Annotated in this window: 51 protein-coding genes and 1 pseudogene (2 of these 52 only partly in view); 27 read left to right on the forward strand and 25 right to left on the reverse strand. The window is 65.2% G+C overall.

Translation table 11 applies throughout. The features are described 5' to 3' along the window. The 3 genes in view from AC1RVY_RS11210 to AC1RVY_RS11220 are tightly spaced (at most 31 nt apart) and all read left to right on the forward strand, a layout consistent with a single transcriptional unit that may run on beyond the window. A protein-coding gene (locus AC1RVY_RS11210) for a LysR substrate-binding domain-containing protein (RefSeq protein ID WP_492806631.1) crosses the window boundary here: on the forward strand, positions 1-91 show its 3' end. Its footprint begins 881 nt before the window's first position; the window shows 91 of its 972 coding nt (coding positions 882-972); the start codon falls outside the window, past its left edge; the stop codon is at positions 89-91. A gap of 31 nt (positions 92-122) precedes the next feature. Then, positions 123-353 (forward strand): helix-turn-helix domain-containing protein, encoded by a 231-nt coding sequence (locus AC1RVY_RS11215; protein WP_492806632.1) that lies wholly within the window; start codon positions 123-125, stop codon positions 351-353. A 17-nt stretch (positions 354-370) separates the two neighbouring features. Continuing rightward, positions 371-871, forward strand: coding sequence for a Clp protease N-terminal domain-containing protein (locus AC1RVY_RS11220; protein WP_492806633.1), 501 nt, complete (start codon positions 371-373; stop codon positions 869-871). Between the two features lie 37 nt (positions 872-908). Here AC1RVY_RS11220 and AC1RVY_RS11225 read toward each other — a convergent pair whose 3' ends face one another. Next, on the reverse strand, positions 909-1,388 hold the full coding sequence (locus AC1RVY_RS11225; RefSeq protein ID WP_492806634.1) for a MarR family winged helix-turn-helix transcriptional regulator: 480 nt from the start codon (positions 1,386-1,388) through the stop codon (positions 909-911). Between the two features lie 151 nt (positions 1,389-1,539). On the opposite strand from AC1RVY_RS11225, the gene recA reads away from it, so the two are divergent. Next, positions 1,540-2,613, forward strand: a complete 1,074-nt coding sequence (gene recA, locus AC1RVY_RS11230; protein WP_218297173.1) for a recombinase RecA — start codon at positions 1,540-1,542, stop codon at positions 2,611-2,613. Between the two features lie 83 nt (positions 2,614-2,696). After that, the gene (gene recX, locus AC1RVY_RS11235) at positions 2,697-3,161 is read left to right on the forward strand and encodes a recombination regulator RecX (protein ID WP_492806635.1); all 465 of its coding nucleotides are present in this window, start codon (positions 2,697-2,699) and stop codon (positions 3,159-3,161) included. A 105-nt stretch (positions 3,162-3,266) separates the two neighbouring features. Here the strand turns inward: recX and argC are convergent, their stop codons facing one another. Continuing rightward, on the reverse strand, positions 3,267-4,199 hold the full coding sequence (argC, locus tag AC1RVY_RS11240) for an N-acetyl-gamma-glutamyl-phosphate reductase (RefSeq protein WP_218297171.1): 933 nt from the start codon (positions 4,197-4,199) through the stop codon (positions 3,267-3,269). Between the two features lie 221 nt (positions 4,200-4,420). On the opposite strand from argC, the gene sucC reads away from it, so the two are divergent. The 11 genes from sucC to tfpZ all read left to right on the forward strand — a co-directional run bounded on the left by sucC (position 4,421) and on the right by tfpZ (position 18,007). Beyond that, entirely contained in the window at positions 4,421-5,581 is a 1,161-nt protein-coding gene (gene sucC / locus AC1RVY_RS11245; protein ID WP_218297170.1) for an ADP-forming succinate--CoA ligase subunit beta, read from the forward strand. Between the two features lie 15 nt (positions 5,582-5,596). Further along, complete coding sequence (sucD, locus tag AC1RVY_RS11250; protein WP_218297169.1) at positions 5,597-6,493, forward strand: succinate--CoA ligase subunit alpha; 897 nt, start codon at positions 5,597-5,599, stop codon at positions 6,491-6,493. Between the two features lie 152 nt (positions 6,494-6,645). Further along, on the forward strand, positions 6,646-7,332 hold the full coding sequence (locus AC1RVY_RS11255) for a TerC family protein (protein WP_218339452.1): 687 nt from the start codon (positions 6,646-6,648) through the stop codon (positions 7,330-7,332). 244 nt (positions 7,333-7,576) lie between these two features. Next, a complete protein-coding gene (locus AC1RVY_RS11260) occupies positions 7,577-10,210 on the forward strand; it encodes a CHASE2 domain-containing serine/threonine-protein kinase (protein ID WP_369643711.1) in 2,634 nt (877 codons plus the stop codon). Positions 10,211-10,227: 17 nt separating this feature from the next. Continuing rightward, positions 10,228-11,016 (forward strand): Stp1/IreP family PP2C-type Ser/Thr phosphatase, encoded by a 789-nt coding sequence (locus AC1RVY_RS11265; protein ID WP_218297166.1) that lies wholly within the window; start codon positions 10,228-10,230, stop codon positions 11,014-11,016. Positions 11,017-11,060: 44 nt separating this feature from the next. Continuing rightward, complete coding sequence (locus AC1RVY_RS11270; protein ID WP_218297165.1) at positions 11,061-11,711, forward strand: FHA domain-containing protein; 651 nt, start codon at positions 11,061-11,063, stop codon at positions 11,709-11,711. A 79-nt stretch (positions 11,712-11,790) separates the two neighbouring features. After that, positions 11,791-14,037 carry a CHASE2 domain-containing protein gene (locus AC1RVY_RS11275; RefSeq protein ID WP_492806636.1) on the forward strand — a complete coding sequence of 749 codons (2,247 nt, stop codon included), beginning with the start codon at positions 11,791-11,793 and terminating at the stop codon, positions 14,035-14,037. A 12-nt stretch (positions 14,038-14,049) separates the two neighbouring features. Continuing rightward, positions 14,050-14,841: a 3',5'-cyclic-nucleotide phosphodiesterase gene (locus AC1RVY_RS11280; RefSeq protein WP_369643712.1), complete on the forward strand. Its 792-nt coding sequence runs from the start codon at positions 14,050-14,052 to the stop codon at positions 14,839-14,841. Positions 14,842-15,048: 207 nt separating this feature from the next. Then, positions 15,049-15,534 (forward strand): pilin, encoded by a 486-nt coding sequence (locus AC1RVY_RS11285; protein ID WP_492806637.1) that lies wholly within the window; start codon positions 15,049-15,051, stop codon positions 15,532-15,534. Between the two features lie 60 nt (positions 15,535-15,594). Further along, entirely contained in the window at positions 15,595-17,238 is a 1,644-nt protein-coding gene (locus tag AC1RVY_RS11290; protein WP_492806638.1) for an O-antigen ligase family protein, read from the forward strand. Positions 17,239-17,272: 34 nt separating this feature from the next. Next, a complete protein-coding gene (gene tfpZ, locus AC1RVY_RS11295) occupies positions 17,273-18,007 on the forward strand; it encodes a TfpX/TfpZ family type IV pilin accessory protein (protein ID WP_492806639.1) in 735 nt (244 codons plus the stop codon). 23 nt (positions 18,008-18,030) lie between these two features. On the opposite strand, the gene AC1RVY_RS11300 is transcribed toward tfpZ, so the two are convergent. The 3 genes and pseudogenes from AC1RVY_RS11300 to moaC all read right to left on the reverse strand — a co-directional run bounded on the left by AC1RVY_RS11300 (position 18,031) and on the right by moaC (position 23,760). Further along, positions 18,031-21,048, reverse strand: a complete 3,018-nt coding sequence (locus tag AC1RVY_RS11300) for a spermine/spermidine synthase domain-containing protein (RefSeq protein WP_492806640.1) — start codon at positions 21,046-21,048, stop codon at positions 18,031-18,033. Between the two features lie 884 nt (positions 21,049-21,932). After that, positions 21,933-23,073: pseudogene (locus AC1RVY_RS11305) on the reverse strand (IS3 family transposase). A gap of 177 nt (positions 23,074-23,250) precedes the next feature. Beyond that, entirely contained in the window at positions 23,251-23,760 is a 510-nt protein-coding gene (moaC, locus tag AC1RVY_RS11310; protein ID WP_492806641.1) for a cyclic pyranopterin monophosphate synthase MoaC, read from the reverse strand. A 145-nt stretch (positions 23,761-23,905) separates the two neighbouring features. Between moaC and AC1RVY_RS11315 the strand changes: the two genes are divergently transcribed. Then, positions 23,906-25,420 carry a M48 family metalloprotease gene (locus tag AC1RVY_RS11315; RefSeq protein WP_492806813.1) on the forward strand — a complete coding sequence of 505 codons (1,515 nt, stop codon included), beginning with the start codon at positions 23,906-23,908 and terminating at the stop codon, positions 25,418-25,420. On the opposite strand, the gene AC1RVY_RS11320 is transcribed toward AC1RVY_RS11315, so the two are convergent. The 3 genes from AC1RVY_RS11320 to AC1RVY_RS11330 all read right to left on the reverse strand — a co-directional run bounded on the left by AC1RVY_RS11320 (position 25,388) and on the right by AC1RVY_RS11330 (position 27,127). Then, on the reverse strand, positions 25,388-25,741 hold the full coding sequence (locus AC1RVY_RS11320) for a phage holin family protein (RefSeq protein ID WP_218297158.1): 354 nt from the start codon (positions 25,739-25,741) through the stop codon (positions 25,388-25,390). The genes AC1RVY_RS11315 and AC1RVY_RS11320 overlap by 33 nt on opposite strands. 103 nt (positions 25,742-25,844) lie before the next feature. Then, complete coding sequence (locus tag AC1RVY_RS11325) at positions 25,845-26,303, reverse strand: hypothetical protein (RefSeq protein WP_218339445.1); 459 nt, start codon at positions 26,301-26,303, stop codon at positions 25,845-25,847. 89 nt (positions 26,304-26,392) lie between these two features. Further along, entirely contained in the window at positions 26,393-27,127 is a 735-nt protein-coding gene (locus AC1RVY_RS11330) for a TerC family protein (protein ID WP_218297156.1), read from the reverse strand. A gap of 471 nt (positions 27,128-27,598) precedes the next feature. Here AC1RVY_RS11330 and AC1RVY_RS11335 point away from each other — a divergent pair, with 471 nt between their 5' ends. Then, a complete protein-coding gene (locus tag AC1RVY_RS11335) occupies positions 27,599-28,033 on the forward strand; it encodes a DUF3717 domain-containing protein (RefSeq protein WP_218297155.1) in 435 nt (144 codons plus the stop codon). A 62-nt stretch (positions 28,034-28,095) separates the two neighbouring features. Continuing rightward, positions 28,096-28,401 carry a putative signal transducing protein gene (locus AC1RVY_RS11340; RefSeq protein ID WP_010464546.1) on the forward strand — a complete coding sequence of 102 codons (306 nt, stop codon included), beginning with the start codon at positions 28,096-28,098 and terminating at the stop codon, positions 28,399-28,401. 75 nt (positions 28,402-28,476) lie between these two features. Here AC1RVY_RS11340 and AC1RVY_RS11345 read toward each other — a convergent pair whose 3' ends face one another. Together AC1RVY_RS11345 and purB are read right to left on the reverse strand one after the other, a co-directional pair. Further along, positions 28,477-29,037, reverse strand: coding sequence for a YaeQ family protein (locus AC1RVY_RS11345; RefSeq protein ID WP_010464548.1), 561 nt, complete (start codon positions 29,035-29,037; stop codon positions 28,477-28,479). A 79-nt stretch (positions 29,038-29,116) separates the two neighbouring features. After that, positions 29,117-30,496: an adenylosuccinate lyase gene (gene purB, locus AC1RVY_RS11350; protein ID WP_057271328.1), complete on the reverse strand. Its 1,380-nt coding sequence runs from the start codon at positions 30,494-30,496 to the stop codon at positions 29,117-29,119. A 104-nt stretch (positions 30,497-30,600) separates the two neighbouring features. On the opposite strand from purB, the gene AC1RVY_RS11355 reads away from it, so the two are divergent. The 8 genes from AC1RVY_RS11355 (at position 30,601) to AC1RVY_RS11390 (ending at position 38,047) form a co-directional block, all read left to right on the forward strand. Further along, positions 30,601-31,215, forward strand: coding sequence for a glutathione S-transferase N-terminal domain-containing protein (locus AC1RVY_RS11355; protein ID WP_218339443.1), 615 nt, complete (start codon positions 30,601-30,603; stop codon positions 31,213-31,215). Between the two features lie 91 nt (positions 31,216-31,306). Further along, positions 31,307-32,023: a TetR/AcrR family transcriptional regulator gene (locus AC1RVY_RS11360; protein ID WP_218297152.1), complete on the forward strand. Its 717-nt coding sequence runs from the start codon at positions 31,307-31,309 to the stop codon at positions 32,021-32,023. Between the two features lie 203 nt (positions 32,024-32,226). Continuing rightward, positions 32,227-32,814, forward strand: coding sequence for a TRAP transporter small permease (locus AC1RVY_RS11365; RefSeq protein WP_492806642.1), 588 nt, complete (start codon positions 32,227-32,229; stop codon positions 32,812-32,814). A gap of 29 nt (positions 32,815-32,843) precedes the next feature. Next, positions 32,844-34,124 carry a TRAP transporter large permease gene (locus AC1RVY_RS11370; protein WP_218297150.1) on the forward strand — a complete coding sequence of 427 codons (1,281 nt, stop codon included), beginning with the start codon at positions 32,844-32,846 and terminating at the stop codon, positions 34,122-34,124. A 67-nt stretch (positions 34,125-34,191) separates the two neighbouring features. Beyond that, the gene (locus tag AC1RVY_RS11375) at positions 34,192-35,196 is read left to right on the forward strand and encodes a TRAP transporter substrate-binding protein (protein ID WP_218297149.1); all 1,005 of its coding nucleotides are present in this window, start codon (positions 34,192-34,194) and stop codon (positions 35,194-35,196) included. A gap of 132 nt (positions 35,197-35,328) precedes the next feature. Next, the gene (locus tag AC1RVY_RS11380; protein ID WP_218297148.1) at positions 35,329-36,189 is read left to right on the forward strand and encodes a shikimate dehydrogenase; all 861 of its coding nucleotides are present in this window, start codon (positions 35,329-35,331) and stop codon (positions 36,187-36,189) included. Between the two features lie 33 nt (positions 36,190-36,222). Continuing rightward, on the forward strand, positions 36,223-37,122 hold the full coding sequence (locus tag AC1RVY_RS11385; RefSeq protein WP_218297147.1) for a VOC family protein: 900 nt from the start codon (positions 36,223-36,225) through the stop codon (positions 37,120-37,122). Positions 37,123-37,141: 19 nt separating this feature from the next. Then, positions 37,142-38,047 carry a sugar phosphate isomerase/epimerase family protein gene (locus tag AC1RVY_RS11390; RefSeq protein WP_369643722.1) on the forward strand — a complete coding sequence of 302 codons (906 nt, stop codon included), beginning with the start codon at positions 37,142-37,144 and terminating at the stop codon, positions 38,045-38,047. A gap of 22 nt (positions 38,048-38,069) precedes the next feature. On the opposite strand, the gene AC1RVY_RS11395 is transcribed toward AC1RVY_RS11390, so the two are convergent. From AC1RVY_RS11395 to glnE, 15 genes are all read right to left on the reverse strand, one after another. Beyond that, complete coding sequence (locus tag AC1RVY_RS11395; protein WP_492806643.1) at positions 38,070-38,528, reverse strand: nuclear transport factor 2 family protein; 459 nt, start codon at positions 38,526-38,528, stop codon at positions 38,070-38,072. A gap of 5 nt (positions 38,529-38,533) precedes the next feature. After that, positions 38,534-39,316: an SDR family NAD(P)-dependent oxidoreductase gene (locus AC1RVY_RS11400; RefSeq protein ID WP_492806644.1), complete on the reverse strand. Its 783-nt coding sequence runs from the start codon at positions 39,314-39,316 to the stop codon at positions 38,534-38,536. Further along, positions 39,313-39,855 (reverse strand): DUF3833 domain-containing protein, encoded by a 543-nt coding sequence (locus tag AC1RVY_RS11405; protein WP_218297143.1) that lies wholly within the window; start codon positions 39,853-39,855, stop codon positions 39,313-39,315. The genes AC1RVY_RS11400 and AC1RVY_RS11405 overlap by 4 nt, the downstream gene beginning before the upstream one ends. 35 nt (positions 39,856-39,890) lie before the next feature. Beyond that, positions 39,891-41,189 carry an MFS transporter gene (locus tag AC1RVY_RS11410; RefSeq protein WP_492806645.1) on the reverse strand — a complete coding sequence of 433 codons (1,299 nt, stop codon included), beginning with the start codon at positions 41,187-41,189 and terminating at the stop codon, positions 39,891-39,893. Further along, a complete protein-coding gene (locus tag AC1RVY_RS11415) occupies positions 41,186-41,695 on the reverse strand; it encodes a chalcone isomerase family protein (protein ID WP_492806814.1) in 510 nt (169 codons plus the stop codon). Before AC1RVY_RS11415 ends, AC1RVY_RS11410 begins: the two co-directional genes overlap by 4 nt. Before the next feature lie 67 nt (positions 41,696-41,762). Further along, positions 41,763-42,992, reverse strand: a complete 1,230-nt coding sequence (locus AC1RVY_RS11420) for an SAM-dependent methyltransferase (protein ID WP_218339435.1) — start codon at positions 42,990-42,992, stop codon at positions 41,763-41,765. A gap of 23 nt (positions 42,993-43,015) precedes the next feature. Continuing rightward, positions 43,016-43,807, reverse strand: coding sequence for a DUF1365 domain-containing protein (locus AC1RVY_RS11425; protein WP_492255437.1), 792 nt, complete (start codon positions 43,805-43,807; stop codon positions 43,016-43,018). Between the two features lie 8 nt (positions 43,808-43,815). Next, entirely contained in the window at positions 43,816-45,123 is a 1,308-nt protein-coding gene (locus AC1RVY_RS11430) for an NAD(P)/FAD-dependent oxidoreductase (RefSeq protein WP_218339434.1), read from the reverse strand. 244 nt (positions 45,124-45,367) lie between these two features. Beyond that, positions 45,368-45,958 carry a glutathione peroxidase gene (locus AC1RVY_RS11435; RefSeq protein WP_492245173.1) on the reverse strand — a complete coding sequence of 197 codons (591 nt, stop codon included), beginning with the start codon at positions 45,956-45,958 and terminating at the stop codon, positions 45,368-45,370. Positions 45,959-46,256: 298 nt separating this feature from the next. Further along, positions 46,257-47,462 (reverse strand): HD-GYP domain-containing protein, encoded by a 1,206-nt coding sequence (locus tag AC1RVY_RS11440; RefSeq protein ID WP_218297139.1) that lies wholly within the window; start codon positions 47,460-47,462, stop codon positions 46,257-46,259. Positions 47,463-47,555: 93 nt separating this feature from the next. Next, the gene (locus tag AC1RVY_RS11445) at positions 47,556-50,675 is read right to left on the reverse strand and encodes an efflux RND transporter permease subunit (RefSeq protein WP_492806646.1); all 3,120 of its coding nucleotides are present in this window, start codon (positions 50,673-50,675) and stop codon (positions 47,556-47,558) included. Positions 50,676-50,687: 12 nt separating this feature from the next. Then, entirely contained in the window at positions 50,688-51,893 is a 1,206-nt protein-coding gene (locus AC1RVY_RS11450) for an efflux RND transporter periplasmic adaptor subunit (RefSeq protein WP_492806647.1), read from the reverse strand. A 191-nt stretch (positions 51,894-52,084) separates the two neighbouring features. After that, on the reverse strand, positions 52,085-53,470 hold the full coding sequence (locus AC1RVY_RS11455) for an efflux transporter outer membrane subunit (RefSeq protein WP_492245170.1): 1,386 nt from the start codon (positions 53,468-53,470) through the stop codon (positions 52,085-52,087). Then, on the reverse strand, positions 53,467-54,195 hold the full coding sequence (locus tag AC1RVY_RS11460; RefSeq protein WP_218339431.1) for a TetR/AcrR family transcriptional regulator: 729 nt from the start codon (positions 54,193-54,195) through the stop codon (positions 53,467-53,469). The genes AC1RVY_RS11455 and AC1RVY_RS11460 overlap by 4 nt, the downstream gene beginning before the upstream one ends. A gap of 105 nt (positions 54,196-54,300) precedes the next feature. Next, positions 54,301-56,744: the 3' portion of a bifunctional [glutamate--ammonia ligase]-adenylyl-L-tyrosine phosphorylase/[glutamate--ammonia-ligase] adenylyltransferase gene (glnE, locus tag AC1RVY_RS11465; RefSeq protein ID WP_492806815.1), read on the reverse strand. The gene runs 304 nt beyond the window's last position; 2,444 of the gene's 2,748 nt are visible here — the last part of the coding sequence; its start codon lies off the right edge, out of view; its stop codon occupies positions 54,301-54,303.

Raw genomic sequence — 56,744 nt, forward strand, 5'->3', positions numbered from 1 at the left:
CCGGCAGTGGTTGCTGGCCTGCGCGGAGCCCGCAGGCGCGGCGCCCCCGCCCACGGGCCAGGCTCCCGGCCCTGTCGTCAACCCTTGTTGACGATACGAGTTCCGTCAACTACAGTTGACGAATGCCGAGCCCACCGCCCCTGCAGCTGCCCCCGCACGACGACCCCGAAGCCGCGCTGGCCGCCGTGGTGGCCTTGCGCCTGATGGCCGACCGGCTGGAGGCGGCGGCCGTGGCCACCGCCCTGGAGCGGGGGTGGTCGTGGGCGCAGATTGCCCAGGCCCTGGGCGTCAGCAAGCAGGCGGCGCACAAGCGGCTCTCTCCCCAGGCCACGCGCCCCGCCCCCCCTGGATGATGGAAGGACTCCTCCCCATGCTGCAACACATCCGCCAGCGCCTGAACGACATGCGCACCCTGCACCGGCTGTGCACGCGCGCCGAGCACCACGCCCGCGCCCGGGGCCAGCCGCAACCGGGCGCGGAGCACTTCCTGCTGGCCGCCATCGAGCTGCCCGACGGCTCCGCGCGCCGCGCTTTCGCGCGCGTTGGCGCGGACCCGGACGCCCTGCCCGCCGCGATCGAACAGCAGTACCGCGATGCGCTGGCGCAGATCGGCATTGATGCCGAAATGCCGCCCGCCGCACCCTGTGCGCCGCAGGCCGGGATCTACCGCGCGCAGCCCTCCGGCGAGGGCCTCATCCAGGCACTGGCGGAGGCTCGCAAGGGCCAGCCCGGCCCCTTGCTGGGTGCGCACGTGGTGGCGCTGATCGCGGCCACGCCGCAGGGCGTGGCGGCGCGGGCATTGCGCGCGCTGCGGCTGGACCCCCACGCGCTGAGCCACGCCGCGCGGCAGGAGAGCGCCCCGCGCGTCTGAAGCCCCCCCTTGGGCGCCAGGATGACCGTGCGGCGGCCTAGCCGCCCGCATAGGCCTCCAGCCCGATCGCCACCACGGTGGCCACGTCGTTGCCCACCTCCGCCCGGAACTCCGCCTCGGCCTGCGCGACGGCATCGCGAAACGCCTGCAGCCAGGCCAGGCCCGTGGGCGTGAAGCACACGCGGCGCGCACGCGCATCCAGCGGATCGGCCTCGCGCGTGACCAGGCCCCAGGCCTCGCACTGGTCCACCAGGTTGGCCATCGCCTGCTTGGTCATGCCCGCGCGCTGGGCCAGGTCGGTCAGCCGGTCGCCCTGCAGCGCCAGGTGGCGCGTGATGTGCACGTGGGCGGCGCTCACCTGGTCGCGCGCCGCGAGGTTGGACAGCGCCAGCGGCACCTCCACGTTGTGCGCCATGAGCTGCAGCACGCGCGCGTCGAAGCGCCGCATGGCGTGGCCGAACAGGCGGCCCAGGTGGGTCTGGCGCCAGCCGTCTTCGGGGGGTGAAGGAAGAGGCATATCAGGCATCCGCACATTGTCAGGCAAACTGACTAAATTGTGCTTGAATGCCCCGCGACGGCTCGCATAAACTACTGTTCAAGCATCCAGCCTGTGATTAACCGCAGAGCGATGCAGGCACCCAACCCATTGTTTCTCAAGGAGTTTTCTCATGGACGTCGCAGTCAAAGGCACCAACCCCGCATTGCCCGTGAACACCGAAAAGGCCAAGGCCCTGGCCGCCGCGCTCGCCCAGATCGAGAAGCAATTCGGCAAGGGCACGATCATGCGCCTGGGCGAAGGCGAAGTGATCGAGGACATCCAGGTGGTCTCCACCGGCTCGCTGGGCCTGGACATCGCCCTGGGCGTGGGCGGCTTGCCGCGCGGCCGTGTGGTCGAGATCTACGGCCCGGAATCCTCGGGCAAGACCACGCTCACGCTGCAGGTGATTGCCGAGATGCAAAAGCAGGGCGGCACCTGCGCGTTCGTGGACGCGGAACATGCCCTGGATGTGCAATACGCCCAGAAGCTCGGGGTGCAGCTGTCCGACCTGCTGATCAGCCAGCCCGACACCGGCGAGCAGGCGCTGGAGATCGTGGACAGCCTGGTGCGCTCGGGCGCCGTGGACCTGATCGTCATCGACTCGGTGGCCGCGCTCACGCCCAAGGCCGAAATCGAAGGCGAGATGGGCGACGCCCTGCCCGGCCTGCAGGCCCGCCTGATGAGCCAGGCGCTGCGCAAGCTCACGGCCACGATCAAGAAGACCAATTGCATGGTCATCTTCATCAACCAGATCCGCATGAAGATCGGCGTGATGTTCGGCAGCCCCGAAACCACCACCGGCGGCAACGCGCTCAAGTTCTACGCCTCGGTGCGCCTGGACATCCGCCGCACCGGCACCATCAAGAAGGGCGACGAGGCCATCGGCAACGAAACCAAGGTCAAGGTGGTCAAGAACAAGGTATCGCCGCCGTTCAAGACGGCCGAGTTCGACATCCTGTTCGGCGAGGGCATCAGCCGCGAGGGCGAGATCATCGACATGGGCGTGACCGCCAAGATCGTGGAGAAGTCGGGCGCCTGGTACGCCTACAACGGCGAGAAGATCGGCCAGGGCCGCGACAACGCGCGCGAGTTCCTGCGCGAGAACCCCGACCTGGCCCGCGAGATCGAGAACAAGGTGCGCGAGGGCCTGGGCATTGCGCTGCTGCCCGACGCGCTGCAGGCCCCTGCCGCCGCGGCCGAATGACCGCCACAATTCAAGCCAGATTGCCTTCCAGCGCTTGATTGACAAGCGCTGGCAGCTATTGAATTGAAAGCAAAGAAGAGGCCATGGGGTTCACCACGCTCTCGCTCAAGGGGCGGGCGCTGCGGCTGCTGAGCCAGCGCGAGCACTCGCTCGCTGAACTGCGGCGCAAGCTCGCGCCGCATGTGCAGGAGGGCGACGACCTGCAGGCCCTGCTGGAAGACCTGCAGGCGCGCGACTTCATCAGCGAGGCCCGGGTGGTGGAATCCGTGCTGCACCAGCGCGCGGGCCGCGTGGGTTCCCAGCGCATACGGCAGGAGCTGCACGCCAAGGGCATCGGCCCCGAGGCGGTTCAGCACGCCCTCGACCAACTCAAAGGCAGCGAATGGGCACGCGCCCATGCACTGTGGCTGCGCAAATTTGGCGCCGTGGCGGACGATGCGCAGCAACGTGCGCGGCAAGTCCGCTTTCTGACCGCACGCGGGTTTTCGGGCGAGATCACCCGGCGCGTCGTGCGTGGCGAAGCGCCGGAAATCCAGGGCGAGATCTAGGGCCGGTCACGCGGGCAGGGGCGGCGCCCCAAGGCCCCGGGACCCAGAAGACAGCACAGGCGGCCACGCTCCGGAGCCGCCTGTTGTCCCCACCGATCCCCGCCGTCAGAGGCCCAGCATCAGCTGCAGGTTCTGCACGGCCGCGCCGCTGGCGCCCTTGCCCAGGTTGTCCAGGCGCGCGATCAGCACCGCGTGCCGGTACTCTTCGTTGGCGAACACGCGCAGCTCCAGCTTGTTGGTGTCGTTCAGCGCGGTCGCATCCAGCTTGCCGTCGGCCGTGGCGGGCAGCACGCTGACCCACTGCTCGGGTGTATTGCTCCTGGCGTAATGCGCCGCCAGCGCGTCGTGCAAATCGGCCGCCTTGGGCGCGCCGGGCAGCAGGTCCAGATGCAGCGGCAGCTGCACCAGCATGCCCTGGCGGAAGTTGCCTACCGACGGCACGAAGATGGGCCGGCGGGTGATGCCCGTGTAACGCATGATTTCGGGCAGGTGCTTGTGCTGCAGCGTGAGCGCATAGGCCTCGAACAACGGCGCCGTGCCGGCCTCATAGGCCTCGATCATGGTCCGGCCGCCGCCCGAGTAGCCGCTGACCGAGGGCAGGGCGAGCGGGAAGTCCGGGGGCACCAGGCCCGCATCCACCAGCGGGCGCAGCAGCGCAATCGCACCGGTGGCATAGCAGCCGGGATTGGCCACGCGGTCCGCCTGCGCGACCGCTTCGCGCTGGCCGGCGGCCAGCTCGGGAAAGCCGAACACCCAGCCGGGCGCCGTGCGGTGGGCCGTGCTGGCGTCGATCACCTTGACCTTGCGGCCCGTGCTCCGGGCAATCTCGTCCACCATCGCCACGGTGTCACGCGCAGCATCGTCGTGCAGGCACAGGATCACCAGATCCACGCCGGCAATCAGGTCGCGTTTCGCGGCAGGGTCCTTGCGCAACTCGGGCGCGATGCTGACCAGCTCGATCTGCGGCATGGCCTGCAGGCGCTCACGGATCTGCAGGCCCGTGGTGCCGGCTTCGCCATCGATAAAGACTCTGGACATAAGGGTGCTCCTGCAAAAAATGGGCAGCAAAGTCTGCCAAGAAACCACGAGAAAAGCCAAGAAACTGCCACCCGGCAGGCGCGGCGAAGCCGTCAGCCACGCACAAGGATGGTGCATTGCAACATGATACAGTCGCTGGTTGCCATGTCCCCAGCCCGCGGCCAGACATTTTGTTGTTCATGGCAAACGGGTAACCACCATCCTTCCCTGAGAGAGACCTCATGAAGATTCACGAATACCAAGGCAAGGAAATCTTGCGCAATTTTGGTGTGCCCGTTCCGCGCGGCATTCCCGCATTCACGGTGCAAGAAGCCGTGGAAGCAGCCCAGAAACTGGGCGGCCCCGTGTGGGTCGTCAAGGCCCAGATCCACGCCGGTGGCCGTGGCAAGGGCGGCGGCGTGAAGGTTGCCAAGACCATCGACGACGTCAAGCGCATCGCTGGCGAGATCCTGGGCATGCAGCTCAAGACGCACCAGACCGGCCCCGAAGGCCAGAAGGTCCGCCGCCTGTACATCGAAGACGGCGCCGACATCAAGAACGAACTGTACGTCTCGCTGGTCACCGACCGCGCCACGCAGAAGGTGGCCCTGATCGCTTCGAGCGAAGGCGGCATGGACATCGAGGAAGTGGCGCACTCCACGCCCGAGAAGATCATCACCGAGATGATCGATCCGATTGCCGGTATCACCACCGAGCAGAGCAAGAAGGTCGCAGCCGCCATCGGCCTGACCGGCGCTTCCGTCGACCAGGCCGTGGACATCTTCGCCAAGATCTACAAGTGCTACATGGACACCGATGCGTCGCTGGTGGAAATCAACCCGCTGAACTGCGACTCCAAGGGCAACCTGATGGCCCTGGACGCGAAGTTCAACTTCGACGCCAATGCGCTGTTCCGCCACCCTGACATCGTGGCTTTCCGCGATCTGGACGAAGAAGATCCAGCCGAAGTGGAAGCATCCAAGTTCGACCTGGCCTACATCAGCCTGGACGGCAACATCGGCTGCCTGGTGAACGGTGCCGGCCTGGCCATGGCGACCATGGACACCATCAAGCTGTTCGGCGGCGAGCCGGCCAACTTCCTGGACGTGGGCGGCGGCGCCACCCCCGAGAAGGTGACCGAAGCCTTCAAGATCATGCTCAAGAACCCCAAGGTCGAGGGCATCCTGGTCAACATCTTCGGCGGCATCATGAAGTGCGACACCATCGCCACCGGCGTGATCACCGCCTGCAAGGCCGTGAACCTGAACGTGCCGCTGGTCGTGCGCATGAAGGGCACGAACGAAGAGCTGGGCAAGAAGATGCTGGCCGAGTCCGGCCTGCCCATCATCGCCGCAGACACCATGGCCGAAGCTGCGACCAAGATCGTTGCTGCCGTCAAGTAAGCCCGGAGAACACACATGTCGATCTACATCAACAAAGACACCAAGGTCATCACCCAGGGCATCACGGGCAAGACCGGCCAGTTCCACACCGAAAAGTGCCAGGAATACGCGAACGGCAAGAACTGCTTCGTGGCAGGCGTGAACCCCAAGAAGGCCGGCGAGTCGATCTTCAACATCCCGATCTACGCCTCCGTCAAGGAAGCCGCATCGCAGACCGGCGCCACCGTGTCGGTGATCTACGTGCCGCCCGCAGGCGCTGCTGATGCGATCTGGGAAGCTGTGGAAGCCGACCTGGACATGGCCATCTGCATCACCGAAGGCATTCCGGTCAAGGACATGCTGATGGTGCGCAACAAGATGAAGGCCAAGGAAGCCGCCGGCGGCAAGAAGACCCTGCTGCTGGGCCCGAACTGCCCCGGCCTCATCACGCCCGACGAAATCAAGATCGGCATCATGCCCGGCCACATCCACCGCAAGGGCCGCATCGGCGTCGTGAGCCGCTCCGGCACGCTGACGTACGAAGCCGTGGCGATGCTGACCGAAGTGGGCCTGGGCCAGTCGAGCGCCGTGGGCATTGGTGGCGACCCCATCAATGGCCTGAAGCACATCGACGTGATGAAGGCGTTCAACGACGATCCGGACACCGACGCCGTGATCATGATCGGCGAAATCGGCGGCCCTGACGAAGCCGAAGCCGCCCAGTGGTGCAAGGCCAACATGAAGAAGCCTATCGTGGGCTTCATCGCTGGCGTGACCGCGCCCCCCGGCAAGCGCATGGGCCATGCCGGCGCGCTGATCTCCGGCGGCGCCGACACGGCCGATGCCAAGCTCGCCATCATGGAAGAGTCGGGCTTCATCATCACCCGCAACCCGTCGGAGCTGGGCAAGCTGCTCAAGGCCCAGCTCAAGTAAGCTGCCTGCCCTACACCGGCACGGGCATTCGTAAGCACAATTACGGACGCCCGCAGCCGCAAGGCCCGATAAACTGGCCGCTCCAATAAAAAGAGAAGCGCTCGGAACCCTGGTTCCCGGCGCTTCTTGCATTCATAACAGTGGAGTTCAGTATGGAGTTTGTTCAAAGTGCCGATTTCTGGATCGGCCTGATGAAGATCGTCTGGATCAACATCATTCTTTCGGGCGACAACGCCGTCGTCATCGCCCTGGCGGCCCGGTCCCTCCCTCCCCATCAGCAGCGCAAGGCCGTTTTCTGGGGGTCTGGCGCGGCAGTGGTGCTGCGCATCCTGCTCACCGTGGTGGCAGCCAAGCTGCTGGAGCTCTCGTTCCTGCAGATCGTCGGCGGCTGCCTGCTGCTGTGGATCGGCTTCCAGCTGCTCAGTGACGATGAGGAAGAGGAAGGCGAGTCGAAGGCCTATGGCAGCCTCATGGCGGCGGTGCGCACCATTCTCATTGCGGACCTCGTGATGAGCCTGGACAACGTGATCGCCGTTGCCGCTGCGGCGCACGGCAACGTGCTGCTGCTGGTGCTCGGCCTGGCCATCAGCATTCCGCTCGTGATCTTTGGCAGCACGCTGATGATCAAGCTCATGGAGCGCTTCCCCGCCATCGTGCTGATGGGGGCCGCCTTGATTGGATGGGTGGGGGGCGAAACCATTGCCAATGACGCAGCGCTGCATGGCTATGTGGTGGCGCATCCTTCGCTGCACTATGTGGCCGCGGCGCTTGGCGCGCTGCTGGTGGTGGGCGCCGGGAAATTCTGGCCCCACAGGGCCCGGCGGGAATCGGCGGCCTGATTACGCCCCATCACATGGTGCAACAAATTGTTGCACCATGTGACAAAAGTGGCACCCTGACAGCGTGGCGGCCGCCCCGCCACGACAAGAAGGGCATCCGTGCCTGCAGGGGCCCAGCGGCACCGCGGTAGCGGCGACGGCCGCGCACCCCGCCCGCCCGGGCGCAGATATTGCTTTTACCCACACAAATACAGTGTGGAACCAATAGCAAGTGGGACGAACAACCTCGGGTCGGTGGCTGGGCATGTGGCGGACCGATGGGTTTCGGGGCGCAGTGGCCTCGGCGGTGGTCATTGCGCTGTGTGCGGCCGCTGGTGTCTTCCAGTCCCTGGAATACCGCGTGTATGACGCAGCGAGCAGTGTCGCCACGCCACCCCCCTTGCCTGAAATTGTCATCGTCGGCATGGACGATGCCAGCCTGGCAGCGCTGGGAAGCGCACCCTGGTCCCGCGATGTCTACGCCCGGCTCGTCGACCAGCTGGCGGCCGCGGGCGCCAAGACCATTGTCTTGACCCCTTCCTTCGCCACCCCTGAATCCGACCGCGGCCTTGCCTACGTCCGCACGGTGCGGGAGACGCTTGCGCGTGCCGGGGAAACATCTCCGCTGGCCGCCGAGTTGGGCCGTGCCACCGCCGAGGCGGAGCAGGCGCTCGACACCGATGGCCGCCTCGCGGCCAGCATCCAGCGCGCCGGCAATGTGTTCCTGGCCTCAAGCTATGCCCTGGCCGGAGGAAAGGCCACGCCGCTGCCCCCCTATGCGCACCGCAGCGTCCTGCCCGACTCTGGGTCCTTCGCCACGCCCGCCACGTCGGCCCGGCACCCCATCGCGGAACTCGGCTCCGTGGCGGCAGGCGTCGGCCACCTGTCCATGGAAGCGGATGACGACGGCCGCGTGCGCCGCATCCCACTGCTGCTGCGGTATGACGGAGTCGCGGTGCCCTCGCTGGCATTGCTGGCAACGCGGCACAGCCTGCATCTGGGCCCGAACGAGATCCGCACCCAGGACGAGCCGCGCGGTGTGCGTGTGGGCGGACTGCACATTGCCACGGACGAGGCCGCCGCCATGCATCCGCGCTCTCATGCCGCGCAGGATGGCGCGACACCGTTTCCCACGGTGTCCTTTGCCCAGGCGCTCAGCGGCAAGGTGCCCCTTCACACCTTCAAGGACAAGGTCGTCTTGGTGGGGGACACCAGCGAGGCACTGGCGGCCCCCTGGGTTCAGCCGGGCGCACGGACGATGTACCCGGTCGAGATGCTCGCGCACACCGTCTCCGCCATGCGGCAGGGCCTCGGTGTGCAAAGGCCCTCCTGGGCGCCCGCGGCTGCATGGGGATCGGTGCTGGGGGCCTGGCTCTTCGTGGCCTTGGTCCTTCCCCGGCTTTCACGTGCCGCGAGATGGGCGCTGAGCGCAGTGCTGCTGTTGCTCCTGGCAGGCACCGAATGGGGCTTGCTGCGCCATGCCGGGCAGTGGATATCGTTGGTACCCGGCGCCCTGGCCTTGCTCGTGGGGGTGGTGGCATTCACCGCGCTGCGCATGGGGGGAGGCAGCACCCAGGAATCGTCCGGGGAAGCCGCCGAAACCGACCGCATGATGGGGCTGGCCCTGCAAGGGCAGGGGCAGCTCGACATGGCATTCGAGCGCCTGCGCAAGGTACCTCCCAGTGATGCCTTGATGGACAACCTGTACCACCTGGCGCAGGACTTCGAGCGCAAGCGCAACTTTGCCAAGGCCAAGTCCGTCTACAAGCACATCCTGCAGCACAACCGCGCCTACAAGGATGCATATGCCCGCTACAAGCGCGTGCGGGCCCAGCTGCAGAAGGACGTGGATGGCCCGCCCTCCAGCACGCCCGCGTCGGTCCCGCCGGCCTCGCCGCGCCTGCCGGGCGATGCCACAGCCGGTATCCCGATGCTCGGTCGCTACCGGATCGACAAGGAGATCGGCAAAGGAGCGATGGGCGTCGTCTACCTGGGACGGGATCCGAAGATCGGGCGCGTGGTCGCCATCAAGACGCTGGCCCTGGGAGAGGAATTCGAAGGGGACGCGCTGATCGACGCGAGGGCCCGCTTCTTCCGCGAGGCGGAAACCGCGGGACGCCTGCAGCATCCCTACATCGTGACGATATTCGATGCCGGCGAAGAACACGACCTCGCCTACATCGCCATGGAATTCCTCAAGGGCTCCGACCTGACGCAGGCATGCCGGGCCGGGCAGCTCCTGCCCGTGGACACCGTGCTGTCCATTGCGGCCCGCGTCGCCGAGGCACTGGACTATGCCCATGCGCACAACGTGGTGCACCGCGATATCAAGCCGGCCAACATCATGTTCGACGCCGCCACGGACGCCGTGAAGGTGACGGACTTTGGCATCGCGCGCATCACGGACTCCAGCAAGACGCGCACGGGGATGGTCCTGGGCACCCCCAGCTTCATGTCGCCCGAGCAGCTCGCGGGCAAGAAGGTGGATGGCCGATCGGACCTGTATTCCTTGGGCGTCACGCTGTTCCAGCTGCTGACCGGGTCCTTGCCGCTGCGCGGCGAGTCGATGACCGAGCTCATGCACAAGATCGCCAGCGTGGACGCACCCGACATCCGCCAGCTGCGGCCGGAGCTTTCATCCGCGGTGGCCCGCGTGGTGGCCCTGGCCCTCCAGAAGCGCCCGCAGGCGCGCTACCAGACGGGGCGGCAATTCGCTTCCGACCTTCGCCAGGCAGGCGCAGCATCCTCGGCGCCGGAAGTGTTACCGGGCCCGGAAGCAGTCGTCTATGATGCGGACCGCGATGCAACAGGGCATGAAATGGCGGATTTTCAGGAAACCGTGATGGAGCCACCCGCCGGGCGGGGTGCGGCATCCCCGCCGATTCCAGGCGCCCGATGACGCACGCCTCCACATCCATGACCTACGAATTTTTCGCGCGGACCGACAAAGGCCGCGTGCGCACCAACAATGAAGACGCGGTGGCGGTCGACCGGGATGCGCAGGTCGCCATCCTGGCCGATGGCATGGGCGGATACAACGCCGGCGAAGTGGCAAGCGGCATGGCCACCACCTTCATCCGCACCGAGATGGCCCGCTGGCTGGGGCAGGCAGGCGGCACGCCGCAATCCACCGACGTACGCCGCGCCCTGGAAATCTGCGTGGAGAACGCCAACCACGCGATCCTTGGAGCGTCGTTGTCCAACCCCCAGTACGCAGGGATGGGCACCACGCTGGTGGTGGGGGTCTTCCACGGCAGCCGCCTCATCCTCGGGCACATCGGCGACTCCCGCTGCTACCGCGTGCGGGACGGCGTCCTGCAGCAGATCACGCGCGACCACTCCTGGCTTCAGGAACAGGTGGATGCCGGCTTGCTCACCGCACAGCAAGCGGCCCTGTCGTCCAACCGCAACCTGGTCACCCGCGCGCTGGGCGTGGAGCCCAACGTCATGATGGAAGTCAACGAATTCCAGGTCGCGCCGAATGACTTGTTCCTGATGTGTTCGGACGGGCTCACGGACATGGTCGCGGACGCGGACCTGGCGGAACTGGTGCGGGCACCTGTTCCCCTGGAGGAAAAAGCCACACTGCTCATCGACACCGCCAATGCGAATGGTGGCCGTGATAACGTGAGCGTACTGCTGGTGCAAGCGGCCGCGGGAGGCAAGAAGCGCGGCCTTATGTCCCGATTGCTAGGGGCCGCGTGAGTGGCCACTACTACAACAATTACTCATCACATCAGGAGTGGATCATGCCCAGAATGATCGTTTCAATCGACGGGGTTGTCATCAAGGAAGTGCAACTGACCAAGGAGCGGACCACGCTGGGCCGGCGCCCCTACAACGACATCGTGATCGACAACCTCGCGGTGAGCGGCGAGCATGCCGTTATCCACATGGCGGGCCAGGATGTGGAGATTGAAGACCTGGGCAGCACCAACGGCACCTACGTCAATGCCAAGGCCGTCAAGCGGCAGGAACTGCGCAACGGCGACACGGTCGAGGTGGGCAAGTACAAGATCCGCTTCCTGCACGAGGCCGAGGGGCAGAACTTCGAGAAGACCATGATCTTCAAGCCCGGCATGGTCCCGCCCGTCGGCGCAGCCGCGCGCCCCGCAGTTCCGGCGCCGGCTCCTGTTCCCATTTCCGCGGTCATCCGGGTCATGTCGGGAGCCGCCGCCGGGCGTGAAGTGTCGCTGCAGAAGGTGGTCACCACCATTGGCAAGCCCGGCGTGGCGGTTGCATCCATCACCAAGCGCCATCAAGGATTCGTGCTGGCCCACGTGGAAGGTCCCGACATGCCGTTGCTCAACGGCGCCTCCATCGGAACATCGCCCGTGCCGCTCAAGAACGGTGACCGGCTCGAACTGGCCGGCACGGAAATGCAGTTCGAACAGAGCTGACCGCCACCGCCGGACTGCAGCAGCCCCATAGGCGGTTCATTCCGGCCCACTGCCCCTGGAATTCGTGCGTAATCCCGTCTTGCACCTGTTCTGGCGCCATGGGCGGCGCGTGGCGGTCACGTTGATTCCGCTGGTATTTGCGCTGCTGCACATTGCAGGCGTTCTTCATCTCCAGGTCCTGGAGCGGCTGGAAAACATCATCTACGACACCCGGCTGCGCGCCACCATGCCGCGCACGCTGGACGAGCGCATCGTCATCGTCGACATCGACGAGAAAAGCCTGGAGCGGGTGGGGCATTGGCCCTGGGGGCGGGACAAGCTCGCCACCCTGAGCCGTGAATTGTTCGAGCGCCAGCAGGTGGCGGTCGTGGGTTTCGACGTCCTCTTTGCGGAGGCCGACGGAAGCTCGGGACTCTCGAGCCTCGAGCAGCTGGCCCGGGGCCCCTTGCGGGCCCAGGCAGGGTTCAAGGAACAACTCGCGCGCCTGGCCCCGGCGCTCGACTATGACGCGCTCTTCGCCCGGTCGCTCCAGGGGCGGCCGGCGGTTCTGGGCTACTACCTCACGAGCGACCGGGACGGAAGGACAAAAGGCGTGTTGCCCGCGCCAGCGCTCTCCCCGGAGCGGCTGCGCGGGCTACCGCTGAAAGCCACTTCCTGGGGCGGTTATGGCAGCAACATCGAAGAGCTCGCCAGCGCCGTGCCCGCCGCAGGCTTTTTCAACTCCATCACCGATGACGATGGCGTCGTCCGCTCCCTTCCCCTGCTTGCGGAGCACCAGGGGAAGTACTACGAATCCCTCGCGCTGGCGATGTTTCGCACGGTGCTTGGCATGCCGGAAGTGCACCCCGGCTTTGCCAGCCCTCTTCCTGAAGGCGGATACGACACGCTGCAGAGCGTCGTGCTGCGCCAGGATGGCCGCACGCGGGCATTGGCCGTGGACGCCCAGCTCGCAACCCTCATCCCCTTTCGCGGCCCCGGGGATGTCGGCGGTGGGTCGTTCCGGTACATCTCCGCGTCCGACGTCCTGGAGGGCAAGCTCCCTTCCCATAGCCTGCAAGACCAACTGGTGCTGGTGGGCTCGACCACGCCCGGCTTGCTGGACCTGCGCGTGACCCCGGTGGGCCGCACCTACCCAGGCGTGGAGACGCACGCCAACATGCTCTCGGCCTTTCTGGACGGGAAAAGCATCGTGCGGCCAGACTACGCCGTAGACTTTGATGCCGTACAGCTGCTCATCGTAGGCCTTTTGCTGGCGGTGGCGCTTCCAGCGCTTTCGGCGACCTCCGCGGTCTTGCTCAGCCTTGGGACCGTCTCAGTCCTTGCCGCGCTCAATCTCTGGCTCTACCTCGCCCATGGCCTGGCCATGCCATTGGCTACCGTGGTGGTGATGGCGGTGTTCGCATTCGCCCTGAACATGGTCTACGGCTACTTTGTGGAAAGCCGCTCCAAGCGGGAACTGGCTGCGCTGTTTGGCACGTATGTGCCGCCGGAACTGGTGGACGAGATGGTCAAGCAGCCCGAGAAGTACAGCATGCAGGCGACCAACCAGGAGCTGACCGTGATGTTCTGCGACATGCGGGGGTTTACGGCCATGTCGGAACAGATGGAACCGCTGCAACTCCAAGCCTTGCTCAACGAGGTGTTCAGCCGGCTCACCCACATCATTCGCAGTCATCGCGGCACCATCGACAAGTACATGGGGGACTGCGTGATGGCGTTCTGGGGGGCGCCTGTGGCTACGCCAGACCATGCGCAACTGGCAGTGAGGGCAGCACTGGACATGGAGCAGGCAGTGGAACAGATCAATCTGTCGCATCGGGAGCGCAAGCTACCGGAGATTGGTATCGGCATAGGACTCAACACCGGCACCATGTGTGTGGGCGACATGGGCTCAGAAATGAGGCGCAGTTACACGGTCATCGGCGACGCGGTCAACTTGGGATCTCGCCTAGAGAGCCTGTCCAAGCACTATGGCGTTCGCACCGTGGCGAGTGAATCCACCCAAGCCCAGGCACCAGGTTTTGTCTGGCAAGAGTTGGATCGGGTGCGCGTCAAGGGCAAGGCTCAGGCGGTGGCTATCTATTCGCCGGTTGCCGCGCTGCACTCCACGATGCCTCAGAAAGCGGAAGAATTGTCCATATGGAAGCACTTTCTGAGCGCCTATCGCGCCCAGGACTGGGCACAATGCGACAAACTGCTGGTGAGCTTACAGCAAACTGCCACGCCATCTGCCATCTATGATATTTATGCGTCCCGCGTGCAAACCCTGCAAGGGCAGACCTTCGATCCCCAATGGGATAGCGCCACCAATTTCGACACCAAATAGACAGGTTGGCCCATGAAGGTTCGCGTGCTCGGATGCTCAGGCTCCATCGCCAAGGGCTGCCGCACGACCTCATTTTTGATAGGCGACAACATCCTGATTGATGCGGGAACTGGAGTGGGCGACCTAACGCTCGAAGAGATGCGCCAAATTGACCATGTGTTCTTGACGCACTCACACCTGGATCACATTGCGGCGCTGCCGCTGATGCTGGATGCAGTGTCGTCGATACGCAATGCGCCCGTGACGGTGCACGCGCTCGCAGAAACGATCGCGGCGCTGCAAAACCATGTATTCAATAAAGTCATCTGGCCGGACTTCAGTGCCATTCCAACGCCTGATCGACCATTTCTTCGGTATGCATCCCTGTCTGTGGGTCAGCAGGCCATCCTTGACGATCGTCTCATCGAAGTGCTGCCAGCGGTCCACACGGTGCCTGCGGTCGGATACGCGGTCCTAGGCGACACCGGCTGGTGGGCTTTTAGCGGTGATAGCGAAAGAAACCCCGCGTTCTGGCAATGGATCAACCGCATGCCTGTCTGCCAGTTGGTAGTGGAAACTGCTTTCAGCAACAGAGAGCGCATGCTCGCAGAGAGAAGCCTTCACCTCTCGCCGATCACCTTGGCGCAAGAACTTGCACAACTGCGCACGGACCGGGTTTTTCCCATCTACATCACGCACACCAAGCCATCAGAAACTGCTGTCATCATGGAGGAGATCAAGCAACTTAGCACCGCGCCTTTGCTAAATTGCGGTTCGCCGCATGATCTGCGGTGGCTCGAAGCGGGACAGGTTTTTGATTTGTAACAGACCGCTTGCAGTGACAGGGATGGTCAGACAAAAATGTCGCCAAAAATGACAATTTTCAGCTCCCAAGTGCTGCAACGCTTCTACCGGTACTATTTGCAACGCTCAGCGTGAAGTTCAATCTGGCACACAATGTGCTGCAAGCTTGCTAACCTGGCGAATTGTTCGACAGGTACTCAGTTGCAAATTGACTCCCAGGAGGTTCCTATGACGCGTACCCTGCAAAAAGGTTTTACCCTTATCGAACTGATGATCGTCGTCGCGATCATTGGTATTCTGGCTGCCGTGGCTCTGCCTGCCTATCAGGACTATACGATCCGCGCCAAGATGTCCGAACCCACGCTGGCCTTGTCCGGCTGTCGTACCAGCGTTCAGGAGTTGATCGAAGGGACCACTGCCGCCACCCTTCCCGCAGCAGACGCTGAAACTTGGGGCTGCCCTATCGGTGCCAGCGCTGAAACCAAGTTTGTTGATGAGTTGCATGTGTCTAACGCGGGGATCGTGACTGCTAAGGTCCAAAATATCTCGGCCGTTGTGGATACCAAGATCGTGTCATTGGCCCCCATGAAGGATGACACAACCGTGTTCGCCAATACCGACGTTCGCGTCAAGGTATACCGCTGGCGCTGTGGCGCCACCGCTGATGGCACTACTGTAAGTGTGAAGTATCTTCCATCTTCTTGCCGCGGGTAATTTGCCCCGTGCTCAAAAAACGGCGGTTGTACCGCCGTTTTTTTATTGTGTTTTGCATTGATGCAGCGCTTTCTTGTTGCCCTCGCTTGTGTTTGTGCTTTTGCTGCATGGCATGCGAGCGATTTGTACCCGCCCTGGTCCAAGTTTCAATCTGAAGCTTGGGCCGGTATGGCTCTTGTTTTTCTTTCGCTATCCCAACAATGGGCAACTACGAGCGCCCCGTTCACTCGGAAGTTTGATGCCCTGAGCCTCTGCCTTCTTGCCCTCCCTTTACTCGCAGGCCTGCGCGTCATTACGAGCACTACTGTGTATTTGGGAGATGCTGCGCTGCTCACCCTGTACGCGGTAGGCGCGCTACTCGCAATGCACCTGGGACACCGGATTACGGTAGCGCAGAGCGGCGTCAGACTGCTTCATGGGCTGAGTCTTTTCCTGGTAGCTTCTGCGCTCTGCAGTGTTGCAGAGGCGCTGTACCAATGGCTAATACTCGACGGCCTGGGCCATTGGGTGCTTCAAATACCTATCAGTGCCCGTCCCTCTGGAAACTTTGCGCAAGCTAACCGGATGGCAATGCATACGGCAACCGGCGTCGCGGCGCTAATTTGGCTTTATCGCAAAAAGGCAGTTCGAATTCCTGGCCTGACGGTGGGTGCTATCTTCTTATGCATGGGCATAGCTCTCACCCAATCGCGTGCGGGACTATTGTCCGTCGTGGCCATTTTTTTAGTGGCGGCAAGTTTGCAGTGGCGCCAATTGCGTGTCGCTGCACTGTATGTGGCGTTGTTAGTGACCGCCACCCTGCTGTTCTGGCAATTGCCAGCCCTATCGGATGCGCTACAACTTGGCTCTGTACGAACAAACCGCCTCGCGCTTGGTACGCGCAGCACATTACTCAGCGGCTTTGCTCTCATTGTCTTGCAAAACCCTTGGTGGGGCCTTGGGCCCGGACAAATCGTTCATGCGCAGCTCTTCCTAGCAGACCAAGGCTTGCCAGCCCAAGTCAGTTTCTGGGCTCATCATATTTTTTTGGATTTAGCTCTCTTGTTTGGCCTACCCACCATGTTGTCCGTGGTGGCTGCTCTGGCACTTTATGCTCAGGGCCTTCTGAAAAACCTGAAAAATGAAATTAATCAATTTGTTTTATTGGCAATAATCCCTTTTGCCATCACATTGAATACAGAATTCCCCCATGCGTATCTCAATAGCCTACTGCTTTTCGCGATGATCGCAGGGATGGCACGCACTGGAACCATCACCAATAGCGTGAAGGCGGAATTTCATGCAAAGAGGGTATGGAATGCACTTCTGTCGATTTTTTTCGTTTTAGGAGGAGTGATATTTTTCGATTACCAACGCATGGAAACTGCTTTTCAGGTGGCGCGATTTGAGGCGCTGCGTGCCGGTGCGGTCCCTACGGGGTATCATTATCCATCCGCACTTGTCTTGAATAATCTCGAAGGGCTGGTCTCGATGGTTCGCCGCAAAGATTTTACCTTCATGACCTCCACAGAATTGGCCGAGTATCGACGCTCTGCCATGAGATTCCCATACGAAACCGCATTGAAGGGATACGCTATCGCTGCCGCACTCAACCCTGGACCCGAGCACCGAGAAGAAGCACTCAGGTATCTAGAGGGTTTGTACGGACATCCAGCCCGGCTCGCTGCCGAACGCACGATAAGAAGCAACACCGCCGCGAACTAATATAACGCCCATATACAGCCCAATCGAATACAAAATGAAAAACCACAGAATTTTCTCCGCCGCCATTCATTTTGCAATTAGCTGCGTTATTGCCAGTCTAGCGGCATTTTTGGTTTTTTCGATATGGTATCCGTATCCATACTGGAAAATATCAGGCGGCATGAAAATGTTTTGGATACTCGTATCTATTGACATGGTAATTGGCCCGCTATTGAATTTCATGATTTTTACGCCACAAAAATCACGACGAGCACTTATTTTTGACCTTACAGTTATCGGTTTTCTGCAATTTGCCGCTCTGACTTACGGTCTATGGTCTCTTTCCATGGCTCGTCCAACGTATTTAGTTTTTGAGAACAACCAGTTTACCATTGTGCGTGCGATAGATATTCCATCAGAGGGCGGAAGCCTCCTTTTCACGGCAGTTCAGGGAACCTCCAGTACTGGCCCCAAGATAGTCGCCTTGCGTCCCTTCAAAGACGCCCGCGAACAGTTTGATCTCACCATGGATGCCCTGCGCGGAATACCCCTAGCAACCCGTGCAGAACTTTGGCAGCCTTTTGAGGCGTCAATCCCAACAGTTCTGCAAGTTGGCCGGCCGTTAAGCCATTCACCAAAATTCGCGGCTCATTTGGCAATAAAACGACCTGACCTCGCGAAGAAGGGATTAATCTACCTACCGCTGCAAGGCGTGCAAGGGTTCTGGACAGTGATACTTGATGACCACGCACAAATTGTCGACTTCGTGGAAATAGAACCCTTTGAATGATGAGTCCTGAAATATGGGACCTCTTATTCATCACCCATAGCTTTGAGCAAGGTGCGTTGGATCATATAAATTCCGCTGGATTGAACCTTTTGCCCGTACGTTTTCTCAATTTCAACCACACCGCGCCAGTCTTGTCGATGTGCGGCAGCAAGCAACATATGTGACAATGCCACTTGATCGAACTCGCGCTGCAATGGTGCATCAGCGTGCGGCACTTCCAACCACTCCTTACCCAGTTTGGCCATTAATGCGTAGTCACGCAACGCGAGAGATTCCAGCATTGCCAATGCCTTGGCGTAGTCAGCAGGCACTTGTGCGGGGCATGGAAGCCAAGTTGGCTTAATCCAGGCTCCTTGCACTACCGAGGGTGGGAGAAATCCGATAGTCTGATCTGCAAGCGTTCGCAAATACTGTCCAAACAACTGCCGTTGTGAATTTGGCCACGGACGGTTGCACTTTGGTGCAGCATTCTTCAGCAACACTGGGAGTGCAAGCGCGACGGCAGAAAACTCCTTCGATGCCGCTTCATCGTCAATATCGATCTTCAATTTTGAAGTCAACGCTAGAGCAAGCCTGGTGTTGATTTCAGGCATAAATATTCTGTGCTTTGACAGGTGCTCACCCTCCGGGAGGGGCGGACGTACACCCAATGCCTCTAGCAGCGGCGGGCCTTCATCGGATAACGCTCTAATAGTTTGAGCACTGGCCTGCTTGAATCTTGCTTTCGGCGCATGAAGGCTTAGCACCGGGAAATAGTCAGAATTGGCTGGCAATCCATCGTAGAGTCGGCCAATGGCCCTGACCATCCGGGCATCTGCCAGTTTGTGAAAATTCAAATGTTCCTGAGATTGAATCCCAAGTCGATTCAAATCGCTTTTAAGCTGCCCAACCGAAATCTTCGAATAGTCCAGTTCCTGAATTTGACCTCTGGCTTTCGCGACAATAAGAACATCGGAATAATTTGTCAACCAAATAGCGTAATCTTCAAACTCCGGTGTTAGGGAGTTAACGATAGATCCTATCAATTGCTCATCAATCTCATACAAATGGATCCATTGGACGAAGAGCCCGTTATCATTTAGATGTCTAGGAATTTGCCGGTAGAACTCCTTTGTAAATAACGCGCCTACACCGCTTATCCAAGGATTGGATGGCTCTGAGACGATAATATCGTATTTACTCTGCTGTGCCGAAAAGTGCGATTTAGCGTCATCCAGAATTATTTTGGAACGAGGATCTTCGTATGCTCGACGCACACGCTCTCCAAATGCTCTCGCACCCTCGACCATGGCTAGCTCAATTTCAACTGTATCCACCTGTTGCACTCTTTCATCGGCCAACAGTGTATGGGTCGTAAGCCCAGAGCCAAATCCAATAACGCCGACCCGTTGTGGCTTGCTATGCATTGCCAAGGGCAGGGCCCCCGCCAAGATCATAGTGGGTTCATCGGCAGAAGGTTCACCACGCGCATCCATCATTAGTCCGGCATCTGGTTTGCCGTTCGTGGCAATAACAAGGGTACCCGACTTATGAGACGTAACAGAAACGCTCGCTGTTTTCCCATCACGCATAAAGATAACTTTACTGTCGGGAGAAGACACCGGATTCCCATGCCGGAAAACCCCCGAGGCCAATCGAGCGAGATCAAATGGCACTCGGGTCCCGACCAGTAGCGCGCACGCCGAAATCAGTGCAGCAACTCCAAATCTGAGCATTGCGCCTCGACTGGTAGCCTGCCATCGTAACAGCAGTAACCCAATGGATAAATCCAGCAATGCAGCCATGCAGAGCGCAAACTTTAGACCGAGTACTGGTATAAGAATATGAATGGTCAGAACTACCCCGACAATGGAGCCTAATGTATTCCACGCATAAACACGCCCGATTGCGCGCTCACCAAGTCCTGCGCGCAGTAGTGCTACTGTAAAAAGGGGTAACGTCGTGCCTGCGAAAAATGCCGCTGGCAGCATAATAGTGATCGCAATACCTGCCGTCCCAAGGTTGAAAATGGTATAGCCCCCATCGGACTTTGCAAGTGACCCGATCAACCAGCCGACCCATGAGAAAGCATCGGCGTATACGGCGAGCGACAGCAGCGCGGACACCCCCATGAGCACCTGCATCCATCCTGCAAGACGTAACGGTGCGTCGGTGCGATCCGCCTTTTTTCTAACCCAGAGACCGCCAAACGCGATACCTGCGATGAAGGATGCCAGCATAAGCTCGAACGCATGCATGGTGCTACCGACCGCCATGCTGAGCATACGAATCCAGATGATTTCGTATGCAAACGAAGCGGCACCCGACAATGCGGTGCTAATTAGCACAATCTGCAATAATGGGTTCTTGCGAAGACTCTGGTTGGCGCCTGCTCCGCTGGCTTGGACGACTTCGCTTTTCGGTTCCGGATCGTGCGCCAGCCACCAGGCAAGCCCAGCAATCAGAAAATTCAAAAGTCCTGCAACCGTCATCGCACCCGACAGGCCGACCCACGGCAGCAAAACGAAGACAGCGACTAGTGCCCCCCCAGCGGCGCCAATGCTGTTGGTGAAGTAAAGCCCTCCCAGTACATGACCGTTACTCCCTGGGAACCGTCGGATCAGCCCACCGCTCATCAGGGGAAATGTCATTCCCAACAGAATAGTTTGCGGGAGTATCAAAAGGGCCGCGACAATCCAGCGGGCGAGACTTACCAGCCAAGGATCCGCCAAGGTAGGGATGAGCCAGTCATAACTGAAACGTGTCACTCCGCTAAAAACCGAGTGAAATAATAGCCCACAAACCCCTATCACCGCCTCAATGACAGCGTAACCTCGGATCAGATTGCGCCAGTGCTGACCGGCATATGCAATCCACGCGGCTCCAGCCGCCATTCCGCCCATGAAGATAGCGAGTACAAGTGCTTGTGCATAGGCGGCGTGCCCGAGGAATAGCCCGAGATAATGTGACCATATCGATTGATATATCAAACCGGAAAACCCGGACAAGACAAAAATGATGAACAACCAGTGTCTTTGATAGCTTTGCGTTGAGGCTGTCAAAAGGGGCTCCATGTGGAAGGGAATCGAATAAAATCAGGTAAGCAAAAACGGCACCCGACGCGTTGACCCTTAATGTGTGGCGGGAACTGTGGATCGGCGGAATTTAGAACGAGAAGTGCATCCATGCAAGGGGGGTCTAAGAATGCATAGCATGCGCTTCGAACTACACAGGCTTGACTCCGGAAAAGAACAATACCAAATCGTGAGTGTTCGGCGTCGGCCGATCCAAATCAGGCGAAGGCAGGCCCCCCACCGGTGCGGCAGCAACTGGCCAAGTTGACAAGCCATGCCCGTAACATCGCGAAGGTAAGCATGCGGATAGAGTCCATTGAGCTTTGCCGACTAGATCAAACTCATGATGGCCGCGCTGATCTGCTAGCAGTGAGCTCGCAAAACATCGGTTCTTGCGTCCAATCGAAATGGGACGCGTTTGGTTCGCGGGTCAGTTGTTGTCGATGGCAGCCAAGCTGCCCTCGATGAACTGTATGCGCGCCCTGCCATCGCCTGTATTCCAGTACCTAGTGTGGTATCACCGCTGGCCACCAATCTGCGCTGCGCTCGCATCTCTTCATGCAGGGCATCAGCAATGCGTCGTGATTGTTCCTACGAATGGCATGACTGCCCTCTGGGCCCGGTCTTTGACCTCGGGCTCACTGTCCGTACAGTAGCCCGATGTATTGCAACGCCTGCGCAGCAATGTGACTGAATGCCGTTGGCATGCAGATCCAAGAGCTTACTCTAGGTCACGAGGAGCCCGCTTTGCATGAGCAGCCTTCGTGTCGTTGCTTGACCCAGCTACAGATCTGATTGGCGTTGAGATCATGGGTCAGAACAATTGGCTATAGAGGCTCCGAGCTACGGGTACGTGAATCGCCCCGGCTTCCCTAGACACTTTTGAGCCGTTGGAAATGGCGTCGCTCGAACTCTACGGGCGACAAGTCACCAGCGGTGCTGTGGCGACGCCTGGAGTTATAGAACATCTCGATGTAGTTGAAGACATCGACCCTGGCCTCATCGCGCGTCGAATAGATCTGTCGGCGAATACGCTCTCGCTTGAGCAACTGCAAGAAGCTCTCTGCGACTGCGTTGTCATGGCAGTTGCCGCGCCAGCTCATGCTGCTCACCAGATTGTGGCAGCGCAGGAAGCCTTGCCAGTTATGGCTGGTGAACTGGCTGCCTTGGTCGGAGTGCGCGGTGATCGTCGCTTTGGGTTGGCGCCGCCACAAAGCCATCAACAAGGCATTGAGGGCGAATTCGGTATCGATGCGGCGCCCCATGGACTAGCCAATGACATGGCGCGAGAACACATCGATCACCACGCCCAGATACAGCCAGCCCTCGTAGGTACGGATGTAGGTGATGTCCGTGACCCAGGACTGGTTGGGCTCGCTGACAGTGAAGCGTCGCTGCAGATGATTGGTGCGACCACGGCAGGCTTGCCACTACGACTTCAAGGCCGTCGGCGGTAGCCCGTCTGGGAGTCGAGCTTGAGCAGGCGAGCCACGCGATGCTTGTCACATGTGTCGCCCAGATCGCGCATGTCCATGGTCAGTTTGCGGTAGCCATAGACGCCGCCACTCTCCAACCAGGCATGCCTGAGAAGGCCCAGCAGACGTTGATCGTCCTTGACACGAAGACTCATCGACTCGACCTTCCAGGCGTAGTAGCCGCTGGGGTGAACGGCCATGACCTTGCACAGCCTGCGAACGCTGTGCTCGCCTTCATGGTGCTCGATGAATGCGTACCTCACCCGGACTGCTTGGCAAAGTACGCTGCGGCCTTTTTTAGGATGTCGCGCTCCTCGGTCACACGCTTGAGCTCGGCCTTCCGCCGCCGCAGTTCGTCTGTCTGCGACACCTGCGCCTCCCGATGACCGGCCGGCATGCGCGGGCCTTGATCCATTGAATAAAGACTGTGCTGACTCACGCCCAGCCGGGCCGACACATCAGCCACCTTGTGGCCGCGCTCGGTGATCTGCTTGACCGCTTCGGCCTTGAATTCTTCGGGATAGCTCTGCTTACTTATGACACCTCCTATTGGGCCTCAGGTTTGAGGCTCAGAGGTGTCTAGAAAACCCCGGGGCGATTCATGTCGCTGGCCTGCACTCAATCTACACGCAACCCCGGCCGCCTCTCTATTGAATTTTGAATGCTGTTCCTGTGTCGGCAGATATGCCGAGTCCAGCCAACGTGGGCGCCACAGCTATGGGACGGGGACCACGTAGTTCCCTGACTTGCCTCCATACTTTTCCTGCACGCGAACGTCGTGAATAGACATGCCCCGGTCCGCAGCCTTGCACATATCGTAGACAGTGAGCAGTGCCACCTGAACGGCGGTGAGAGCCTCCATTTCCACGCCGGTAGGACCAATCGTTTCCACCGCGGCCGAGCAAAATATTCCAATCGCCCCCAGCTGCCGCGCGCTAGCCGCTTCAAATTCGATAGCAATGCGCGTGAGGGCCAAAGGATGGCACAGGGGGATCAGGTCACTGGTCTTCTTGGCTGCCATGATCCCAGCGATGCGAGCAATTCCCAGTACGTCACCCTTCTTGGCAGTGCCGGATTCGATCAATGCCAGCGTGGCCGGCAGCATTTCAATCCGGCCACTGGCGATTGCAATGCGGTGCGTGGCAGGTTTGGCGCCAACGTCCACCATATGGGCTTGGCCTAGGGCGTCGAAGTGGGTGAGGGGGAAAGGGGTGGACTCGGACATAAAGCAGACTGATGGAAACGTTTTGAGGGCGAAGGCATCATAAGGGGTCGTTCAGGCAGTTTAGGGGGTGATTGCCCTCTGATATGAACAAAGGATCTACGTGCCTAAAAAACCCCAAAAGTTGCCTATAGCCTTTGCCAATGGGCTGGCTGTTGCCATATTTTTTACAGCAGCTGGAACGCTGCATGTGCCGCATGCCAGTGCCCAGCCCAGCCTCCCCACCCTCGGCGACTCCAGCGACCTCACCACCAGCGCCGAGCGCCGCCTGGGTGACCGCATCATCCGCGAACTCTACCGGGATCCCGACTACATCGACGATCCTGTGATCGCGGACTATGTACAAGGCATATGGCGCCCGCTGATGGCTGCCGCCAAGGCACGCGGGGAACTCTCTTCCGAGCTGGATGAGCGCTTTGCCTGGGAAATCCTTCTGGGCCGGGACCGCACAGTCAATGCCTTCGCGCTGCCTGGGGGCTATCTGGGCCTGCACCTGGGGCTCGTCGGCGTCGTGACCAGCCGCGACGAACTGGCCTCTGTGCTGGCCCATGAACTCAGCCATGTCACCCAGCGCCATATCTCCCGCCTGGTCACCCAGCAAAGCAAACAGACGCCCCTGCTGCTGGGCGCGATGATTCTGGGTGCCCTGGCGGCCAGCAAGAACCCGGGTGCCACACAGGCGCTGGTGGTGGGAGGCCAGGCGCTGGCGATGCAGAACCAGCTCAATTTCTCGCGCGACATGGAGCGGGAGGCAGACCGCATCGGCTACGGCCTGATGGCGCCCGCGGGGTTCGCGCCGCAAGGATTCGTGAGCATGTTCGACAAGCTCCAGCAGGCCAACCGTCTTAACGACAACGGCTCCTGGCCCTATCTGCGCAGCCACCCGCTGACCACCGAGCGCATGGCGGACATGCACTCGCGCATTCCCCCGGGTGCCACCACCACGGCGGCAGCGCCTTCCACGCTGGAACACGCGATGGTCGCGGCGCGTGCCAGGGTGCTGTCCAATCCGGGGGTCGACACCCTGCGCCAGTGGATCGCCGAGCCCCAGGGCACGGGGTTTACCTCCCAGCCCGCCACCCGGCGCGCCGCCGTGCTGTACGCGGCAGCCCTGGGCAGCAGCCAACTGCGGGATGCCACAGGCGCGCGCGCGACCGCAAAAAAACTGGAAGATCTGGTTCGCAGCGACGCCCCGGCCCACCGATTGGCAAGGCTGCTGGAGGCCGAAATTGAACTGGCGGCTGGCGAGGCAGGCGCCGCTGTGAACATGCTTTCCAGCGATGTGGGCGGCGGCGACAGCCATGGCGGCAACCGCCGCCCTGAACTGGTTCTGCGTTCACAGGCCCTCCTGCGTGCCGGGCGTGCGGCCGAGGGCGGCGGGCCACTGCAAAGCTGGGTTGCCACAAACCCCAGGGACGCCACGGCGTGGCAACTCCTGGCATCGACTTGGCAGGCCCAAGGCCAGCCGCTGCGGGCCGTGCGTGCGGAAGCGGAGGCGCACGCCGCGCGCTATGACTACGCGGCGGCGGTGGACCGTTTCAAGGCAGGCCAGGATCTCGCACGGCGTGGCGGACCGCAGGTGGACCACATCGAGGCATCCATCATCGACACGCGGCTGCGGGCCGTGGAGTCACTTCTTCGTGAACAGGCCGCCGAGCGCTGATTCGATCACCACGCCGAGCAGGGAGTAGATCAGCGATCCCAGCAACGCGGCGCCGAAGCCATTGACGTGGAAACCGTCCAGTACGCTGGCCGCCGCCCAGAACATCAGCGCATTGATGACGAAGAGAAAGAGGCCCACGGTGACGATCGTGACCGGCAGTGTCAGCACCACCAGCACCGGCCGCAACACCACGTTGAACAGGCCAATCACAAAGGCCGCGATCAATGCGGACGTGAAGCTTTGCACTTCCACGCCGCTGTAGACATAGGCCACGAACAGCAGCGACGCGGCGCTGAGCAGCCATTTCAGAAGGAGTTTCATGGCCGGAGAATAGCACCGGCCCGGCGCGAAAAGGAAATGCGCGAAGCAGGCCCCTCGCCCCCCGACGCCGGGAAGAAGGCGCCCATGCAGGCCCGCCGCCGGTCTACTCGAGTGCGAGCACCCACAACGCCCCGAAGCCCGTCAGCAGGCTGCCCAGCGTTCCGGGCAGCGGCGACCAGCGCTTGTTGTTGTCGGGACGGGCGGGCTCCTGGGGCATGTCGGTCTTCGGCCGGCGGGCATCCACCACCTGGGCGACAGACGCCCCCGCAGCCTGGAGCTGGTCCGTGAGTTCGGCCAGCGGCCCCTTGGCCAGCACCGTGGTCACCCTGCCCGCAGGCACCCGCAGCACGGGAAGAATCTGGGCGAACAGCTTGTCTGCCCACTTGAGCCGCCAGTTCTCCCGCGCGCTGTGGCTCACCCATTTGCTGATGCGGTGGGTCATTCGCGGCGCGCATGCCACCAGCACCCACTGCGTCTGGGCAGCCGCGTCACGGGCGAACAAGGGTGCCAGCACCTGCTGCGCATATGCCGCGTCGTCCACATACACGATGACTCTGTCCATACCGCCTCTCCTGTTGGTGCCAAGAACAAAAGGGGGGCTGAACGCCCCCCCTTTTTCTCCTGGCCGGTTCAGATTGTTGCCTCTATTCCTCAGCCCTGCTGCTCGGCAGGTGCCGCGGCCGCACGGCGTGCAAGGATGATCTTGCCCGCCAGCAAGACGAGCAGGGCACCGGCCACGCTGGCGCCGTACTTGATCACATCCGTCTGCGGCAGCTTCAGCATCCATTGCCATTTGTCGGGGTTGGAGAAGGCGGGGTCCGTCACCAGCATGCCGCCAGCGATCCAGCCCAGCAGCATGCCGCCGAGCGTGATGATCATGGGGAAGCGCTCCATGAGCTTGATGACCAGCTGGCTGCCCCAGACGATAATCGGGATGGAGATCAGCAGGCCCAGCACCACCAGCAGGAACGAGTGGTCGCCCGCATTCTGTGCCGCGCCCGCGATGGCGATCACGTTGTCCACGCTCATCACAAGGTCGGCGACGATGATGGTCTTGATGGCGGCCAGCAGCTTGTCGCTGCCCTGCACGTCGCCGTGGCCTTCTTCATCGGGGGCCAGCAGCTTGACGCCGATCCACACCAGCAGCAGCGCGCCCACGAACTTGAGGAACGGCAGCGCCAGCAAGGTCATCGCGAAGGCGATCAGGATCACGCGCAGCACGATGGCGCCAGCTGTGCCCCAGATGATGCCCTTGGTCCGCTGTGCGGGAGGCAGCTTGCGGCAGGCCAGCGCGATGACCACCGCGTTGTCGCCGCCCAGCAGGATGTCGATGATGATGATCTGGCCGAGTGCGAGCCAGAATTCGGGCGAAGCCAAAAAGTCCATAAAGTCCTCAGTATCAATGTGCGCGAAGGAGGGTCTCGCCGCCACTGTAGCGCCGAGTCCGCCCAAGGGATAGAGGGCCTGCGGCAGGAGGATCAGGACGGCCCCGGGGCTGGGGCGTGAATGCGAAGGGCGGCCTTGATCAGCCCTGGCGGGCCCATCAAAGGTCTTGCTCAGTCCGGCGCCCTGGTGGTGCGCTGAACCCGGACCGCCGGAAGCGATGTTTCGCTTCGTATTGACGACGGTTCCGATGCCTCGCTTCCCAATCGCCAGCGCCTGGCCGTGCCGGAATGCAAGTCGGGAGCTACTCCCCTTCGAAGCGTCGATTGGAACATCGCCAGCACGGACGCGCAAGTGCGGCGCGATTGTGGTTATTGCGTATGCGACGCGATGGCGGTCCGCCGGGGCATAACACCTTTGCAAGGATTGCCTTGCCCGCGCGGCTATGATCCAGCCCCCTTCGCGCAATCGCCCATGGCCGCCATTCACATCACCGACATCGAAGCCGCCATCAACCACTGGCGCGGCCGCGCGCCATCGCCCGATGGAGTCACCCTGGCGCCGCAGATCCGCGCCCTGGGGGAGGTGTATGCGCTGATGGTGTACCGGCGCGAGGATGCCGTGGACGAGGACAGCTTCCCCCTCGATGCGCTGGCCGCCTGGCAGGCCTGGTATGACACGACCCCCGACACGCCCTGTATCGCCATCTGCTCCACCAGCCAGGGCGATGACCTGTGCAAGGGCTGCGGACGGACTTTTGACGAGGTGCAGTTCTGGCCGGCGATGACACCTGTCGAGAAACGCACGGTGTGGCGGCGCATCACGCTGGAGCATTCCGCGTGGCGGTTCAACCGCTATGCGGAGCGTGCCGCCGAAGGCGCATCCCGGACACCGGCCGAGGCACCATAGCGGCTGGGGCCCGCGCCCCGCGGGGACTGTACGCCAGGCGTTCAAACCGCTATGGTGGTCCCATGCTGCGCCTCACCCAAGCCCCGAACATCGCCATCGCCACGCTGTGGGCGGACTTGTTGTGCGAGGCGGGCATGGCGGCGTCCGTGCAGCGCCAGTATCTGGGCGCTGCGGCGGGGCACCTGCCGCCCGACCAGTGCCTGCCCGAAATCTGGCTGGACTACGACGAACACGCCGCCCGCGCTCGTACTCTGCTGCAGGAACTGCAAGATTTGCCGCAGCGCCGCTGGGCATGCCAGTGTGGGGAGACGGTCGAAGGCGGGTTCGAGCAGTGCTGGCAATGTGGCACGCTCATGCCACGGGATTGAATCAGCGACTACTAAATTAATAGCTGCTAGCGCTTATTTATTAAGCGCCAGAGGCCATTTTTACCAGTATTTCCGTCACTTCCAGCGCACGGGCTCCACATGTACGCTGCCCTGGGTACTGCTCAGGGTGATCGCGCCCTCCTGCACCGTGGCCTGCAGCTGCATGCTGCGCTCGGCCAGCTGGGCGAGCGCCTGGGAGGCCTCGGTGGGAATGCGCCACACCTGCAGCTTTTCCAGCCGCGACAACTTGGTCTCGATGCCCTTCCACCAGATTTCCGCGGCGTGGTTGAAGCAGTAGACGATCACGGAATCGGCCTTGCTGCAGGCCTTGGTGAGCGGCTTGTCTTCCGGCTGGCCCACCTCGATCCAGACGCGCTTGCGGCCCGTGAAGTCGGTCAGCGACGCATCCGGGTCATCGGGGTCCGACAGGCCCGCGCCAAACGCCAGCGTGGCGTCGCCATTGCACAGGTCGTTGAGCTGGTGCGCGGCAATGGCCAGGGCGGCCAAGCGGACCATCATGCGCTCATCCGTCTCGCTGGGATGGCGGGCGAGCGTGAGCGCATGGTCGGCGTAGTAGCCGTGGTCGATGTCGGCGATCTGGAGATTCGCCTTGAAGATGGTGGATTTGATGGCCATGCAGCCTCACTACTAAATAGATAGCTGCCAGCGCTTGACAGGCAAGCGCCAGAGGCCAAAAAGGCTGAAAAACCTGAGATCAGACCCGGCGAGCCAGCTCGGCCGCTTTGCCGACGTAGCTGCCCGGCGTCATCGCCAGCAGCCGGTCCTTTTCGGCCTGGGGGATTTCCAGCGAATGGATCAGCCCGTGCAGCGCCTCGGCCGTCACGGTCTTGCCGCGCGTGACTTCCTTCAGTTTTTCGTAAGCGCCCTGCACGCCAAAGCGGCGCATCACCGTCTGGATGGGCTCGGCCAGCACTTCCCACGAGGCGTCCAGGTCTTCGGCCAGGGCCTCTTCGTTCAGCTCCAGCTTGTTCAGGCCGGTCAGCAGCGAGGCATAGGCCAGCGCCGCGTAGCCCAGGGCCACGCCCATGTTGCGCAGCACGGTGCTGTCGGTCAGGTCGCGCTGCCAGCGGCTGATCGGCAGTTTTTCGGACAGGTGCTTGAGCAGCGCATTGGCCAGGCCCAGGTTGCCCTCGGCGTTTTCAAAGTCGATGGGGTTGACCTTGTGCGGCATGGTGCTGGAACCGATCTCGCCAGCCTTCAGGCGCTGCTTGAAGTAGCCCAGGCTCACATAGCCCCAGATGTCGCGCGACAGGTCGATGAGGATGGTGTTCGCGCGTGCCACCGCGTCGAACAGCTCGGCCATGTAGTCGTGCGGCTCGATCTGGATGCTGTAAGGCTGGAAGGTCAGGCCCAGGCCCAGCGGCTCGGGGGTTTCGATGACCTTCTTGCTGAAGGCTTCCCAGTCGAAATCGGGCCAGGCGGACAGGTGGGCGTTGTAGTTGCCCACGGCGCCGTTCATCTTGCCCATGATCTTGACGGCGGCCACGCGCTCGCAGGCCGTCTGCAGGCGCATGACCACGTTGGCCATCTCCTTGCCCACGGTGGTCGGGCTGGCGGTCTGGCCGTGGGTGCGGCTGAGCATGGGCACGTCGGCGTAGGCGTGCGCCATTTCGCGCAGCTTGAGCACGATGCGGTCCAGGCCCGGCAGCACGACCTGGTCGCGGCCCGAGCGCAGTTGCAGCGCGTGGCTGGTGTTATTGATGTCTTCGCTGGTGCAGGCAAAGTGGACGAACTCCGAGGCTTTTTCCAGCTCGGGGCGCGCTTCGAACTTGCTCTTGATCCAGTACTCCACGGCCTTCACGTCGTGGTTTGTTGTTTTTTCGATCTCCTTGATGGCCGCGGCGTCAGCCTCGGAGAAGTTCTTGATGAGGCCCAGCAGGTAGGCGCGGGCGCCGGTCGTGAGAGGCTTGAATTCGGCAAAACCAGCGTCCGAGAGGGCGATGAACCAGGCCACTTCCACCTGCACGCGGCGGTGCATGTAGCCATGTTCGCTCATGATCGGGCGCAGGGCGGCAAGTTTGCTGGCGTAACGGCCGTCAAGCGGCGACAGGGCGGTGATGGTGGACAGGCTCATGGCGCGCAATTGTAGGCGCCGCGCATCAGTCAGCCCCGCGCAGGCCGCTGCCGATAGAATCAAACTCGAATTGTTCTGCTTACCCGCGCACTGGAAGACAAACCATGAAATTGATCGGAGCCTCTGCCAGTCCCTACGTCCGCAAGGTGCGGATCGTGATGGCTGAAAAAAAGCTCGACTACCAGTTCGTACAGGAAAACGTCTGGGCGGACGACACCCATATCTCCACCTCCAACCCGCTGGGCAAGGTGCCCTGCCTGGTGATGGAGGGCGGCGAAGCCGTGTTTGATTCGCGCGTGATCGTGGAATACCTGGACACCCTGTCCCCGGTGGGCAAGCTCATCCCCACCCAGGGCCGCGAACGCGCCGAGGTCAAGACCTGGGAAGCCCTGGCCGATGGCGTGGTGGACGCCGCCATCCTCGCGCGGCTGGAAGCCACCTGGGCCCACCGCAAGGACAGCGAACGCAGCCAGGCCTGGATCGACCGCCAGCTGCGCAAGGTGCACGACAGCCTCAAATCCATGAGCCAGGGCCTGGGCGACAAGCCGTTTTGCAGCGGCATCCACCTGAGCCTGTCCGACATCGCCGTGGGCTGTGCGCTGGGCTGGCTGGAATTCCGCTTTCCGGAGATCGCCTGGCGCAATGAATACCCCAACCTGGGCAAGCTGCTGGACAAGCTGATGCTGCGCCCGAGCTTCGCGGACACCAGGCCCAGCTGAGCCGCCCGCCAGCGGCGCGGGGCCGCACGGCCGGACGCCGCTCACGGGCTTGCGGCACGGCGTGGCGGGCATGCCGTATGCTACGCAGCTTATGAACGAAATGGTTCAAAACATCCCCAAGGCCCTTGGCGCGCGCGCCAGCCGGCAACGCGCGGCGCGCGACGCCGCCGCCACGCCGGGCGCGGACCGGGTGCGCGTCAACGACCCCGACCGCACCATGGCCAACATCCTGCAGGTGGCCACGGCGGAGTTTGCCGACAAGGGCCTGGCGGGGGCGCGCATCGATGAGATCGCGGCGCTGACCAGCACCAGCAAGCGCATGATCTACTACTACTTCGGTAGCAAGGAAGGCTTGTATGTCGCTGTGCTGGAGGATGCCTACCGGCGCATCCGCCGCATCGAATCGGAACTGCACCTGGAAGACCTGGCGCCCGAGCAGGCGCTGCGCACGCTGGTCGGGTTCACGGTGGACTACCAGCTCGCCAACCCCGATTTCATCCGCCTGGTGATGAATGAAAACATGCACCGGGGCGAGTTCATCAGCCGCTCCACGACCATCCAGGAACTCAACATTCCCGTCATCCACGCGGTGCACAACGTGTACCAGCGCGGCGTGGCTGCCGGCGTCTTCCGCCCCGACGTGGACCCGGTGGACCTGCACATGTCGATCTCGGCGCTGTGCTTCTTCAACGTGGCCAACCGCCATACGTTCGGCGCGATCTTCAAGCGCTCGCTCGACACCCCGGCCGCCACGGCGCAACGCCGGGAATCGATCATCGAGATGATCGTGCGCTTCCTGCGCCCCTGAACCACCGGCGCCGGCGCGCGCCACCACGCCCTCTCCCTCTGAACACGCCGCAGCGCGATGCAGCACCGCGCCGGGGAGCATTGCGTCCCCACGCGGCTGCGGCCGCTACGGCAAAACGGCGTTCAGGGTTTGCACCTAGATCAAATACTAACCAGTTCGTACAAAATTCTTCCAGCCTTTCAACCACAACGACTGGAGACACCATGTTCGCACTGGCCGACCGCGTGCTGCGGGGATACACCCGCGTGCTGGATGCATTGGCGGGCCTGTGCCTGGCCATCATGGTGGTGCTCGTTTTTGGCAATGTGGTGCTGCGCTACACCTTCAACTCCGGCATCACCATCTCCGAAGAGCTGTCGCGCTGGCTGTTCGTGTGGCTGACCTTCATGGGCGCCGTGGTGGCGCTGCGCGAACATGGCCACCTGGGCGTGGACGCCCTGGTCTCGCGCCTGCCCACGCTGGGCAAGAAGATCTGCCTCCTGATGGCGCAGGTGGCCATGCTCTATGTGTCGTGGCTGCTGCTCACGGGCAGCTGGTCGCAGACGGTCATCAACTGGGAAACCGAAGCCCCCGTGACCGGCGCCTCCGTGGGCATCTTCTACGCCAGCGGCGTGCTCATGGGCGCCTCGGCCATCGCCATCCTGCTGCGCGACCTGCTGCGCACCCTGTTCGTCCCCCTGGCCGACCATGAGCTGATCATGGTGCAGGAGAGCGAGGAGGCCGCCGCGCTGGAGCAGATCCAGCGGGACGCGCAAGCGGCCGCCGACACCCCGGGCGCGAACAGGCCCTGACGACAGACAACCAGCCCGGAACACCTCCCATGACCGTCGCGATCTTCCTCGGCTCCCTGCTGCTGGCCATGGCCATCGGCATTCCCATCGCCTACGCGCTGCTGCTCAGCGGCGTGGCGCTGATGTGGCACCTCGATCTGTTCGATGCGCAGATCCTGGCGCAGAACGTTATCAACGGCGCGGACAGCTTTCCGCTGCTGGCCGTGCCCTTCTTCATGCTCGCGGGCGAGATCATGAACGTGGGCGGCCTGTCCAGGCGCATCGTCAAGCTGGCGCTGGCCCTGGTCGGCCACATCCCTGGCGGGCTGGGCTATGTGGTCATCATGGCGGCGGTGATCCTGTCGGCGGTGTCGGGTTCTGCGGTGGCGGACGCGGCCGCGCTGACCTCGCTGCTGCTGCCCATGATGGTGGTCGCGGGCCACAGCAAGGAGCGCTCGGCCGGACTCATCGCCTCGGCGGGCGTCATCGGCCCCATCATTCCGCCGTCCATCGGCTTCGTGATCTTTGGCGTGGCGGCCAATGTGTCCATCAGCAAGCTATTCCTCGCGGGCATCTTCCCCGGTCTGCTGCTGGCCGTCTCACTCGCGGTCACGTGGTGGTGGCTCGGCCGCCGTGAAAACGTCATGCCTCCACCGCGCGCCACCCGCGCCGAACTGAAGGTGGCGCTGCGCGAGGCCGCCTGGGCGCTGGGCCTGCCCATCATCATCCTGGTGGGCCTGCGCATGGGTGTCTTCACGCCCACAGAGGCCGCCGTGGTGGCCGCGATGTATGCGCTCGTCGTCTCCATGGCGGTGTACCGCGAGCTCTCGTGGCGCCAGCTGGTGGGCATCTTCCAGGCGGCCGCGCGAACCAGCGCCGTGATCATGTTCCTGGTGGCCGCCGCCATGGTGTCGGCCTGGCTCATCACCGTGGCCGACCTGCCGTCCAAGGTCATCGGCATGCTCGAACCCTTCATGGGCAACCCCACCCTGCTGCTGGTGGCGATCATGGTGCTGGTCATGGTGGTCGGCACGGCCATGGACATGACGCCCACCATCCTCATCATGACGCCCGTGCTCATGCCGGTGGTCAAGGCCGCAGGCATCGACCCCGTCTACTTCGGCGTGCTGTTCATCATCAACAACTCCATCGGCCTCATCACGCCGCCCGTGGGCACCGTGCTCAACGTGGTGGCGGGCGTCGGGCGCATCTCCATGGGCCAGGTCACGCGCGGCGTGATGCCCTTCATGCTGGCGCAGTTCGTGGTGATGTTCCTGCTGGTCGCGTTCCCCTCGCTCGTCACCGTGCCCCTGCGCTGGCTCGGCGGCTGATTCCCGTGCCCCTCCCGCCTTCCGTTCCTTCCTGTTTCTGCCCCGCCCAAAACCCAAGGAGACATCCATGAAACTCTTGAAGACCCTGCTCGCCACCGCCCTCGTCGCGGCTTCGCTGCTGCCCGGTGCGCATGCCCAGGAACGCACCATCAAGTTCGCGTTCCAGAACCAGAAGGAGCACCCGCAGGCCCAGGGCGCTCAGAAATTCGCCGACCTCGTCGCGGCCAAGACCAGCGGCCGCATCGCGGTCAAGCTTTTTCCTGGCGGCACGCTGGGCGGCGACCTGCAGACCGTCTCGGCGCTGCAAGGCGGCACCGTGGAGATGACGGTGCTCAACGCCGGCATCCTGTCCGCGCAGGCCAAGGAATTCGGCATCTACGACTTCCCGTTCCTGTTCGCCTCGCCCCAGGAGGCCGATGCCGTGACCGACGGCCCCTTCGGCAAGAAGCTGCTCGACAAGCTCGCGGCCAAGAACCTGGTGGGCCTGGGCTACTGGGAACTGGGCTTTCGCAACCTGACCAACAGCAAGCGCCCCATCACCAAGGCCGAGGACATCGCGGGCCTCAAGATCCGCGTGATCCAGTCGCCCATCTACATCGACATGTTCAACGCGCTGGGCGCCAACGCCGTGCCCATGCCGTTCCCCGAGCTGTACACGGCCATGGAGCAAAAGGCCGTGGACGGCCAGGAGAACCCGTTCTCCACCATCCTGTCGTCCAAGTTCGCCGAGGTGCAAAAGCACCTGACCATCACGCGCCACATGTACAACCCGCAGGCGGTCATCGTGAGCAAGAAGTTCTGGGACAGCCTGAATCCCGCCGACCAGAAGGCCGTGACCGAAGCCATGGCCGAGGCCACCGCGTTCCAGCGCAGCGTCTCGCGCTCGCAGGCCGACGTGGCGCTCGAAGAGCTCAAGAAGGCCGGCATGCAGGTCACCGAGTTCTCGCCGGCGGAAGTCGACAAGCTGCGCGCCAAGGTCAAGCCCGTGGTGGAAAAGCACAGCGACAAGGTGGGCGCCGAGACCGTGCAAGAGGTCTATGCCACGCTGGCCAAGCTGCGCGGCGGCAAGTAGGCCATCGCAACGCAGCAGCCACCCCCGCGCTGCGGTGCGGGCACCAACGCCCACACGCCAGCGCGTCCTCCACGCAACCCGCCCATGAGCACCCAGCTCCTTGATCCCCCGGTGTCATCCACCGCATCCGCCATGTCTTCCACAAGCCCCCGCAAGGTGCTGATCGGGCTGATCGGTGCCGGCATCCAGAAGTCGCTGTCTCCCGCCCTGCACGAAGAGGAGGCGCGGCACCACGGCATGCGCCTGCACTACCAGCTGATCGACCTGGACCGCTCGGCGTCTTCTCCCGCACAGCTGCCCACGCTGCTGTCGGCGGCACGCATCATGGGCTATGCCGGCTGCAACGTGACCTACCCGTGCAAGCAGGCCGTGATCCCCTACCTCGACAGCCTGTCGGAAGAAGCGCAAGCCATGGGGGCCGTGAACACGGTCGTGGTCCACGATGGCAAGCTCGTGGGGCACAACACGGACGGGTCAGGCTGGGCCCGGGGCTTCACCCGTGCGCTGCCGGGCGCCGACCTCGGCCGCGTCGTGCTGCTGGGCGCGGGCGGTGCGGGCGCCGCCATCGCGCATGCCGTGCTGCGCCTGGGTGCACGGCACCTGACCATCGTCGATGCGCAGCCCGAACGGGCCGCGCAACTGGCCGCCGACGTGAATGCGCTCTATGGCCCCCGGGCCGAGGCCGGCGAGATCCACGCGGCCATGGCGCGGGCCACCGGGCTGATCCACGCCACGCCCACGGGCATGGACAAGCTGCCCGGCCTGCCCCTCGATACGGGCCTGCTGCGCCCCGCGCTGTGGGTGTCCGAGGTCGTGTACTTCCCGCTCGACACCGCCCTGGTCCAGGCCGCGCGCGCACTGGGCTGCCGCGTCTCGGACGGGGGCGGCATGGCCGTGGGCCAGGCGGTGGGTGCCTTTGAACTGTTCACCGGCGTGGCGCCCGACGCGGACCGGATGGACGCCCACTTTCGCCGGCTCGTCAGCCCGCGCTGACACCACCGCAACCACACGCAAGGAGTCCAACGCATGAGCACCCCGATGATGGCCGCCCGCGAGGCGCTCGGAGACCTGCCCAACCCCCTGGGACTGCAGGGGGTGGAGTTCATCGAATACGCCACCAGCCGCCCGCAGGCGCTGGGGCAGGCGCTGGAGCGCATGGGCTTCCAGCCGGTGGCGCGCCACCGCTCGCGCGAGGTCCTGCTGTACCGGCAGGGCGACATGAACATCATCGTGAACGCGCACCAGGACGAAGAGCGCACCGGGCCGCACGCGCCGTCGGCCCTGGCGGAAACCCCCGTGCTCGCCGCCATCGCCTTCCGTGTGGGCAACGCAGCCGCCGCCTACCGCCGCGTGCTGGAGCTGGGCGCCTGGGCCGTGCACACCGAGGTCCAGGTGATGGAGCTGAACATTCCCGCCATCCACGGCGTGGGCGCGAGCCGCATCTACTTCGTGGACCGCTGGAAGGAATTCTCGATCTACGAGGTGGATTTCATCCCCATCCCCACCGTGAATCCCCGCCCGCCCGCGCTGCAGGGCCTGCATCTGTTCGGCGTGGTGCAATACATCGGCCTGGGCAGGGCGCCTGACTGGATCCATTTCTACGGCGAACTGTTCGGCTTCGCCGAGCTGGCGCCCGACCAGTCGTTCGGCGTGCTCACGCATGGCCGCATCCTGGCCAGCCCCTGCGGCACCCTGCACTGGCAGCTGATCGAGCCGCTCGTGGATGCGCTCGATGCCGACCCCGAGGAACTGCTGCAGCGCGTGGCGTTCGGCACGCCGGACGTGCTGGCCACGGTGAACGCGCTGCGCGCCCGGGGCGTGGACTTCGTGGAATCCCCCACGGGGGTGCACACGGGCACGCGCGGCGCGCTCACGCGGGCCGATGCCGGCTCGCCCAGCTTCGAGCTGGTTCTCGACGCCCGCTGACCACCGCCCGGAGACCTCGATGCGCACTTCGACCATGCAACGCAACGTCGCCGACTTCGGCATGGACACCATCAGCCTGGCCGGCCCGCTGGAGGCCAAGCTGGCCGCCGTCAAGGCGGCGGGTTTCGGCCAGATCATGCTGGCGGCCCGCGACATCGTGGGCCATCCGCAGGGCATCGAGGCGGCCGTGCACGCCGTGCGCAGCAGCGGCCTGCGCGTGACGGGCTTCCAGGTGCTGCGCGACTTCGAGGGCCTGTCGGGCCACCTGCACAGCTACAAGGTGGACATCGCCAAGCAGATGATCCTGATGGCGCGCGACCTCGGCGCGCCGGTGCTGCTGGCCTGCAGCTCCACCTCGTCGCATGCCACCGCCGATGCCGACGCGATTGCCCGCGACCTGCGCAAGCTCGCCCTGCTGGCGCTGCCGCACGGCATCCGCGTGGCCTTCGAAGGCCTCTCCTGGGGACGGCACATCAACGAGGTGCACCAGGCCTGGGCCGCGGTCGAGCAGGCGGATTGCCCCAACCTCGGCCTCGCCATCGACTCGTACCACCAGTTCGCCACCAGCACGCCGCTCACGGCGCTGGCCGACGTGGACCCCGCCAAGATCTATCTGGTGCAGCTCTCGGACTTCATGTGGCAGGAGACCCGCACGGTGCAGGAGCGCATCGACACGGCGCGGCACTTCCGCGTGTTCCCGGGCGAGGGCGTGCACAGCCAGGCGCTGGCCGAGCTGGTGCGCACGCTCGACGGCATGGGCTACCAGGGCGACTACAGCTTCGAGGTCTTCAACGACGATTATCAGCAGCTGCCGCTGCCCTACGTGGCGCAGCGGGCATGGAACAGCGCCCTGTGGCTGGCCGAGGGAGTGCTGCAGCGCGCGGTGCCGCTGCCGGGGCACCCGCGCATCAAAACGCTGGCGTGATCAATGCGTCAACGGCCAACAATCAACTGTTGGCGCGTTTCTTGAGCCAGCGCATCAGCGCGCCCACCACCGGCAGCTTTTCGTACAGTTCTTCGGCGGCGTCCCAGTAGTCGCGGTGTAGCGCCACCAGGTCCTGGTCATCGAACACCAGGTGCGAGGCGCCGCGCACGGTCTGCGTCACGCCCTTGTCAAAGCCCTTGAAGGCGAACAGGAACTCCCAGGTCAGGAAACACTGCGGGCCCTGCACCACGCGGCCGGTGACCACGAAACGCGGCTGCTCCAGCGCCTCGAACATGTGGTCGAAGATGGCCTGGATGGCGGGCAGGCCCCGCACTTCGTTGAACGGGTCCTTGAAGCGCGCATCGGCCGCGTACAGGCGGCCCAGTGCCGCCACGTCGGCCGGGGCCAGGGTCTCGAAGAAGGCCACCACGCGGGTGACGGCTTCTTCGGTGGAGGTTGTGGTGCGAGGTGGCTGCAGCATGGCGCTCAGAGTCCCGTGAACTTGCGGACCGCAGGAAAGTACCACCGATACGGCAACACGCGCAGCAGTTTCATCACCCGCGTGAAGCGCTTGGGGAAGTGGATGTCGAAATGCCCCCGCTCCCAGCCCTGCAAGATGGCCGCCGCCGCCGCCTCGGGCGAGATCAGCGCGGGCATCGTGAAGTCGTTGCCCGCCGTGAGCGGCGTGGCCACGAACCCGGGGTTGATCACGCTCACGCCAAGCCCCAAGCCGTGCAGATCCAGGTACAGCGACTCGGCCAGGTTGATGAGCGCAGCCTTGGTCGGCCCGTAGGCCAGGCTCCTGGGCAGCCCCCGGAACCCCGCCACGCTGCTGACCACGCTCACATGCCCGGGGCGCCCCGCGTGCGCCGCGGCCAGCATGGCGGGCAGCACGGCCGCCAGCACGTGCAGCACGCCGCTGTAGTTGATCTGCCCGTGGCGCAGCATGTCGGCCAGATCCAGGTCGGTGGCGCGCATGTCGCGGTAGGTGCCGGCGCAGTAGCACACCAGTTCGGGCACGCCCCCGGACAGCACCCGTGCGGCGGCGGTCTGCACCTGCTCGGGCTGCGCTATGTCCAGGGGCAGGGCCAGGCTGCCGGGGTGCTGGGCGGCAAAGGCATCGAGCGCATCGCCGCTGCGGGCCGACACCGTGACCTGCGCACCGCGCGCATGCAGGGCCGACGCCGTGGCGCGCCCGATGCCGCTGGACGCACCGATCACCCAGGCCCTGCGGCCCTGCCAGTCGCGCAGCGGTGGGTTCAGGCTCATGGCGCGCGCCTGGTGAACGACAGCGTGATCTCGCCCAGGCGCACGCCAAACTTGCTCATGGTGGCGCGGTTGAGCATCACGCGGTCGTCGATGAGAACCATCCAGTCGTCCAGGTCGACGTGGTAGACCGTGCCATCCACCGGCAGGGCCAGCGTGTAGTTCCAGCGGAAGACGTTGCCCCGCGCCTGCCCGTGGGCCGTGCCCACCACGTCGTCGGCGGTGCCGGTGGTACGGCCGTCGGCGTGCTGGGTCAGGCGCCAGATGCGGCGCTGGGTGGTGCCGTCCGAATAGGTGAAGGCCTCGTCGAGCACGCCCTCGTTGCCCTGCCACTGGCAATCCATGACCACAGTGAAGCGTTTGACGATCTGGCCGCTGCGGTCCTGGAAGATGCCCCAGGCGTCGATCTTGCCGTTGAAATACCGGGCCAGGTCCAGCACGGGCTTCTCGCTGGCATAGCCTTCGATGCCCGGGCTGGCGCAGCCGGACAGGGCCACGGGCGCAGCCGCCACGGCGGAAAGGAGGAGGCGTCGTTGCATCATGGGGTGGGCCCTGGGGTCGGTTCGGACAGGTTCATTCAAACAATCGCTGCGCTGCGGGGACGCCGCAGGAGCAGGGCGTAGAGCGCCGCCGCCGCCATCAGCTTGAGCACGCAGGGCAGCACCGCATAGGCGATGCCCAGGGTCTGCAAGCCGCCGTCGCCGCGCGTGCCGGGGATGTAGCCCAGCCAGCCCAGCAGGGGCAGCGCCAGGCCCGCGGCCAGCGCCAGGTTGAGCTTGGTGGCGAAGTTCCACCAGCCGAAGTACGCGCCTTCGTGCTGGCCGCTGTCGCCCTCGGCCGCGATCACGCCGGCCAGCAGGGCGCCGGGCAGCGCCAGGTCGGTGCCCAGCGCCACGCCCGACAGCGCGCAGACCGCGAGGAAGGGCAGCACATCGCCCACCCCCACGAACGCGGCCCACACAAACACTGCGACCGCCAGCAGCATGCCCGCCAGCCAGGTGCGCGCCAGGCCCCAGCGCGCCACGGCGCGCAGCCACAACGGGATCGACAGCGCGGCGCAGACGAAGTAGGCCGCGAGGAACAGGGGCTCCTGGGCGGGTGGAGCCTGCAGGCGGTCCTGGATGAAGAACAGCACCAGCGTGGCCGGGATGGCGCTGGCAATGCCGTTGAGCATGAACACCGCCAGCAGGCGGCGGAACGCGGGGCGCCCCCACGGCCGCCACAGGCTGGCGCGCCGCGACGGGCGATACCCGCCCGCCACGGCGCCACCCGCATGCGCCGGGGGGCGCGGCGCGCGCGTCCAGGCCCACCAGCCCAGCAGCAAGGCCATGGCAAACACGCCGAGCATGACCGGCAGCCCCAGCAGCGCGGGCAGCACCGAGGCCAGCACCACGCCCGCCAGCGCGGCGCCTTCGCGCCATGCCACGATGCGGCCGCGCTGCAGTTCGTCGCCGCCCAGGCGCGCGCCCCACGCCTGGTGCGCAATGCCCAGCTGGCTGTAGGCCGTGTAGGTGATGAGCAGCGCCACCAGGGCCCAGGCGGTCAGCCCATCGGCCCCGCGCACCAGCGGAAAGAACAGGCCGGTCAGCCCCAGTGCGAGCACCATGGCCGACACCGCGCCCGCCGCCAGCACGGCACGCACCGAGCGGCCGAACAGGTGGTCGCAGAGGCGGCCCAGCAGCGGGTCCGACACCGCATCGAACAACCGCGCCGCCAGCAGCACCGAGCCCAGCGTGGCCAGCGGCATGCCGAACTCGCGGGCATAGTGGTTGGGCAGCAGCACGTACAGCGGCAGCGCCACAAACGCCAGGGGCAGGCCCAGCAGCCCATAGGCCAGGCCGTGACGGGCGCGCAGGGGCTGGGTGGTGCGGGTCATGGCTGCCCCATGGCGCGGGTCGCGCCCAGCAGTTCCTGGCGCAGCCTGGGTTCGGAGGTCTGGGGCGAGAGCCAGATGCCGAAGAACAGGCGCGAGAACTCGGCATCGGGCACCTCGCCCACCACGCGCCCGGCCATCCTGAACACCGCCCCCACGCCCGGCTGGTGAATGCCCAGAAGGCGGTCGCCCGCCTTCACGTCCGGCAGCGCCGCCTGCAGCGCCTGCTGCCAGCGCGCGGCCTGCTGGGGCGTGAAGCTGCCCACGCGGCGCATTTCCTCGATGGAGCGCCTGGCGATGGCCTCCGCCGTGAAGTCGCGGTGGTAGGTCAGCTCCAGCGCCAGCGGCTGGGCGCCGTAGTTGTCGGCATCAAAGCCGGGCTGCACCCACAGGCGGGCGCGGTAGACCTCGAAACCCAGGAACCGGAGCACGCCCTGGCCCGCCAGGCGCACGCCGGACAGCGGCGCCGCCGTGGCCTGGGCCGCCCCTGCCCCTTGCGCCACAGCCATGCTGGAATGAAAAGCGGCTGCAGCGCAGATAAAACACGCGGTGGCAGCTATATTTTTCATAGCAATCTCAATCCTTGGCCAGCGTGTACTGCACCAGGTCGATGTTGCTCATCGCAAACGCCGCCTCGCAGTACGCCAGGTAGAACTCCCAGATGTGCAGGAAGCGCTGGTCGAACCCCAGCTGCAGGATCTGCGTGCGCTGGGCCACGAAGCGGTCACGCCAGCGCCTGAGCGTTTCGGCATAGTCCTGGCCAAAGGCGAACTCGTCCACCACGCGCAGGCCCGCGGCCTCGGCCTCGCGGCGGAACTCGCGCGGGCACGGCAGGCAGCCGCCCGGGAAGATGTACTGCTGGATGAAGTCCGTGGAGCTGATGTAGCGCTCGAACAGGCTGTCGTCGATGACGATGCTCTGGATGCAGGCCTTGCCACCGGGCTTGAGCAGGCGGTTCACCGACTGGAAGTAGGTGGGCCAGTACTCGCGGCCCACGGCCTCGACCATCTCGATGGAGCAGATGGCGTCGTAGGGGCCATCGTGGATGTCGCGGTAGTCCTGCAGCCGCAAATCGGCCTGGTGCTCCACCCCCTGCCCCGCCATGCGCCCTTGCGCGAAGGCCAGTTGCTCGGTGGACAGGGTCACACCGGTCAGCGATGCGCCGAACTCGGTGGCCGCCATCTCGGCGAGCGCCCCCCAGCCGCAGCCGATCTCGAGCACGCGGTGCCCCGGCCGCACCCCCGCCTGGCTCAGGGCGCGGCGCACCTTGGCATGCTGGGCCTTGCGCATGTCGCCGCCCGCATCGCCTTCGAACCAGGCGGACGAGTAATTCATCGTGTCGTCCAGCCACAGCGCGTAGAACGCATTGCCCAGGTCGTAGTGCGCATGGATGTTCTTCTGGCTGTTGGCGCGCGTGTTGCGGTTGAGCAGGTGCTTGATGCGGTACAGCAGGCGTCCGGCCCAGCTTCCATAGATCACGCCTTCCACCTGCTGGCGGTTGGCGATGAAGAGCTTGATCAGGTCGGTGAGGTGCGGCGTGGTCCAGTCCCCCGCGATGTAGCTCTCGGCGAAGCCGATGTCCCCCGACCTGAGCGCCGCGCTGCACACGTTCCAGTTCCTGAGCGTGATGGCCGCCGAGAGGCCGCCCCCCTGGCCGAAGTGCTGCAGCGTGCCGTCCGGCAGTTGCACCGTGAGGTTGCCATGCTGCAGCCCCTGCAGGAGCCGAAGGGCCGTGCGCGCGGCAGCCGGCGTGCCGGCGGGCAGGGTGGCGTGCAGGGCGGCACCGGTGGTCGTGGTCGTGTTCATGGCGGTCTCGTCGGGCTGTGGGGTCAACGGGTCACGATGGAGGCAGGGGCCTCGGGCTTGCGGTGAAAGCGCACGCGCTTGAGCCACAGCCGCAAGGCCTGCCAGTGGATGCGCGCGATGACGGCCAGCGTCATGGCCGGGTAGCCCCACAGGGCCCGGCGCAGCGTCTGCCCCGTGATGGGGTGCAGGGTGCCGCTCACGCTGGTCTCGATCAGCGGTCCGGCGTCGTCGTCGTAGTCGATGCGCGCCACGGTGCGGCCCGCATCGGCGGGCCCGCCCGCCGTGCGCAGGAAGCGAAAGCGGTAGCCCCCGCCCACCTCGCAGAAGGGCGAGACATGGAACACCTTGCGCGCCCGCAGTTCCACGCCGTAGCGGGGCGCGTCCAGCAGGTAGCAGTGCCGCTCGCCAAAGGTGTTGTTCACTTCCACCACGATGGCGCGCAGGCTGGCGTCGGCGCGGTGGCAGTACCAGAAGCTCACGGGTTTGAAGGTGTAGCCCAGCACGCGCGGGTAGCAGTGCAGCCAGACTTCGCCGGTGGCGTCGGCAATGCCTTCGGCGCGCAGCAGCTCGTCCAGCCAGGCCAGCGCCCCGCCCTGCGCGGCGCTGCGGCCGTCGCCATGGTCCGTGTCGTGAAAGCTGATGGCGCCGCGCCGGTTCACGGCCAGCGGGCCCGGCGCTGCGGCGCCCATGGTGCGCAGGGGCAGCAGGAGAAAGAACGTGGGGTAGGCAAACGCATGCCGCCGGGGCCGCAGCCGCGCATGGCGCACCTGGCCAAAGCCGATCAGCGGCTGCGGGGCCTCGGGAGCGGTGCCCATGCCGATGTTCATGCGGCCTCCGCCAGGGGAGCGGGCTGGCGGGCCAGCACCTGTTCGGCCACGGCGAGCCCGGACTTCAGTCCGTCTTCGTGGAACCCGTAGCCCGTCCACGCCCCGCAGAACCAGGTGTGCCCATGGCCCTGGATCTCGGCCACCTGCCGCTGCGCGCGAATGGCGGCCAGGTCGAACACCGGGTGGGCGTAGTCGTAGCTGCCGATCACCTGGTCGGGCGCGATCTCGCGCACGGGGTTGAGCGAGACGACCACGGGCTGCGCGAAGGGCACGGGCTGCAGCTGGTTGATGAGGTAGTGCAGGCACACGCGCGCCGATTCGCGGCCGGGCTGCGCGGCGCGCTCATAGTTCCACGCGGCCCAGGCGGCGCGGCGCGCGGGCAGCACCGCGGTGTCGGTATGCAGCACCGCGCGGTTGGCCTGGTAGCGGATGGCGCCCAGCACGGCGCGTTCCTGGGGCGTGGGCCGCGCGAGCAGCGCCAGCGCCTGGTCGGAATGCGTGGCCACGACGACCTGGTCGAAATGCCCGGTGCCGCCATCGGTCACCACCCGCACGCCGGCCGCATCGCGCTCGATGCGGCGCACGGGGGTCGACAGGCGCGTGTCCGCGATACCGGCCACGATCTTGTCCACATAGTGGCGCGCGCCCCCCGCGACCGTCCACCACTGCGGACGGTCGCTCACCTGGAGGAGGCCATGGTTGTGGCAGAACCGGATCAGGGTGGCCACCGGAAACTGCAGCATCTGGTCGGTCGGGCAGCTCCAGATGCAGCCCAGCATGGGCAGGAAGTACCAGTCGCGGAAGGCATCGCCAAAGCGGTGCTCGCGCAGGAAGTCGCCCAGGGGCTGCATGAGCGCCGCATCGGCCCCGGCCTCGGCGATGCGGGTGCACAGGCGGTTGAACCGCAGCAGGTCCGCCAGCATGCCCAGAAAGCGCGGGCTGACCAGGTTGGCGCGCTGCGCGAAGACGGTGCCCAGGTTCGTGCCGCTCCACTCCAGCGGCCGGCCGCCCCGGGCCCCGGGCACCTGCACCGAGAACGACATGTCGGACCGGCACGTCTGCACGCCCAGTTCGGCCAGCAGGCGGATCAGCTGCGGATAGGTGCGTTCGTTGAAGACGAGAAAGCCGGTGTCCACGCCCTGCGTGACCAGCCGGCCGCTGGCATCCCGCAGCGTGACATCCACGGTGTGGGTGTGGCCGCCAAAGTGGTCGCCGGCCTCATACAGGGTGATGTGCGCCTGGCCACGCAGCCGGTGCGCGGCCGCCAGTCCGGAGATGCCGGAGCCGATGATGGCGATTTTCATGGCCGGCCCCCTCTGGCCGGTGCCTGGAATAAAAAGGTTGCGAAGCGTCCCGAAACGAATAAGAGAGGGAGGGAGGAGAAGCGCTCCAGGAGGTCAGTCGGAACCCGGGGGCCCGAAAGGCTTCGCAACACTAAAACTGTACGCCACGCAATCGCAGCGTGCAGGGAATAGAGTGGGGCCCTCGCGCGGAAGTTCCAGGCCCCGCGCCGGTTTTTTTTAAAGAAACGTAAAGAAAACATTGCAATCACCGTGGAGCGGCAACAGCGAGTTGCTGTTCGATGGCGCGCACCAGGCCCTTGTTGTCAGGGGCGGTGAGGCTGGAGTACTGGTCGACCAGCTTGCCGTCGCGGCCCAGCAGGTATTTGTGGAAGTTCCAGCGCGGCGCGGTGCCCGACAGCTGTGCCAGCTGGCGAAACAGCGGCGAGGCGTCCGCGCCCTTCACGCTGCTCTTGGCGAACATCGGGAATTTCACGCCGAAGGTGTTCTCGCAGAAGTCCGCGATCTGCTGGTTGCTGCCGCTCTCCTGCGAAAAGTCGTTGGACGGAAAGCCCAGCACGACGAGGCCCTTGTCCTTGTACCGGGCATACAGCTCCTCGAGCCCCTTGTACTGGCCGGTGAAGCCGCAGAAGCTGGCGGTATTGACCACCAGCACGACCTTTCCGCTGTACTGGCACAGCGACTGCGGCTTTTCGTCCTGCAGCCGTGCAAAGGTGTGCTGCAAGGTGGCCGGGCAGCTTTCCGCGTCCGCCGCCCACGCGCGAGGGGCAAGCCCGGCGGCCATTGCGAGGACAAGAAGGCCCGTGGCCGGAAAAAGGCGTCTGGAAGAGGTTTTCATAGGACTCATAGCGCAGTGGTGTGGGCAATTTAACCATTCCATCATTTTTTGTCCACATGAGTTTTTATTTGTACTCATTGGTATACGCCGATGGATGGCCACTGGATTCAGATTCCCGGCAGCGGGAAGGGGGTATTGCGTGGCGCACGGCCAGGCGGGCATCGGATGCAAGCCGGATGCCGGGCATCAGCCCCCGTGGGAGCGTTGAAAAGCGGGCCAGGGAGTGCCCATGGCGGCCACACCGGGCGAGGGGGCGTTCACCCGCATCGGGTGCGGCCCCGCTGCGGGGCCGAAAAGATCAGCCCAGGTTGAGCAGGCGGTCGAGCGGGAGCTTGACCCGCACGTCCTTGAAGGCGACCACGCCCGTGACTTTCCAGGGCGGCATGCCGGTGTCGCGGGGAATCGGCTCGCCCGTGGGCATGCCGTCCCGGTTGGTCACCACCGCTACCTTGGGCGTGGTGGCCGTCGTACCTCGGCGGATGACGACACCCACCTCCTGGCTGGCCAACCGCACAAAGGCCCCTGGCGGATACACGCCCAGCGTCTTGACGAGCGCTGCACCGGCCTCGTCCACCTGGTGCTCCTCATCGTAGTAGCTCGCCTGCATGGCCGCCGTGACCGGCATGGGCCAGCGGGCGGCGCGGGGCGCCATGCGGGCGCCAAAGATATCGGCGCGCTGGATCAGCCGGGCCATCTGCTGGGCTTCCGTCTTCTTGGCCAGCGGGCCAGGCGTGCGGTGGTGGTGGCAGCGCACGGCCTCCAGCCATGCGGTGTCGGCCACGCCCAGCGAGCGCAGCAGCGCCTCGGACCGTGATGCGTGGTCTTCCACGGCCGCGATCTGCTGGGCAGTCAGGGGGTGGGTCTGCTGGGCCAGCTGGTCCTGCAGTTCGGTCATGGCGATGTTCATGGACAAGGCCGCATGCCCGAGCTGCTGCACCCGGCCCTCGGGCCAGCGCAGCATCTCGCGCGCGACCACCATGCACACGCAGGCCACCAGCATGGAGTGGGTGGCGCTGTACATGCGGGTTTCCTGGGCCGACAGGTAGATCAGGGCCAGCAGGGTGACATCGGGCGTCTGCTCACAGTGGCGCGAGAGTTCGTCGTGCAGCGCCTGGAAGCGCCCGCCAAAGTCCGACGGGGACGGCGCGCGCAGCAGTTGCGTGGCGCGCAGCTGCAGCTCGGGCCAGTCGGGCAGGGCCCGGCCTCCGCGCCCGCGCCCCGCCGGGTCGTCGGCCGCCGTCATCTGCATGGCGGCGATCTCGCCCAGGTTGGTGTCCGCGATCAGCATGCGCTGCAGCTGCGCCAGGTAGGCGCGGTGGCTGTCGCCGGATTCATCGGTGTCCACGCACAGCTGGCGGCCCCGCGCCACCATCTTGGCCAGCTCGTCCCGGGTGCGGATGACATAGCCCTTTTGCGCCAGCAGCACGCCATCGGCCCCCCGCAGCACGAAGGGCAGCGGGTGGCCAAGCTGAATGGATTCGATGTTCAGGCTGACGAGGTTCATGGTGCTCGTTACATTATCTAACGACTGGCGCGCCACCAAACCCTGGTCAACCCGGGTGATTGCCCGGTTGTTCGGGCAACCACCACCGGGCCATCACGGTGCGGGCGGCGAGGCGGGCACCGGGGGCAGCGCCGGGGCGGCTGGCGCGTGGTGCGCACCCCGCAGCCGGCGCACCAGGCGCCCGAACCGCTGGCCCAGATCATCCACCCCGGTGAAGACGGCGGGGATGACCAGCAGGCTCAGCAGCGTGGACGTGATGAGCCCCCCGATCACCGCCACCGCCATCGGCGAGCGGAAGCTCGCGTCGGCCGCGCCGATGCCGATGGCAATGGGCAGCATGCCCGCGCCCATGGCCAGCGTGGTCATGATGATGGGGCGCGCGCGCTTGTGGCACGCGTCGATCAGCGCCTCGAAGCGCGTCATGCCGTGCTCGCGCCGCGCCAGGATGGCGTACTCGACCAGCAGGATGGAATTCTTGGTGGCGATGCCCATGAGCATGATGAGCCCGATGAGCGAGGGCATCGAGAAGCTCTTTTGCGCGATCAAGAGGCCCACGAACGCGCCGCCCAGCGACAGCGGCAGCGCCGCCAGGATGGTCACCGGGTGCAGGAAGTCCTTGAACAGCAGCACCAGCACGATGTAGATGCACAGCACGCCCGTGAGCATGGCCAAGCCAAAGCTGGCGAACAGCTCGCCCATCATCTCCGCGTCGCCGATGGTGATCTGGCGCACGCCCGGCGGCAGGTTCTTGATGGAGGGCAGCGCCTCCACGGCCTTGGTCACGTCACCCAGCGGCTGGCCCGACAGCTCGATCTCGAAGTTCACGTTGCGCGCGCGGTCGTAGCGGTCCACCACGGCCGGGCCGCCGCTGAATTCGAGCGTGGCCACCTGGCCCAGCATCACCGGGCCCTTGGCGCCCGGCACCGCCAGGCGCTCCAGCAGCGACAGGTCCTTGCGGGCGTCGTCCTGCAGCTTCACGACGATGGGCACCTGCCGCGACGCGAGGTTGAGCTTGGGCAGCGACACGTCGTAGTCGCCCATGGTGGCGATGCGCAGGGTCTCGGCGATGGCGCTGCTGGTCACCCCCAGGTCGGCGGCCCGGGCGAAGTCCGGGCGCACCGCGATCTCGGAGCGCACCAGGCTGGCGGTGGACGAGATGCTGCCCAGGCCCGGGATGGTGCGCAGGTCCTTCTCGACCGCCAGCGCGGCCGTGGTCAGCGCCTGCGGATCGTCGCCGGAGAGCACCAGCACGTACTTCTCGCCCGATCCGCCCAGGCCCACCTTGCTGCGCACGCCGGGCAGGGTTTCGAGGGCCGTGCGGATCTTGTTCTCGATGCCCTGCTTGCGCGGCCGCTCGCCGCGCTCGGCCAGCAGGATGGTCAGCGTGGCCTTGCGGGTCTCGGCATTGGCCCCGCCCATGAAGGGGTCCGCCCCCGCGGAGCCACCGCCGATGGTGGTGTACACGCTCTGCACGTACTCCACCTTGGCGATGCGCTCGCGCGCATCCTCGGCCACGGCGCGGGTCTGCGCGAGCGTGGCGCCGGGCGGCAGCTCCAGGTACACCTGGGTCTGCGAGTTGTCGTCCGGCGGGATGAAGCCGGTGGGCAGCAGCGGGATCAGCGCGAGCGAGCCGATGAAGAACGCCGCCGTGGCGATGAAGGTGATCCAGCGGTGCCTGATGCACCAGGCCGCCCAACGCAGGTACACGGTCATCCAGCGCGGGTCCTGGTGCTTGTCCACGATGGGTTTAAGGATGTAGGCCGCCATCATGGGCGTGAGCACGCGGGCCACCACCAGGCTGGCGAACACGGCCAGCGACGCGGTCCAGCCAAACTGCTTGAAGAACTTGCCCGCGATGCCGCTCATGAAGGCCGTGGGCAGGAACACCGCGATCAGCGTGAAGGTGGTGGCCACCACCGCCAAACCGATCTCGTCGGCCGCCTCCATGGCCGCCTGGTAGGGCGTCTTGCCCATGCGCAGGTGGCGCACGATGTTCTCCACCTCCACGATGGCGTCGTCCACCAGGATGCCCACCACCAGCGACATCGCCAGCAGCGTGATCACGTTGATGGAAAAGCCCAGCAGGTGCATGCCGATGAACGCCGGGATCACCGACAGCGGCAGCGCCACGGCCGAGACGAACGTGGCGCGCCAGTCGCGCAGGAACAGCCACACCACCAGCACGGCCAGCAGCGCGCCTTCGTACAGCAGGTGCATGGAGCCGTCGTATTCCTCCTGCACGGGCTGCACGAAGTTGAAGGCCTCGGTGATCTCCAGGTCGGGGTGCTGCGCGCGCATCTCCTTGAGCGCGGCCTGCACGGCCCCGCCCACCTCGATCTCGCTCGCGCCCTTGCTGCGCGCCACCTCGAAGCCCACCACGGGCTTGCCGTTGAGCAGGGCCAGCGCGCGCGGCTCGGCAATCGTGTCCGACACCGTGGCGACCTGATCGAGCCGCACGTGGCGGCCGTCCGACAGCGACAGCGTGAGGCTGGAAAGCTCCTGGGCCGACTGCACCGTGGCCAGCGTGCGCACGGGCTGCTCGCTGCCGCCCAGGTCGGTGCGGCCGCCGGCGCTCTCGGTCTGCACCAGGCGCAGCTGGCGCGACACGTCGGCCGCCGAGGCGTTGAGCGCCTGCAGCTTCACCGGGTCCAGCGCCACATGCACCTCGCGCTGAACACCGCCCACGCGGTTGACCGCGCCCACGCCGCGCACGGTGAGCAGCTTCTTGGCCACGGCATCGTCCACGAACCACGACAGCGCCTCGCTGTCCATGCGGCTCGAGGCGATGGTGAAGGCCAGCACGGGCTGCGCGGCCAGGTCCATCTTGGTCACGATGGGGTCGCGCACGTCGCCGGGCAGGTCGCCGCGCACCCGCGCCACGGCCGAGCGCACATCGTCGAGCGCCTCCTGCGTGGGCTTTTCCAGGCGGAACTCGGCCGTGATGGTGGCGCCGCCGTCCTGCACCTTGGTGTAGATGTGCTTCAAGTCCTGCAGCGTGGCGATGCTGTTCTCGATCTTGCGCGCCACGTCGTTTTCCAGCTGCGCGGGCGATGCGCCCGGCAGCGCCACGGTCACGGAGATCGTGGGCAGGTCGATGTCCGGAAAGTTCTGCACCTTCATCGCGTTGAACGACAGCAGGCCGCCGAACGTCAGCAGCACGAACAGCATCAGCGCCGGTATCGGGTTCTTGATGGACCAGGTGGATACATTCATGGAGAACGCTCCTTATTTGATAGCTACCAGCGCTTGATCAACCTGCGCTACAGGCACTTTTTGTTTGAAATCCTGCAGGGAGGAGGTGCTGCCGCTCGCCGGCGGCGCGCCGACCACACGCACCAGGTCCCCGTCATTCAGGAAACCCGCGCCGCGCACGGCGACGGAGGCATTCGCGTCCAGGCCCGAGAGCACTTCCACCCGGTCGGCCACGCGGCGCCCCGTCTGCACCTTGCGCTGCTGCACGCGCTGCTCGGCGCCCACCACGAACACGTACGAGAACCCGTCGCGCACCACCAGCGCCTCTTGCGGCACCGTGAGCGCATCGCTGCTGCCCAGCGCGAACTCGCCGCGCGCGAACATCCCGGCGCGGAAATCGCTGTTCGCCGGCAAATCGACATACACCAGCGCATTGCGGGTTTGCGGGTCCACCGTGGGGGCCACCATGCGCACGGTGCCTTCGGCCGCCGCGCCGCTGGCCGCGGTCACGCTGACCTTGGCGCCCGGCGCGATGCGGCGCAGCTCGGTGGACGTGACTTCGGCGCGCCATTCGAGGCGCCCCTTGCGCACCATGCGGAACAGCTCCGTGCCCGCGCCCACCACCGCGCCCACCGTGGCCGTGCGGGCCGAGATCACGCCGCTGTCGGGCGCCACCACCTGCGTGTACTTCAGGCGCAGCTGCTGCGCGTTCAGCGTGGCCTTGGCGGCCTCCACCCGGGCCTGCGCCGTCTTCTCGGCGGTGGTGTACTGCTGGATCTGCTGCTGGCTCAGGGCACCCGTGGCCTGCAGCGAGCGGGCGCGGTCGGCATTGGCTGCGGCCTCGGCCGCGTTGGCCTGGGCTTCGAGCAGGCTGGCGCGCATCTGCGCCACGTCGGCCTGCACCGTTTCGGCCGAGAAGGTGGCGAGCACCTGTCCGGCCTTGACCACGTCACCCACATTCACCCGCACATCGGTCAGGCGCAGTCCATTGCTTTCGGCGCCGATGCTGGCTTCCTGCCAGGCAGCGACGTTGCCGTTGGCCGCCAGGCGCAAAGGCACCGACGTCCGCTGGGGCTGCGCCGTGCTCACCGTGAGCGCGGGGCGGGGCTGGCCCGCCTTGGGCTCGTCGGCGGCGCGCGATGCGCTGGAGAAAACCAGGGCGCCGCCGGTGGCCAGCACGCAGGCAGCAATCACGGCGAAGGCCGTCGGAGAGAACTTGAAGGAAGAGAAATTTTGCATTTGCTTTCGTCCTGAAGAATTCATATCAACTTTCCACGGCGCTACGCGCCACTCGCACGGGATGAAACTGGCGCGGCGCAGGCCAGTGCCCCCGCGCAAGGGCCGCCCCGCCGCGCCGGGGGCGTCCCCCTCTCCCGACTCGCCCAGCGAGTCGGGAGAGGGGGAATGCGCGAAGCGACTCAGGGGGTGTTTCACTCTTTCCAGCCACCGCCCGCGGCGCGGTACAGCGAAACCCAGGCGGCCTGGCGTTCGTGCTGCAGCGCGATCAGCGCGTTCTCGGCCGCCAGGGAGGTGCGGCGCGCGTCTTCCAGCTCCACCAGGCTCGCCAGCCCGCCGCGCCAGCGCGCCTCCGTGGCATCGAACGAGGTGCGGTAGCCCGCCGCCGCCACCCGCGCACTGGCATTGCGCTCGGCCGTGCTCTGCAGCCGCACCAGCGCCTGCTCGACCTCGCTCACGGCCTGGCGCACCTTGGCGCGGTAGAGCGCGGCGGCCTCGTCGTAGCGTGCCTGCGCCGCCTCCACCTGGGCGCCACGGCGGCCGCCGTCGAACAGGGGCACGCTGAGCGCCAGCGGGCCGATGGTCCAGGTGTTCAGGTCGGTCGTCACGCCGCCGCTGCGCACCCAGGCCGTTCCCACCGAGCCGCTGAGCGACAGGCGCGGGTAGCGCTGGGCCTGTGCGCTGCCCACGTCGGCGCTGGCGGCGGCGACTTCGCGCTCGGCGTTGTACACGTCGGGGCGCTGGGCCAGCACCTGGGCGGGCAGGGCGGCGATGGCGAACAGGGTGTCGGGCGCGGCGGATGCCGGCGTGGACAGGCGCGCGCGCAGCGCGGGCTCTTCCCACCCGGTCAGCGCCACCATGGTCTTGACTTCGACATCGCATTGCATGCGCTGCTGCGATGCGCGCGCCTGGGCTTCGGCGGCGCTGGCACGCGCCAGGGCGGCGGTGGCGGGCGCCGTGAAACCGGCGCGTTCGCTGAGGTCGGACAGCCGCGAGGTCTCGCCGCGCGACTGCGCATCGCGCTCGGCCACACGCAGCTGCTCCAGGCAGGTGCGCAGGCTGCTCGTCTGCTGCGCCACCTCGGCGGCCACGCTCACGCGCGCCTCGTGCCACAGCGCCTGCGCGCCCGCCAGCCGCTCGTCGGCCGCCGTCTTGGTGGCCCGGTTGGCGCCGAAGAGGTCGATCTCCCAGCTCGCCTGCAGCCCGGCCTGCGCCGTGGTGGCGATGCCCGCGAGCTGCTCGTTGAATCCCCGGCTGGCGCTGGCCTGCGCATCGAGCGACGGCAGCAGCGCGGCGCGGCTGCTCACCTGCGTGGCACGCGCCTGCGCGATGCGGGCCTGGGCCTGCGCCACGCCAGGGCTGATGGCTTGCGCGGCATCGATCAGCTCGACGAGCAGCGGGTCGCCCAGCTGCGTCCACCACCGCGCCAGATCCCCCAGCGAGCCCTGGTGCGGCAAGGGCGCCTGCCACGCCACGGGCGGCGGCGCGGGCACCTGCGCGGGGGGCGCCGTGACGGCACAGGCTCCCAGGGCCAGCGGCAGGCAGGCGGCCCAGAAGAATCGGGTCTTGCTCAAAGTCATGCGTTGGATTCCTTGTGCGAATTCCGTGAAGTACTGCGGCGCGCGGGCCGTTGTGCGGCCTGCCGCCGGGCGATCTCGCCCTGCACCATGCTCAGGGCGTAGCCGGTCAGCCGGTCCACCCACTCATCCACAGCCCCCGACCCTGCCAGCTGCGGCGCAATGACCTGCAGCGGGTCGCGCTGGGTCCACATCTGCATGATCAGCCCGGCCAGGGAAAAGGCGAGGCGGTGCATGTCGTCGTCCACCTCCTGCACGCCCATGTGGCGGCACAGCACCTGGACCAGGGCCAGGTGGGGGGCCCGGCACTCGCGCTCGATGAGCTCGGGCCACACGTGGGTCGGGTCCAGCAGCTCGCGCACATGCAGGCGCAGCGACTGGGTCACGAGGTCATCGTGCTTGAGCGGCTCCAGAAACCCCCCGAAATAGGAGGCGAGCGCCTGCGGCAGGGTCAGTGCGGGATCGGCGAACACGGCGATGAGGTCGCTGCCGCTGCCAAAGGGTTCATAGAACGTGGCCGTGTACAGCCGGGCCTTGTCGCCAAAGTGGTAGGCGATCGCGGCGACATTGGTGCCAGCGGCCTCGGCGATGGCACGCACCGAGGTCTGTGCGAAGCCCCGCTCGGAGAACAGCTGCAGCGCCGCGTGCAGCAGGCGCGCGCGCGTGTCCTCGCCATCACTGCGGGCGGTGCGCTGGGCTGCGGGAATGAAATGGGCGCCAAAACTCATGGCACCGGATTAAACACCAGAATTCAAACAGTTGTTTGAATTGGCGAAGGCCAGCGGAAAATTCGCCCGCCAAAAATGCAACGAAACGTCACGCCGGGGCCGGCCTCAGCCGAACACCGCCCTCCACAGCGCCAGCACCGCATTCCGCTCGGCCTGCAGCGCGGGCGGAGCAACCTGGGTGGGCGCCTCGTCCAAGCGCGCCACGTGCTGCACGCGCCGCAGTTCGCGGTAGGCGTCGGCCGCCGCCATGCCCACGCCGGGCGGCAGCAGGCCCACCTGCTCGGCGCGCTGCAGCAGCGCGATGTTGCCCACGTTGCCCACCAGCTCCGGGTGGTTCGCGGATTGCGAGAGCACGAGGTACTGCACCGCGAACTCCGCATCCACCATGCCGCCCGGGCTGTGTTTCACATCGAACTGCCCGTCGCGCGTGGGGTGCGCCGCGCGCACGCGCTCGCGCATGAGCACGATCTCCTCACGCAGGGCGGCGGGGTCGCGTTCGGAGGTGATCACGGCCTCGCGCACGGCATCGAAGCGCGCCTGCAGGGCATCGCTGCCCATCACGAAGCGCGCGCGCGTCATGGCCTGGTGCTCCCAGGTCCAGGCGGTGTTGCTGCCCCGGCGCTGCTGGTAGTTGGCGTAGGCCTCGAAGCTCGTGACCAGCAGGCCCGAGCTGCCATTGGGCCGCAGTGCGGTGTCGATCTCGTACAGGTCGCCCTCGCCCGTCTTCACGGTGAGCCAGTTGATGAGCTTGCGCACGAAAGCGGCGTAGACCTCGGGCGCGCGTTCATCGTCGTCGTCGAACACGAAAACGATGTCCAGATCGCTGCCGTAGCCCAGCTCCTTGCCGCCCAGCTTGCCGTAGCCAATGATGGCGAACTGCGGGCTGTCGCGGTGGCGAGTCTTGAGGCGGCTCCAGCACCATTGGGCCGTGATGCGCAGCACGCTGTCGGCCAGGGCGGACAGGTCATCCGCCACCTGCTCGACGGTGATGCGCCGCTCCACATCGCGCGCGAGGGTGCGGAAGGTTTCCGCGTGCTGGGCGCGGCGCAGCAGGTTCAGCAGGGTTTCGTCATCGTCCTCCCCCGTGGACTGCAGGGACGCGAGCCGCACGGCCAGTTCGCGCTCGAAGTCCGCCACCACGAAGCGCTCGGCCAGCAGCGAATCCCCCACCAGTTCATCGATCACGCCCGGGTGCTGCAGCAGGTAGCGGGCGGGCCATTTGGCCGCGCCCAGCAGGTGCAGCAGTTGTTCGTGCACGGAGGGGCGCTCCAGCAGCAGCGCCAGATAGCTCTCGCGGCGCAGCAGTGGCTCCAGCCAGTTGGCCAGGCGCAGCGCGGCCTCTTCGGTGACGCGGCCCTCCTTGAGCCACTGCGCGGTGCGCTGCACCAGCCGGAACAGGCGGGCGCGGGCTTCGTCGCGCAGGCCCGCCACGCGCGGGTGGCTGCGCCACTCGGCCACGCGCTCGCGGAATCCGGGCGGCAGCTGTTCCAGCAGGGTGTCGAATTCGGGGGGCGGGGGCGCCGAGGCGCGAGGGCCGCCGCAGCCGCCCCCATTGCACTGCTTCTTGCCCGCGCCACCCAGCAAGGTGTCGAACTCCTGGGCCACGAGTTCGCGGTGCGCGTCCAGCTCGTGCAGGAAGGCGCAGCAGTCGGTGTAGCCCAGGGTGTAGGCGATCCAGGCGAGGTCGTCGTCGCGCGTGGGCAGCACGTGGGTCTGCTGGTCGTCCAGGTACTGGATGCGGTGCTCCACCCGGCGCAAGAAGACATAGGCGCGCGCCAGGGCATCGGCGGTTTCCTGCGGCATGAGGCCCGCCTGGGCCAGGCGCGTGAGCGCATCGAGCGTGGGCCGGCGGCGCAGCTCGGGAAACTGGCCGCCGCGCACCACCTGCAGCAGCTGCACCGTGAACTCGATCTCGCGGATGCCGCCGCGCGAGAGCTTGACGTCGTTGGCGCGCTCGGGGTGGCCCGCGCTGCGCTTGGCCGCATGGTCGCGGATCTGGCGGTGCAGGGAACGCAGCGCATCGAACACGCTGTAGTCCAGGTAGCGGCGGAACACGAAGGGCAGCACCACGCCCCGCAGCGCCTGCACCTCGGGGCTGCCAATGCAGTCGTGGGGCGCCACCACCCGGCTCTTGAGCCAGGCAAAACGCTCCCATTCGCGGCCATGCAGCTGCAGGTACTCCTCCAGCGCCGACAACGAGACCGACGGCGGGCCGGAGTTGCCATTGGGGCGCAGCGCCAGGTCCACGCGGAACACAAAGCCGTGCTCGGTGGTATCCCCCACCAGGCTGTAGATGGCCTTGACCGCCCGCGCGAAGTATTCGTGGTTGGAGATGCGCCCCCGGCCGTCGGCCGTGCCCGCGGTCTCGCCATCGTGTTCGTATACGTAGATCAGGTCGATGTCGCTGGAGACATTGAGCTCGCGCGCGCCCAGCTTGCCCATGCCGATGATCCACAGCTGCACGGGCTGGCCGTCCGGTCCGCGTGGCGCGCCGTGGCGCTCGTCCAGCTCCTGCCGCGCCTGGTGGCTGGCACGGTCCAGCGCCAGCT

Source organism: Acidovorax sp. GW821-FHT11A03, from assembly GCF_058809075.1.

Bases quoted from the DNA above. Each gene is read 5' to 3' on its own strand.
- AC1RVY_RS11215 (WP_492806632.1), top strand. From the start codon at position 123: ATGCCGAGCCCACCGCCCCTGCAGCTGCCCCCGCACGACGACCCCGAA.
- AC1RVY_RS11220 (WP_492806633.1), top strand. From the start codon at position 371: ATGCTGCAACACATCCGCCAGCGCCTGAACGACATGCGCACCCTGCAC.
- AC1RVY_RS11225 (WP_492806634.1), bottom strand. From the start codon at position 1,388: ATGCCTCTTCCTTCACCCCCCGAAGACGGCTGGCGCCAGACCCACCTG.
- recA (WP_218297173.1), top strand. From the start codon at position 1,540: ATGGACGTCGCAGTCAAAGGCACCAACCCCGCATTGCCCGTGAACACC.
- recX (WP_492806635.1), top strand. From the start codon at position 2,697: ATGGGGTTCACCACGCTCTCGCTCAAGGGGCGGGCGCTGCGGCTGCTG.
- argC (WP_218297171.1), bottom strand. From the start codon at position 4,199: ATGTCCAGAGTCTTTATCGATGGCGAAGCCGGCACCACGGGCCTGCAG.
- sucC (WP_218297170.1), top strand. From the start codon at position 4,421: ATGAAGATTCACGAATACCAAGGCAAGGAAATCTTGCGCAATTTTGGT.
- sucD (WP_218297169.1), top strand. From the start codon at position 5,597: ATGTCGATCTACATCAACAAAGACACCAAGGTCATCACCCAGGGCATC.
- AC1RVY_RS11255 (WP_218339452.1), top strand. From the start codon at position 6,646: ATGGAGTTTGTTCAAAGTGCCGATTTCTGGATCGGCCTGATGAAGATC.
- AC1RVY_RS11260 (WP_369643711.1), top strand. From the start codon at position 7,577: ATGTGGCGGACCGATGGGTTTCGGGGCGCAGTGGCCTCGGCGGTGGTC.
- AC1RVY_RS11265 (WP_218297166.1), top strand. From the start codon at position 10,228: ATGACCTACGAATTTTTCGCGCGGACCGACAAAGGCCGCGTGCGCACC.
- AC1RVY_RS11270 (WP_218297165.1), top strand. From the start codon at position 11,061: ATGCCCAGAATGATCGTTTCAATCGACGGGGTTGTCATCAAGGAAGTG.
- AC1RVY_RS11280 (WP_369643712.1), top strand. From the start codon at position 14,050: ATGAAGGTTCGCGTGCTCGGATGCTCAGGCTCCATCGCCAAGGGCTGC.
- AC1RVY_RS11285 (WP_492806637.1), top strand. From the start codon at position 15,049: ATGACGCGTACCCTGCAAAAAGGTTTTACCCTTATCGAACTGATGATC.
- AC1RVY_RS11290 (WP_492806638.1), top strand. From the start codon at position 15,595: ATGCAGCGCTTTCTTGTTGCCCTCGCTTGTGTTTGTGCTTTTGCTGCA.
- tfpZ (WP_492806639.1), top strand. From the start codon at position 17,273: ATGAAAAACCACAGAATTTTCTCCGCCGCCATTCATTTTGCAATTAGC.
- moaC (WP_492806641.1), bottom strand. From the start codon at position 23,760: ATGTCCGAGTCCACCCCTTTCCCCCTCACCCACTTCGACGCCCTAGGC.
- AC1RVY_RS11320 (WP_218297158.1), bottom strand. From the start codon at position 25,741: ATGAAACTCCTTCTGAAATGGCTGCTCAGCGCCGCGTCGCTGCTGTTC.
- AC1RVY_RS11325 (WP_218339445.1), bottom strand. From the start codon at position 26,303: ATGGACAGAGTCATCGTGTATGTGGACGACGCGGCATATGCGCAGCAG.
- AC1RVY_RS11330 (WP_218297156.1), bottom strand. From the start codon at position 27,127: ATGGACTTTTTGGCTTCGCCCGAATTCTGGCTCGCACTCGGCCAGATC.
- AC1RVY_RS11335 (WP_218297155.1), top strand. From the start codon at position 27,599: ATGGCCGCCATTCACATCACCGACATCGAAGCCGCCATCAACCACTGG.
- AC1RVY_RS11340 (WP_010464546.1), top strand. From the start codon at position 28,096: ATGCTGCGCCTCACCCAAGCCCCGAACATCGCCATCGCCACGCTGTGG.
- AC1RVY_RS11345 (WP_010464548.1), bottom strand. From the start codon at position 29,037: ATGGCCATCAAATCCACCATCTTCAAGGCGAATCTCCAGATCGCCGAC.
- purB (WP_057271328.1), bottom strand. From the start codon at position 30,496: ATGAGCCTGTCCACCATCACCGCCCTGTCGCCGCTTGACGGCCGTTAC.
- AC1RVY_RS11355 (WP_218339443.1), top strand. From the start codon at position 30,601: ATGAAATTGATCGGAGCCTCTGCCAGTCCCTACGTCCGCAAGGTGCGG.
- AC1RVY_RS11360 (WP_218297152.1), top strand. From the start codon at position 31,307: ATGAACGAAATGGTTCAAAACATCCCCAAGGCCCTTGGCGCGCGCGCC.
- AC1RVY_RS11365 (WP_492806642.1), top strand. From the start codon at position 32,227: ATGTTCGCACTGGCCGACCGCGTGCTGCGGGGATACACCCGCGTGCTG.
- AC1RVY_RS11370 (WP_218297150.1), top strand. From the start codon at position 32,844: ATGACCGTCGCGATCTTCCTCGGCTCCCTGCTGCTGGCCATGGCCATC.
- AC1RVY_RS11375 (WP_218297149.1), top strand. From the start codon at position 34,192: ATGAAACTCTTGAAGACCCTGCTCGCCACCGCCCTCGTCGCGGCTTCG.
- AC1RVY_RS11380 (WP_218297148.1), top strand. From the start codon at position 35,329: ATGTCTTCCACAAGCCCCCGCAAGGTGCTGATCGGGCTGATCGGTGCC.
- AC1RVY_RS11385 (WP_218297147.1), top strand. From the start codon at position 36,223: ATGAGCACCCCGATGATGGCCGCCCGCGAGGCGCTCGGAGACCTGCCC.
- AC1RVY_RS11390 (WP_369643722.1), top strand. From the start codon at position 37,142: ATGCGCACTTCGACCATGCAACGCAACGTCGCCGACTTCGGCATGGAC.
- AC1RVY_RS11395 (WP_492806643.1), bottom strand. From the start codon at position 38,528: ATGCTGCAGCCACCTCGCACCACAACCTCCACCGAAGAAGCCGTCACC.
- AC1RVY_RS11400 (WP_492806644.1), bottom strand. From the start codon at position 39,316: ATGAGCCTGAACCCACCGCTGCGCGACTGGCAGGGCCGCAGGGCCTGG.
- AC1RVY_RS11405 (WP_218297143.1), bottom strand. From the start codon at position 39,855: ATGATGCAACGACGCCTCCTCCTTTCCGCCGTGGCGGCTGCGCCCGTG.
- AC1RVY_RS11410 (WP_492806645.1), bottom strand. From the start codon at position 41,189: ATGACCCGCACCACCCAGCCCCTGCGCGCCCGTCACGGCCTGGCCTAT.
- AC1RVY_RS11415 (WP_492806814.1), bottom strand. From the start codon at position 41,695: ATGGCTGTGGCGCAAGGGGCAGGGGCGGCCCAGGCCACGGCGGCGCCG.
- AC1RVY_RS11420 (WP_218339435.1), bottom strand. From the start codon at position 42,992: ATGAACACGACCACGACCACCGGTGCCGCCCTGCACGCCACCCTGCCC.
- AC1RVY_RS11425 (WP_492255437.1), bottom strand. From the start codon at position 43,807: ATGGGCACCGCTCCCGAGGCCCCGCAGCCGCTGATCGGCTTTGGCCAG.
- AC1RVY_RS11430 (WP_218339434.1), bottom strand. From the start codon at position 45,123: ATGAAAATCGCCATCATCGGCTCCGGCATCTCCGGACTGGCGGCCGCG.
- AC1RVY_RS11435 (WP_492245173.1), bottom strand. From the start codon at position 45,958: ATGAAAACCTCTTCCAGACGCCTTTTTCCGGCCACGGGCCTTCTTGTC.
- AC1RVY_RS11440 (WP_218297139.1), bottom strand. From the start codon at position 47,462: ATGAACCTCGTCAGCCTGAACATCGAATCCATTCAGCTTGGCCACCCG.
- AC1RVY_RS11445 (WP_492806646.1), bottom strand. From the start codon at position 50,675: ATGAATGTATCCACCTGGTCCATCAAGAACCCGATACCGGCGCTGATG.
- AC1RVY_RS11450 (WP_492806647.1), bottom strand. From the start codon at position 51,893: ATGCAAAATTTCTCTTCCTTCAAGTTCTCTCCGACGGCCTTCGCCGTG.
- AC1RVY_RS11455 (WP_492245170.1), bottom strand. From the start codon at position 53,470: ATGACTTTGAGCAAGACCCGATTCTTCTGGGCCGCCTGCCTGCCGCTG.
- AC1RVY_RS11460 (WP_218339431.1), bottom strand. From the start codon at position 54,195: ATGAGTTTTGGCGCCCATTTCATTCCCGCAGCCCAGCGCACCGCCCGC.